Below are 57,671 nucleotides of genomic sequence, written 5' to 3' on the forward strand. Positions count from 1 at the left end.
GAAAAAGTTTGGGATATCAGCACCTATTTAAATGTGTTCGATACTTCTCCATTGTTTTCTTCCGCCGCCCACCTCACGGCTATTATCGAAATGCTGGCGGGCTTAATGGTTATTGCAGGATTTTTTATTAGAAGCTCCGCGGCTTTTCTGCTTCTTCCATTAATTGCTGCTCTGCTGGTTATTCCGTACCATCCAGGCTGGTTTATCAGTGACTATGCTCAGGCGGCTGTACTTATCGCCTTCTGTCTGGTGCTGATGACTGTGAAAAAACATCCATTTTCCATCCCTATTGTTATTTCACCGGAAACCTCATCATCGTAAAGGAGTGAACGTATGATAGATCTGCTTCAATATATTGTATTTGGTATTATACAGGGGCTGACGGAGCCTCTGCCTGTTTCATCAAGCGGCCATCTGCGCATTTTTTCTTTTTATCTGGGATTGGATGTGCCGGACCTTCATTTGGAAACATTTTTAAATGCGGCCTCCCTGCTGGCGGTCTTTGTTGTTTATCGAAAGGATTTACTGGAATTATGTTTTGGTACGATGCGTTATGTAAGAAAAAGAGAGCCGGATGATAAGCCGATGTTTCGATTAAGCTTTCTGATTGTCGTGGGAACGATCCCCGCTGTCGTAGTCGGCGGGCTTTTGTACGAAACGATCAGCTTGAAATTCACCCATATTTACATGGTAGCCGGAGCTCTCATAGTTACCGGTGCTGCATTGTTTATTATTCGAAAGCTGAATGGAGACAAGCAGGAAGGGGAAATCACCCTTTTGGATGCGGTGATCGTCGGGCTGGCCCAATCACTGGCGTTAGCTCCTGGTATCAGCCGTTCCGGTGCAACCGTTGTGGCCGCGATGGCAAGAAAAATCGAACCGGCAGTTGCTTTGAAGTATTCTTTCTTTTTATCCATACCGGCAAGTCTGGGAAGCCTTGTTATTACGTGGAATCAGATTATTGCCGCGTTGAGCAGTCCGGATCGGATTATTTTATATACGGCGGCGTTCATAGCCTCGCTCGTTATTTCTATTTTCGCCATTAAGTTATTTATTGAAGTGATCACCAGCGGGAAATTGATCTACTTTGCAGGGTACTGTGTGAGTGTCGGTGTTCTGTTATTTATTTTTAGTTAAGCACTTTTTTCCTGTATACTGATAGACAACCGCAAAAATATAAGAACGTACAATAAAATAATGAATAAACGCGTCTTCCTGCATCAGCAAGGAAGGCGTTATTTAAAAGGGGAGCAGCACAGAAAATGGCGGAGCAGAAAAAGCATTACGATTGGGTGTTGATTGGAGTTACTTTCTTGTTGGGGATATTTGGGCTGTTAATGGTCTATAGTGCCAGTTTTCCATTGGGGATTGATATTGCGGATAATCCCACTCATTTCTTTACAAGGCAGGTTATGTGGTTTGTTATCGGAGTTGTGGTATTCTTTATCGCGCTTCATTTCCCATATACGCATTACCAGAAACTAACGCCTTTCATCGTTGGAGTTTGTATTTTATTGCTTTTAGCCGTTATTTTAGTAGGTACAGAAGTGAATGGAGCCAGGCGCTGGCTCTCCTTTGGGCCATTCCGGCTGCAGCCTTCGGAATTTGTTAAGCTTGCCGTCATCATTTACTTGGCTAACGTTTATTCAAAAAAGCAGCACTATATTACTCATTTTGTGCGTGGAGTGCTTCCGCCGCTGGTCGTTGTTGTTTTTATGTTTGGATTGATTATACTCCAGCCTGATTTAGGGACAGGCATTATGGTTCTGCTGATAGGAGGAACCATTGTTTTCTTATCGGGAGCAAAATGGGTTCACTTAGGTACACTGGCATTGCTTGGAGGAGGGGTTGCCGCCTTTCTTGCTATGCAGGAGCCGTACAGAGTGCAGCGCCTTGTTGCTTTCCGGGACCCGTTTGCATGGGAGATAGAAGGAAGCGGCCATCAGCTGATTCAATCCTATATCGCTATCGCAAGTGGTGGAGTTACTGGAAACGGGTTGGGGCAGAGTGTTCAGAAAATGCACTATCTTCCGGAGCCGCATACTGACTTTATTTTTGCCGTTATTGCAGAGGAACTCGGGCTTTTAGGACTGCTTTTTGTAGTAGCCTGCTTTGCCGTTATCGCCCTTCGCGGTTTTGCTGTGGGACGAAGCAGCCGGGATACGTTTGGCAAGCTGCTGGCGTTTGGTATTGTTTTCTTTTTGCTCATGCAGGCTTTGTTTAACCTGGCAGCAGCGACCGGATTAATGCCTATTACCGGCATCACTCTTCCGATGATCAGCTACGGTGGATCGTCTCTCCTCGTTTGTATGCTGGGGTTAGGAATACTCGCCAACATCTCGCGAACGACTAAAAAACGTCTGGAAAAAGAAAAAGGACTGGCCTTGTAATAATGAAAGGAAGATACTTCAATGAAATATGAAAAGATACTGCTTGGCCTGGCAGGAACTATAGCTTTAGCCGGATGCGGTAACGATTCAGAAGAAATGCAACAAACGGGAGAAGAGACAGTGGAAATCAATGTAGGTGCTGCCGCTGACTTATATCATGCGTTTACCGTAATCGGAGAAGATTTTGAAGAGGAGACAGGCATCAATGTGACCTTCTCCTTTGGATCTACAGGCCAAATGACCCAGCAGATTGAGCAGGGCGCTTCGTATGATTTGTTTGCGGCGGCGCATGAGTCCTATATCGACCGTCTGATCGAAGCAGAGGCTGTCGAAGAGGATACAAAGCGTCAGTATGCGTTAGGTCAGATCGGAATCATGCACGATGGGACTATTTATGAAACGCTGGAACCTGACGATTTAACGAGCGATGAGATAGAACGGATTGCTATTGCCAACCCGGAGCATGCTCCTTATGGAAAGGCTGCCCAGCAGGCACTGGAGTCCTGGGGGATATGGGATGAAGTAGAAGACAAGCTTGTATATGGGGAAAACATTAGACAGACACTTCAATATACGGAATCAGGAGATGTCGACGCCGGTATCGTTGCGCTCGCGCTTTCGATAGAATCGGATCTCTCGTACGAACCTATTGATACAGAAGACTATGAGCCAATTATTCAGGCCCTTGCTGTTCCTTCACGAAGTGAGCATCCGGAAGAGGCCGGGCAGTTTGTGGATTACCTGTTTTCAAATGAAGGCCAGGAAACAATGAAGGAGTACGGATTCGTACTCCCAGAGGAATAAGGGATGATTGATTTAATTGGATTTCCACTTTTTCTGTCTCTGCAGGTAGCTGTTATCGCAACCGGAATTGCATTTATTATTGGCATCTTATTTGCCTGGCTCGTCACTGTACATAAAAATAAATGGACGGAGTTATTGTCTCTACTCATGATGCTGCCACTTGTGCTGCCGCCTACAGTAGTAGGCTATTATTTGCTGCTTACTCTGGGAACAAACAGCTGGATAGGCCGGACTGTAGAAAGCATGACCGGATCTTCTATCTTGTTTACCTGGCAGGCCGCTGTCATCGCCGCTTCGATTGCCGCACTGCCGTTAATTATCCGGCCGATGCAGGCCGCTTTTGATTCCATTCATCAGGGCAGCCTCGAAGCCGCTCAATTAGATGGTGCCAACCAATGGCAGATTTTTTATAAAATTATGATCCCTCTCGCATATCGAGGCATTATTGCAGGCATTGTACTTGGATTTGCCAGGGCGATGGGGGAGTTTGGCGCCACTATTATGGTAGCAGGCAATATCCCTGGACAGACGCAGACTCTTTCGATTGCCATTTATGATGCCGTCCAGGCAAATCGAATGGAAGAAGCGAACATGATGGTGATTGTTCTAAGTGTTACTACGATCGGTATCCTTTTGCTTACTACGATGGTGTTAAAAGCTAAATAAAAAAGAAAACTACTGCTGCAGTAGTTTTCTTTTTTAATGGGGAAATACGTCCGAAGCTTGAAAGGGAATGTGATATAGTAGAGAAACGTGATTTTACGATCGGTTGAAGCGCTTCAAAACAATAGCCGCTTTAAAAAGATTTTACGAGAGAGGAGGGTTATGTTGGATTCTTTACATACCTCTATACAAACTATTATTGAAGAAGCAGGGTGGCTTGCGCCCATACTATTTATTCTCCTTCATCTGATCAGACCTATGCTGTTTATTCCCGTTCTGCTTATATGTATGGCAGGCGGCGTCTTTTTCGGCTTTCTTTATGGGACGTTGTATTCGGTGATTGGCTTATCTTTATCAAGTCTGATCTTTTACAAGCTGATTCACGTTTTTCCAAGTCTTCACCGTAAGATTACTTCATTAAAAATGAGACTGCTTGGAGATCGGAAAGTGACCCTTGGACAGGTGATGGTCCTGCGTCTGCTTCCGTTTATGCATTTTTACCTGCTCTCCTTGTACTTGATTGAAATGACAAAGTCTTTAAAAGAATATATGTACTATTCTGTAGCTGGTATCCTGCTGCCCTCCATTATTTACACTGCATTTGGCCGTGCTATCACGGAAATGCCCTGGTATCTCTCCGTTCTTATGGCAGCATTGCTGCTCGTTGTGTAAAACTGTTTGGAAAAAACCGGGAGGCGGAACCGGAGCCGGAAGGATCAAGTATTTAAAAAAACGGGAGGTCCTGTAAAAGGACTTCCCGTTTTTTAGCTCTTTATCTATACAATACCTTTAGGAAAGCCGTCTTTTTCAGCTTTCTCGCGTATATTTTTACGATGAATAATCACGTTAATTTCTGCGCCTACCATCAGAATAATACCAATCAGGTAGAACCAAAGCATTAACACAATAATACCACCGAGGCTTCCGTACGTCGCGGAATAATTGGCAAAGTTGCCGACATAGAATGAAAAACCTAGGGAAATGATCTGCCAGAGCAGTGCTGTTATTAATGCACCGGGGAGAATTTCCTTAAAGGGGTACGTTTTGTTCGGCGCAAAATGATACAGAGCCGATAATACAATAATCATTGCAGCAATACTAATCACCCAGCGCAGCACCTGAAATAAAATGGCTGTCTGCGTAGGAAGGTTAACGACCGAATTAATGAAATCAATAATCACATTACCGAAAATAGGAAGAATCAAAGCGATAACGACAGCAAGGATCATTCCAATAGTAAGTGCAAGAGACATCAGTCTTACTTTAATAAAAGATCTGGTTTCTTCTACGTCATATGCCTGGTTGGAAGCCTGGATAAAGGCGTTAATTCCGTTGGAGGCGGACCATAGTGTTCCAAGAATACCGATACCAAGAAGTCCGCCCTGCGGTGTAGTGACAAGGCTTACGATATTGTCTTCAAAAATAGCGGCCATCTCACCGGGGATGACATTTTCCACTACTTCCATGGCACTATCCGGTGCAATATTAAAAAACGGAAGAAGCGAAAGCAGAAGGATCATCAGCGGCACAATAGCCAGAAGATAATAATAGGCTTGAGCGGCACCAAGCAGGGTGACATTATCTTTTTTGAATTCCTGCCCCAGTTCTTTTGCATATCCTTTTAGTTTATTCATAAAGGCCTCCTCTCTAAGCGGTTCATATTATGTAAAAAAGAAAGAAAATAGCGTACTATTTTCTTTCCTTTTTCGATGCAAATTTGGAATACAAATCAATAGCTGTATTGCCCCAGTCAAGCATGCGGTTTACTTCATAGGAATAAGAAGCTTTTGCTTCCTCTTCCACCATATTGGTTGTACGAACATTATGCTGCAGGGAACGCAGCGATGGTTTTGTTTCTTTAAAAGAATCAAGCAGAACCTGTACAGATTGCTTTTTGTATTCAATGTCTTCATTGATAAGCTCTGTCTTCTGCTGAATGCCCTCCGCTTTGTCAGTTAATGATTCAATACGTGATTGAATCCGACCGCTGACAGTATTGAGCTCTTTGATCGTACTTGTCGTGTTTTTGAAAATTTTAATGGCATAAATAGCAAGAAACACAATGGCCAGTACGACGATACCGATACTGACGTATAAAAGCCACATCATTAACCTCACCTCCTTTCTGTTGTTTACCCTGATTTGAAAGCTTTTAAAACGGTATTCTGTTTATCTTATTATACGCGGAAGAAAACGAACAAAATGATTTTTGTAAAAATAATCTTCTTTTTAAAAATATACGTCTCATTTTGCAAATGTAGACATTACAAAAATGGAACATAGAAAGCCCTTACATTATTTATAAAAGCCTATTAATATAAGATTTAGAAGCAAGCGCTTAAGCTTTTATTTTATTGAATTTTGCAAAATGAGATATAGGAGGGTGAATCATGGTCCTGGACCAGAGAAGAACATCTATCCTGCATTTAATCTCCCAATCTTCTGAAAGAGTAGAAGTAAAAGAACTCACAGAAGCGCTGGGAGTATCACAGCGAACCATCTATTATGATATCAGCCAAATTAATGGCTGGCTGGAAAGAGAGGGCTGCCGCCTATAAAAAAAGAATATGGCAAGGGCTTTTATATTCCACTGGATGCTAAAGAACAGCTGCCAGCCAAGCTGCATCTTCAAAACGAATGGGAGTATCGGTTTTCCGGAAAAGAAAGACAGTATCTGCTTATTTTATTTCTATTATCGCGAAAGAAAATGGCTTCTTTAAAAGAGCTGCAGCATCTCACACAAGTGAGCCGAGGCACTTTATTCCGTGATTTGAAAAGAACTTCGGAAGCTTTAGACATTCAGGATTTGGAATTGATTCATGTTAAAAACGAAGGCTATTCCATAAAGGGAAATGAAACAAAGAAAAGAAAACTGCTGACCCAGTGCATTTCCGACGTTCTGGCAAAATCGGAATCTACGCAGCTTCGGGAAAAAGCACAGATGGTGATAAATACAGGATCTAAGAAAGAAGAAGAACTAGTTCCTTATCTGGAATATGAGGTTACGTTAATAGAAAAAGAGCTTAAGGTCTCCTTTACAGAACATGTCGTTCAGTTTTTGGTCTATCAGCTTTTGATTTCATTAAAAAGACAGTCTGGATCGACAGCTGAAGAGATAGATCAGGAAGAAAAAGACATTCTAAAACAAACGGACAGCTATCTTGCAGTAGAACATCTTTCAGAGCGCATACAAAAAAACGGCTGTGTTCCGCTGGATGATATGGAGAAATGTCAATTAACGATGCAGATTCTCGGTTCACGTGTCCATCATGCAGCACCGCAGTCTTCTGCAAAAATAGAAGAAAAGAATCTAAGAAGAGTTATTGCAAAAATTGTTGACGATTTTCAGTTAATTGGCTGCCTGCTTCTGGAAGAAAGAGCGCAATTAGAGAATAATCTGCTGGCGCATTTAAAGCCGGCATACTACGGATGAAATACGATCTGCCGATAAGCGGCGGATATGCTGAAAAAATCGAATCCGAATATCCGGATGTTTTCTATATAACCAAACGATCACTGTCACATTTGGAATCATTTATTGGCCGGGCGGTGCCGGAAGAAGAAGCAGCATATATCGCCATGCACTTTGGAGGGTGGCTGAAACGTGGAGACCATCAATCTATAAAACATTTTAGAGCGTTTGTTGTTTGTGAAAATGGCATTGCTGCTTCCGGTATGCTTCGATCCCAGCTGGAAACGCTTCTGCCGGAAGTATTTATCGCTGGTACTTTGTCTGTAAGAGAATACAATCAGCATGCATATGATGCAGATATTATTTTTTCTACCTCTTTTATTAAGCAAAAGGTTTCTCCTGTCATATATGTTCCTGCTCTGCTTAATGACAAAGAAAGAAAACGTATTGACGCTCAGTTGAAGCAGATGCTTCATATAGAAAAAGCCGGGGAAGAGGCTCAGCTGATTTCTCTAATCGAAGAACATGCGACGATCCATGATTATAAAGCCCTTCAACAAAAAATTTATTCCTTTTTACAAAATACTCATTCTACAAAGGAGACACATAAACCTATGCTGGAAGAACTTCTTACTCCCAAGACAATTCAGCTCACAGAGAAAGTAGAAAGCTGGGAGGAGGCAGTAAGACAGGCTTCTCTCCCACTTTTGGAAGATGAAAGTATAAAGAGCAGCTATGTAGATGCGATGATTGAAAATATCTATGAAAATGGGGCATATGTTGTTATTGCTCCGCAGATTGCGATTCCACATGCCCGGCCGGAAACAGGCGTAGAACGACTGGGAATGAGCCTGCTTCGTCTGCGCACGCCGGTTTCTTTTCTGAAGATCCGAAACATCAAGCCTCGCTCATTATTGTGCTGGCAGCGGTAGACAATGAAACTCATCTAAAAGCTTTATCCCAGCTTACAGAAATGCTTTCAGAACCGGAGAATATCAATCACTTATTAGATGCAGAAACGAAAGAGGATGTCCTCTCTCTTGTATCCAAGTATTCTTATAAATAAAAAACGGAGGGTTTACGATGAAAAAAATATTAGTTGTATGTGGTAATGGAGGAAGTTCTATGATTGTTTCAATGAATGTACAGAGTATTTTAAAGGATATGAATATAGAAGCTGATGTATCGCATACAGATTTAACAACAGCAAAGACAGAAGCGGCTGATTTATATATTGGGTCAGAAGATATCCTGGGTAACATTAACGATGGTACAAGAAATGTAGCACTGCTGAATAACTTATTAGATAAAAAAGAGCTTCGCACGGCTCTGGAAACACACCTCTAATATAAACAGAGAAAAGGAGGAAAAAAATAATGATAGATCTTATTATGAATGATCTGCTGGGAACACCTGAGCTGCTGGTTGGAATGTTTGCCTTTCTCGGGCTGCTTCTCCAGCGAAAAGCGATTGCAGATGTTGTTTCCGGTACATTGAAAACAATCCTCGGTTTCGTGATTCTCGGTGCCGGTGCTACGGTAATCATTGGTTCCCTTGATCAATTCAGCCAGATGTTTAATCACGCATTTAATGTAGATGGTGTTATTCCTAACAATGAGGCTATTGTAGCCGTAGCTCAGGATGCATTTGGCACAGAAACAGCGATGATTATGCTGTTTGGAATGGTAACGAACATAGTGCTTGCCCGTTTTACTCCATTTAAATACATTTTTTTAACAGGTCATCACATTATGTTTATGGCCTGCCTGATCGCAGTTATTTTGACAACCGGCGGCATGTCAGGTATTGGCATGATAGCGCTGGGAGCAGTTATCCTTGGATCTTTAATGGTATTGTTTCCTGCTATGCTCCAGCCGTACACCAGGCAGATCACCCAGTCGGATGATATTGCGGTTGACACTTTGGTCATTTGGCTATCTTGTTGCCGGTTTCTTAGGCAGTAAATTTGGAAATAAGGAAAAATCTACAGAAGATATTAAAGTCCCTAAAGCATTAGGTTTTCTTCGGGATACTTCAGTAGCTGTGTCTTTGACCATGGTCATTCTATTTATTGTCGTCGGTTTATTTGCCGGAGGGCAATATGTAGAGACAGAGTTAAGCGGAGGACAGAATTTCTTGATTTTCTCTCTTATGCAGGGGCTGGCCTTTGCAGCCGGAGTGTATATTATTCTGGCCGGGGTTCGTATGCTTTTAGGAGAAATTGTTCCAGCCTTCAAAGGAATTGCAGATAAAGTGGTGCCTAATGCCAAGCCGGCTTTGGATGCTCCTGCTGTCTTTCCATTTGCCAATAACGCAGTCATTATTGGATTTATGTTCAGCTTTATCGCAGGATTGATCAGTATGCTGTTTCTTCCTCTTTTCGGTCTGGCTGTTATTGTTCCAGGTCTTGTACCGCACTTTTTTACAGGGGCTGCCGCCGGTGTGTTTGGTAACGCTACTGGAGGAAGAAGAGGAGCAATCGTTGGAGCGATGGCAAATGGTGTTATGATAAGCTTTCTGCCGGCTTTATTACTACCGCTTCTTGGGGAAATAGGTTTTCAAAGTACCACATTTGGAGATGCAGACTTTGGAGTAATTGGACTTATACTCGGTAATTTGAGTCTGGCTATTAATTCCACTGTTTTATTCACTTTGGCTGTTCTTGCTTTGCTAAGTATTTTATAGGTGTAGGATGGGGAATCAGCAAAAAGAAAAAAAGAGAAGAAGCAGAAGCTGCATAATGTAAGAGACGCCTTCGGAGAAAAGCCGAAGGCGTTTTTATTATTCATTAATCCGCGGCGGATCGTATTTACCGAACCACTTGAACCTGCTTTTGGAAACGTACAAATAGAGCGGTGAACCTATTTTATCTACAAGAGGAAAATACAAAAGCGCTCCTGGCACTCTGGCTGCAGGAAGCTCTATCAACAGGCGGCGGATAGCGTGGAATCCTTTCATCACTACCCCCCGGCTCGTTAATATATGGATTTCTTCGTACGAAATTTCTGCCCTGAAGATAAGGGTAGGTGTCTGGATCTTCTTCTGCCGTCTGGGCTGCGATCCAGTGCAGTTTATTATTTTTATCCAGCTTCGTTAAGTTTTTCTTCAAGTGATAGCAGAGCGGGCAGGAAGCGTCGTAAAAGACTAAATGCTGGGTCATGCCGGTTCATCTCCTTTTTCTTATCATTCACTACTTCTGCGGAAAGTAAACCATCTCTCGATTGTGAATATCTTCTCAAAAAAATTTTACTGTTATAGTAAAGAGATAATCTAACAGGGAATTTATCTTATAGATCGGAATAATGAAATAAATCTTAAAAAAGAACGGATATTTTTATGGAAACAGTATATAATACATCTATATTATTCTTTTTGAAAGGCTCTATTTAATATGAAGCAATTATTTTTCATTATTGTATAAGCTGTGTTTTAAAAAAGAATAAATATACTATTTTCATTATACCGACATACTATATTGTAAAAGGAGGTTGCATGAAATCATGCAGAATTTAACAAGAAACATATTAATTGCACTTGTTCTCGGACTCATTGTAGGTCTTGCTTTGAACTACGTGCCGGACAACGTGTTTAGTATTATTGATACTTATATTTTAACCCCGGTCGGCCAGATTTTCCTTAATTTGATCACGATGCTCGTTGTACCTATTGTATTTATCTCCATTGCTTTAGGAACGGCCAGTCTGAAAGACCCCGTTCAACTTGGGAAATCGGTACGAAAACCATTACGTTTTATATTACGACAACAGTTATCGCTTTATTGATCGGTCTTTCTTTAGCTTTCCTTATCCAGCCCGGTCAGGCAGGGATATTCGATACTGCATCTGCTGAATATGAACCAGAAGCTGCTCCGCCAATTATGGATACGCTTTTGAACATTATTCCAAGCAACCCCGTAGAAGCACTGGCTAACGCAGAAATGCTTCAGATTATTGCTGTAGCCCTATTCCTAGGTATTGCCCTGGCACGTCTTGGGGATAAGACAGCAGTATTCAAAAGCTGCTGGAACAGGGTAATGACGTGATGATGTTTCTCGTAAATATTGTTATGTATACAGCGCCATTCGGTGCATTTGCTTTAATTGCTTCCGCTCTTGGAGATGCAGGAATAGATGGACTTCAGTCTATGGGCATGTACATGATTACGGTTATTGGAGCTCTGATCCTTCATGCAGCTATTACGTACAGCATAGCTATCGCATGGCTTGGGAAAACAAATCCGCTTACGTTCTTCAAAAATTTCTTCCCGGCAATGACCGTGGCATTTAGTTTATCGAGTTCGAGCGGGGCCCTGCCGATTTCGATGAAAACCGCGCAGGAGAAGCTGGGAGTCAGTAAGCCTGTCAGCAGTTTCGTTCAGCCGCTCGGCGCCACCATTAACATGGATGGTACAGCCATTATGCAGGCCGTAGCTACGATCTTTATAGCTCAGGTTTACGGCGTGGAGCTGGGCGTATCGCAGCTGGTAATGGTCGTTATTACAGCTACGCTCGCCAGTATTGGAACTGCAGGTGTACCGGGTGTCGGCCTGATCATGCTATCGCTGGTCCTCCAGCAGGTAGGTCTTCCAGTCGAAGGTATTGCCTTAATTCTCGGTGTAGACAGACTCCTTGACATGCTTCGTACCGCCTTGAATATTACGGGCGATGCTACATGTGCCTACGTAGTAGATAGAGGAGAAAAAGCAAAAGAAGGAAAAGCTACAGGAATGCCTGAATCATAAATAGGTAAGAAGAACAGCCGTTTATGCGGCTGTTCTTTTCTGTTCTTATTGTAAACCTTTTTTATTAATAGGTTTACAATGTGTATTCATATTGTATATACTAAAATATATTGAAGAGGGAGGGAAGAAAATGATTGTTCGTTCACATTTACACGGAATGATTCTAGCTTCTTTTTTTGCAGCGATGATGATGATTGGAGCCAATATTACATCGCTGGTGCCGTTTTTAGTCATTGGAGGAGTTCCCATTACGCTGCAGACCGCAGTAAGTGTAGCAGCAGGTTTATTTTTTTAGGGAAAAAATACGGGTCGCTTTCTATTGTCATTTACATATTAATTGGCTTGGCGGGAATGCCTGTCTTTGCCCAGTGGTCGGGCGGCATTGGTACTATTTTTTCCCCTACATTTGGATTTATACTTTCTTATATTGCAACAGCATACATAGTCGGAAGGCTGACAGAGAATAACCGGACATTCAAACGGCTGGTAGCAGCCGCGCTGTTAGGCACAGCGGTCAATTATATTATTGGCACAAACTGGATGTATATGGCTTATATGCTTTGGTTTGCTGCACCGGATGCATTTTCTTATTGGATGGCCTGGGCCTGGATGATGGTACCGCTGCCTAAAGATATTGTTCTGGCCTTTCTCGCAGCCTGGTTCAGCCTGCGGGTCTACCATACGATGTATGCGAAAAAGCGGACGCCTTCTACAAAAGGAGGTGCCGCTTAGTGGGAATTTCCTGGCTGAGCCGAGCGGACCGGATTATAAAAGAAAACGATCCGCTGACAAAAAAAGAGGCCCTCGCATTTTTACAGGAAAACGATACAGAAATATTGGGGCAGCTGAATGCGGCCTATCAAATTCGGTACTATTATTACAAAAATGAAGTCAAACTCAACTCTTTAATTAATATCAAATCGGGACTTTGCCCGGAAAACTGCGGCTACTGTTCTCAATCGAAAGACTCAGCAGCGGTTATTCCTAAATACAAGATTCTCTCCAAAGAAGAAATCGTGGAAGGCGCCAGACAGGCGGATGCCAGAGGGTCCGGCACCTATTGTATTGTAGCAAGCGGCAGAGGCCCTGCCAAAAAAGAACTGGCTGTCGTTATGGAAGCAGTAAAAGAGATCAAAGCGACTACGGGCCTGAAGCTTTGCGCATGTTTGGGCCTTTTGGAAAAAGAACAGGCTGAAGCGCTGCGGGCATCAGGGGTCGACCGGTACAACCACAATATTAATACATCCAGCCGTTTTCATGAAAATGTAGTAACCACCCATACGTTTAAAGATCGCACAGATACGATTCATTCGGTAAAGCAGGCTGGAATCTCTCCATGTTCCGGCATTATCGCAGGAATGGGAGAGACCCAAGAAGATATAGTAGAAGATGCTGTTCTCTCTTAGAGAGATCGATGCTGATTCGGTTCCGATCAACTTTTTACATGCTATTGAAGGCACCGCTTTTGAAGGCAGAGATCTGCTGAGCCCCCTGCAGTGTCTTCAAGTCGCAGCACTTGCCAGGTTTATTCTTCCTACGAAAGAAATTCGTATTGCCGGCGGGCGCGAGGAAAAGCTCCGATCGCTGCAGCCGATGGCTTTATATGCGGCTAACTCTGTGTTTCTTGGAGATTACTTGACGACAAAAGGCCAGGAGTGGGAAAAAGACCTCGAATTTATTAAAGATGCCGGTTTTACAGTTGAGACTTCCGCTTATAATAGAAGTGCAGAAATGTATTCATAAAAAAAGCCATCCGCGTGGATGGCTTTTTTGCGCATTATTTAAAAAGAAATATATTTTCTCGGGTTAACAACGTTTGATTTGCTTACGTTCCAGCTGCCTTCATGAATCTCAAAATGAAGGTGCGGGCCGGAAGAACGACCGGTGCTGCCCATAATACCAATAGACTGGCCCTGGCGGACGGTCTGTCCTGCAGATACGTTAAATGAATTTAAGTGGGCATACAGCGTATTAAAATGTCTGCCGCCAATCGTGTGGGAAACAATAACCGTGTTTCCGTAACCTGACATAAATCGTGCAGAGGTGACCGTTCCGGAAGCGGAAGCTGCGATACTTACATTGGATCGATTTCCTTGTGCTACATCAATACCGTGATGATTCGAGCCGTTGCGTGAACCGAACTCGGAACTGATTCTGCCGCTCACCGGTACAATAAATCCACTGGATACCGGGGCAGTAGTGCCGGAAACCTGAGTGCCGCTTCCGGATCCGGAGGAAGAAGCCTTTATATTGCCTTTTAGAGCGGCAAATGTCCTTGATCCTGCCACACCGTCAACGGAAAGCTTAGCAGCTGATTGAAACGAGCGGACCGCGCTTGTCGTGCGGGCTCCGAATACTCCATCAGCCGTTCCGCTGTTAAAGCCTTTACTGTTCAACGACTGCTGCAGAGTCTTTACGTCATTTCCACGGCTTCCCTGTCGGAGCACTCTGGATAAAGCGCTGCTGTTGTTGGAAGGAGCAGGAGCCTTTGATACATTAGATGAAGAGGAACCAGAAGACACTTTCATTTTACTGAATGTCTGCGGCCGGCGGCAATGCCGTCAGCTCCTAATCCTGCACTTCTCTGATAGGATTTTAGAGCGTTTCCCGTCCGGGCACCGAATATTCCGTCGGCTGCTCCGGTTTGAAAGCCTTTAGAGCTGAGCCATTGCTGCAGTTCGGAGACGTCGGAGTGTCTCATTCCCTGTCGAAGAGTTTGATCTCCCAGGGCCGCATCAGCCATCGTCGGGGTGAATAGTAGAATCGCAGCGAGCATCGTAGATATAGCTATTTTCTTCATTGTATCTTGCGTTACGCTGCATCATGATAAGTGTCAGTATAATATGTATGCTCATGTGAAATCAGCTTTCTAACGCAATGTTCACCTCCAGAGTATTTTATTGTATATTTTGAGTATATAGAGGACTTAAGTCTTAAACAATAGGTCGGATACATATGTTATGCAAACGTAACAATGTGTGAAAAAATGGTACTTGTGTGAAATTGTGTGTAAATGTGTAGAGTGGAAATAAATCGTAACCGCTTGGAATAACAATTTTTCCTTTAAATGCATGATACGATAGCAAAAAAGGAGGAATATTTATGGAACATCATACGCACGATAATCACTCTCATAAGCACAGCCTTGCCTGCGGCCACACGAAAATAAAGCATAACGGCCACGTGGATTATCTGCACGACAGCCATCTTCATCACGGACACGAAGATCATTGGGATGAGTGCAAAATAGAAGTAACCGAGGAAAATCCAGCAGAATGTGTTCAGGTTGAATCCCCGTGTGATCATAATGAAGACTGCGGCCATGAATTAATTCCCCACGGCGATCATTACGATTATCTAGTTGACGGCAGGCTCCATCATAAACACGGTGATCATGTAGATGATCACGGTGCTGTAGAAGTAATTGGATAATGAAAAAGAGTCTTCCTATTAAAGTAGGGAGACTCTTTTGTATAAGGGGTATTTCTGCTTGACTAATAATAATGATTACGATTAAATAATGAAACATACGTGTTAAAATAGAAGATATACATAGAAAGCTGGAGAGGGGAAAGCTACATGAAAAAATGGCCGTTTTAACCTGGCCGCATCAAGTCTTCTGATGTCTGCCTGTCAGGCTCCGGGAGAAGGTGAAGAGGATGCTGATTCATCGATTACTTTCGCTTTTCATTACCCTACTGAAGTACTGAACCCGGCAGTAGATGCCAACTATACCTCTGTACGGATGGGAATAGCAGAAACTCTTGCTTATACAGGAGAAGAAGGCATCGAGCCGTGGCTTGCAGAATCATGGGAAGATACTGGGGATAACACATGGACATTTCAAATAAAAGAAAATATTACTTTTCAGGACGGCACAGTACTGGATGCTGAGGCAGTCCAGGCGTCTCTTGAAGAGACTATAGAACAGAGTCCGGCGATGCAGGAAGCGCTCGGCATTTCTTCAATGGAAGCAGAAGGACAGGAGCTTATCATCACAACAGAGGAAACCAATCACTTTCTTCCGTCTGAACTTGTCCATCCGAATACCGCTGTTTTCAAAGAGGAAGAGGATCTAATAGGGACGGGTCCGTTTGAAGTGGAATCTTTCCGGGCGAATCAAGATCTTGAGCTGATACGCTATGATGATTACTGGAACGGAGCAGCCCAAATAGCAGAAGCAACAGTTCTGTTTAATGAAGACGCAAACTCCCGGATGGCTGCGCTTCGTTCAGGAGACGCCGACATTGTGTACAGGCCGCCGGTAGAAGAAACAGATGCAGCAGCTGAGGAGTTTCAGGTAGATACCGTTTCGAGTCTTCGGACACACCAGCTGATCTATCAGATGGATAATCCTGCTCTGCAGGATGAACGTGTCCGGGAAGCGCTTGATATTCTTATCGACCGAAAAGCCGTCATAGAAGCTATGAATGGAGAAGCGGAAGAAGCATTGGGTCCTTTTCTTGAAGATTTTGCCTTTGCAGCGAATAAAGAACAAAACGAAAACAGCATCGAAGAAGCCTCTGCTTTGCTGGAAGAAGCAGGCTACACCCTTGAAGATGGCAGAGCGGTCAAGGACGGAGAAGCTCTGGAGTTTTCGCTGGTAACGTACTCAGCAAGGCCTGAACTTCCGATAGCGGCACAGATTCTGCAGGACCGTGCGGAGCAGGCAGGCATCACGATTGATATTCAATTAAATGAGCAAATTGATGATTATCTCCTGTCTAATGACTCCTGGGATATGACGATCTACAGCTATGTTACAGCCCCAAGAGGAGATGCCGGCTACTTTTTAAATACAGCCTATACGCCCGATGGCGGACTCAATTTTGGGGGTCTGAACGATCCGCAGCTGGCAGAAATCATCGAATCTTTTAATATGGAGTCAGATCCGGAAGCAAGAGATGGCTACGCAGTAGAAGCGACAGAGATGATACTGGACAAACACTATCATTCCTTTATTGTTCATCCGTCCAACAGCGTTGCGATGCAGGAAAACATAACGGGATGGGAAACAAGCCCGAGTGAGTATTATATGCTGACAAATGAGGTCGGGGTGGAAGAATGAAAATAGTCGGCAGACAGGCGGTAAGCTTTTTACTTTTTCTATGGATTTTTTCAACAATAAGCTTTCTGCTGATTAATCTCGCTCCGGGGGATCCGGCATCTACTATTCTTCGGACAGAAGACGTGGCTGTAACACAGGAACAGCTCAATGAAGTGCGTGAAGATCTGGGAATGAATGACTCTATTGTTGAGCAGTATACGGCATGGCTGGGCAGTTTTATCCTGCTTGACTGGGGGACCTCCTATGTGACACAGGAGCCGGCCTTAGCGATGATTATACGAGCAATGCCCGGCACGCTCTACATGAGTGCAGGGGCGTTTCTGGTTGCTTTGTTCATTGCTGTCCCAACAGGAGTCGCCGCCGCTCTTTCCCGAGGTTCATGGATAGATAAATCAGCAAGGATGCTGGCTGTAACAGGGGCTTCTGTCCCAAACTTTTTGATCGGACTGATTCTGATTCAGCTGTTTGCAGTGCAATTGGGATGGCTGCCGGCGATTGGAGCCGGCACGTGGTGGCATCTGCTGCTGCCCTCCCTGACCCTTGGACTCGGAATGGCCTCCTTTTATATCAGGCTGATCCGTTCGAGCTTTCTGGAAGCGTTGGAAGAACCTTCTCTTCGAGCCATATCTGCTCGTGGTATTTCGGAAAGAAAGCTGCGTTGGAAATATACATTCCGGGCCGCTCTGGTACCCGTGATTTCCGTACTCGGGGTCAGCATAAGCAGCTTAATCGGAGGCACCGTTGTCATTGAAGTCGTTTTCGGCTACCCGGGTGCCGGGTCGCTGATTGTTGATTCTATTACGAGACGCGATATACCGGTGATTCAAGGCTATACGGTTCTGATGGCTGCTGCAGTTTCTCTTATTCAATTAAGCAGTGATCTGCTGCTGAAATGGATGGCACCAGGCCGCGGAACAGAAGGGAGGACGTTTTAGTGAAAAAAACTCTGTCCTCCCGAATATATCTGTGGCTGTTTCTTTTTGTTTTCTTTATTCTTATTCTTTCCTGGTTCTGGCCTGTCAGCAGTTCCACCGTATCAGTGCCGGATCGTCTGCAGGGACCTTCTTTTTCACACTGGCTCGGAACAGACCAGCTTGGCAGGGATCTATTGGCCCGGATGCTGGAAGGTGCTTCTTATACGATAGGTTTTAGTCTTCTCGCTATTGTTCTAAGTGTGGCTCTTGGTGTGCCGGCTGGGGTGCTGGCAGGAATGAAAGGCGGCTGGATGGATCGTCTGTTTACCCGTATCGGTGACTCTTTTCTGGCTTTTCCGGACTTTCTTTTAGCTCTTTTATTAAGTGCTGTTCTTGGACCGGGCCTTTTTAATGTTGTCATCGCGGTAGTGCTCGTAAAATGGATTCAATACAGCTATCTTGTAAGAGGAATAACCAGAGAAGTGACCCAGGGCCAGGCTGTTCTGTTGTCGATTATCAATGGAAGCTCGACGGGAGCGATTATTAAAGCGCACGTGGTTCCCGCCATCCGAAGTCATATTTTAGTTATGGCGACGACCGATGTAGGGAAAGTAATGCTTCTCATCGCTTCCCTTTCCTATATTGGACTTGGAGCCCAGCCGCCTTTGCCGGAATGGGGGGCCATGCTTAATGAATCGAGAGCTTATTTTGCAGGCTCTCCCAGGCTGCTGCTTATTCCAGGGGCTGCTGTTGTAGGAACAGCCTTATTGTTCCAAAGCGCCGGCGATAAGTGGCGGGATAGTTTTTTAAAGGAAGAAACAGAAGCAAGGGAGGAGAAAAAGCATGTTGAAAATAGATAAATTGGCCGTTGCATCAGCTTCTAATCAGCTGATCAGACAGGTTTCCCTATCGGTTAATAAAGGAGAGTGGCACGCCGTAGCGGGCCCCAGCGGAGCCGGCAAAAGCCTGACGGCTCTATCTGTCCATCCTGATCTTCTCCCTTCCGCTTTGCACATTTCCTCAGGTGCCGTCATCTTTCAGGGGGAGGACCTGGTTCAGTCTCCGGAAAAGCTGCGGCGGCATATCGTGAGCCGTCACATAGCATATGTTTTTAGGATGCCAGGTCTTCTTTTTTTCCGCTTCTTTCTATTTATAAACAGTGGGAAGATGTGCTGAAAATACAGCGTCCCGGCCTGAAAAAGAAAGAACGAAGGAAAAAGATGGAAGAAGCATTGGAAGTAGTGCTGCTTCCAGTATCTGTACTGCAAAAATATCCCATCTGAATTAAGCGGGGGACAGGTGCAGAGAGTGGCTTTAGCGGTCGCCTGGCTTACTAACCCTGCTTTAATTATTGCAGACGAACCCACCTCTGCACTTGATGTTTTGACATCGACTCATATTATGAAGCTCTTTCAGACGCTGCAAAAAGAAAGGCTGCGCCATTTTAATGATATCCCACGATTTAAGAGAGGTACTTCGATTTGCAGATACGGTTTCCATCATGGCGGATGGCGAAATCATTGAAGCCGGCAGACCTGATACGGTACTAACCAATCCCCGGCATCGAGTAACCCGCGGGCTCTGCCAGGCTGTGCCGGTGCTCCATTCCTCTATTAAAAAGGAGGGGGCCCAATGAAACCATTGTTTGAAATGAAACATGTTTCTTACCATTATCCAAAAACAAAAAGCGGCGTAAGCCGGATAAGCTTCACGCTGTTTCCGGGAGAAACGATTGGCATAGCGGGGGAGAGCGGATCCGGTAAAAGCACGCTCGTAAAATTAGCGCTGGGTCTGCTTCCTGCAGGTGAAGGTTCTATCACATTAAAGGATATTTCCGTTCTTACGGCCGGAAGAAAAGAAAAAATACAATTCCGCCGGCAGACACAGGCTGTGCTGCAGCATGATATACGAAGCTTTTTACCTGGCAAAAATGCGATTTCTACCCTGCTGGAGCCGATTCATAATTTTCCTGAACGAGGCAGAGCCCTGACAAACGGAAATGACCGTCACTTTGCCGAAGAATGGATGGCCCGTGTCGGACTGGAACCTGCGATGCTGGACCGGAAACCGGAAGCATTGTCAGGCGGCCAGCAGCAGCGGATTCACATCGCAAGAGCGCTCAGCATTAACCCTGCTTTTCTGCTACTGGATGAGCCTACTTCAAACCTGGACACCATGTCACAGGCCGCCGTACTGCATCTGCTTCAGCATGAAACGAACAATCCAGATCGCGGAGTACTCTGCATTAGCCATGATATAGCTGTACTTCATCAGCTGGCCGACCGGATACTCGTGATGAAAGAAGGAAGGGTCATAGATGACTTTTACAAAAGCGAGACGTGGAGCCGGAACCGTCACGCCTATACGAGATCGCTCATTCAGGCCAGCGAATGGGGCGGTTTGAAAGAACAAGGGGAAACAGTATAGGCTGTTTTCCTTTGTTTTGTATAAATAATCCCCGCTCCATATAGGAACGGTAGTGCACCCCAAAAGTTAGAGTAAAATCTAACGTTTGGGGTGTTTTCTTTGACTAAATATAGTGATGCGTTTAAAGAACAACTAGTTCAGGAATACCTTCACGGTCCTAAAGGATACAAACGATTGGCTAAAAAATACGAGATGCCGTCCCCGACGCCGATCAAAAAATGGGTCCATACGTATCAAGTCTTGGGCCGAGACGGATTAAAAAGAAAAACAAAAAAAAGCAGATACACTGGTTCCTTCAAATGGGATGTTTTATACTGGAGAAAACAAACAGGAGCTTCCCTTCGGGAGACAGCGGGGGCCTTCGGCCTCTCTAATCTCTCGATGATTTCCGCCTGGAACCGGGCCTGGGACCAAGAGGGCATGGCAGGACTGGAAGAGAAGCCGAAAGGAAGATCTCCCATGACCGATAAATCCTCTCGTAAGCCATTATCTCCAACGCCTCTTTCCAGAGAAGCACAGCTGGAACGCGAAAATGAGCTTCTCCGCTTGGAGAATGCGTACTTAAAAAAGCTCCGGGCTTTTCGGAAGAAATCGGAACCCTCTCCCGAAAAGCACAAGCAGGGCTTGCGTTCGAGCTTCAGGAAAAAGGATTCCGATTGACGGATGTGTTGAATCAAGTGAACATTCCAGAGGCTACCTATTATTATCACGTGAACCGCTTGAACCAGGAAGATCCGGATGCTGCCCTGAAAGAAGACATTCAAGCTATTTTTGATCGGCATCAAGGCACCTATGGCTACCGTCGAATCCATGCCCATCTGCGGGCCGAGGGATGGCATGTGAACCATAAGAAAGTACAGAGGCTGATGAGATATCTTGGGCTGGCCTGTACGGCGTTTATTCGCAAGTCACGCTATCGCTCTTACAAAGGCACTGTCGGTACGGTCACGAAAAACCGGTTGAACCGGCGGTTCAACAGTTCCGTTCCCCTGCAGAAATTAACCACGGATATAACCGAGTTTAAGTGTACAGCGGACCGGAAGCTGTACCTGAATCCGATATTGGATTTATACAATGGAGAAATTATTGCCTACGGCATCTCGGACCGGCCGACATTGAATCTGGTTCTATCTCCTCTGCAGGAGACGTTAGCTATTGTACGGAATCATGCCAGGTTCCGCACCACCATTCATTCGGATCAAGGCTGGCACTACCAGCATCGGGCCTGGACCAGCCTGTTGAAAACCAGCCATGTGTTTGCCAGCATGTCCCGGAAAGCGACCTGCGCAGACAATGCCCCGATGGAAAATTTCTTCGGGCTGTTAAAACAAGAAATGTACTATGGAAAAGAGCTTGTCTCCTATGAAGAGCTCAAACAAAGGTTGGAAACCTATATTCATTACTACAATCATGATCGGATCAAATTAAAATTGGCTGGCCAAAGCCCGGTTACGTACCGAACATCGACCAGCCAACTCGCTGTATCATAAAACTTTAACTTTTTGGGGTGCACTACCAACGGGGGCTCTTTCTATTATTTCCAGATGTCGTTTGCAATGGAGACAACGTGTTCAAGCTTTTTCCACTGTTCGTCCTCCGTAAGGACGTTGCCTTCTTCGGTGGAAGCGAATCCGCACTGGGGACTGAGGCAGAGCTGGTCATGATTAACATACTGCGCTGCTTCTTCCACGCGCTTTTTAATATTTTCGGCTTCTTCAAGCTCTCCGCTTTTAGAAGTAATCAATCCTAATACAATTTTGACATCGTCCCGGTTGATATAGCGGAGCGGTTCAAAGCCTCCTGCCCGGTCGCTGTCGTATTCTAAAAAGAAGCCATCTACCATTACTTCTCCAAAAAGAATATCGGCCACTGGTTCATAGCCTCCGGATGAAACCCAGGTGGAGCGGAAGTTGCCGCGGCAGATATGCATTGTGATGGTCATATCTTTTGGACGTTTCGCAATCGCGTCGTTAACGGCTTTAGCATACAGTTTAGTAAGCGCCCGGTGGTCAATGCCAGCTTCCTTCATGTTCTTAATCTGCTCTTCTGAGCATAAATAGGCCCACGAGGTGTCATCGAGCTGCAGATAACGGCAGCCAGCATCATAAAAGGCCTGAATAGCTTTCTGATAGGCTTTTGCCAGGTCTTCCATCAGCTCTTCTTTCGTGCTGTATACTTCTTCATCGACCTCCGAACGGAAGTGAAGCATATTGGGACTTGGAATGGTCATTTTAGCCATCGTATCTCCTGTAATGCTCTGCAGGTATTTCACGTCATCGAGCATTGGGTGCGTCGTGAAATCAAGCTTTCCGGTCACTTTAATGCCATGGGATTTTGTTTTTACTCCCTGGAACTGGATCCCTTCCTTTGTTTCGTATCCTTCGACACCATCAAGCTGTTCAAGAAAGTCAAAGTGCCACCATGCCCGGCGGAATTCACCGTCTGTGACAGCCTTCAAGCCGATTTCTTTCTGCTTCTGGACGATGCGTTTAATCTCCTTGTCTTCTACGGCGTGAAGTTCTTCCGCAGACAGGGAACCATTCTGGTGATTTTCTCTGGCCTCTTTCACTGATTCTGTACGAAGAAGGCTTCCTACATGGTCATATCGAAAAGGGGGTGCTTGGTTTGTCATGATGTCTCTCCTTTTAATGGAATATCAGTTTATTCTATCAAGAATATGATGAGCGTAACAAATATCAAATAGGAAGTAAATGGAAAGCATAGTAAAGAGATAAGAATAAAATAGAATAAGCTGTTTTATATTAAAAATACATTAAATAATGTTTGAATATTATCTTTTGCTGGTTTTATGTAGTAAAATAATAATGTTTAGAAATTGGAAAATATTTATAAAGATATGCCATTCCCACACTTAAGGAGCCGTTCAATGAAGTATATTGTAGACCATGCGAAGAAGAGTGTTCACCGGACAGCATTTGCTAAAGATGAATGCGGATTTCGGGAAACGCCAATGGACGAAAGAGAAGGAACATACAATGATTCGTATTTAAAAAACCTGGAAAAAGACGGCTATGTAAAGTGCGAACACTGCTTTAAGCCGAGCTTCCAATATTTGAATACCGTTCTGCTTGGAAAGCTTTTTAAAAAATAATGAACGATTATTCATTCCCTTTAATTGTAAACGCTTTCTGATAAATAGTATAATGAGGATATTATCAGAAAAACAATATGGAGGGATATCATGACGACGAATCATCAAGCGCAGCTGCCTATTAATGCTTTTGCCGATAAAACCCTGGATTGGGAACAAATCATGACACCGGAGAAACTGACGGAAGACCAGCGTACCTGGAAAAGAAAAACCGCTCAATTTGTAGAAGAGGAGGCTCGTCCTGTTCTACACCAGATCGAAAACCAGCAGTTTGAGCCTGTTTACGGCCTGATGAAAAAACTCGGCTCGATGGGACTGCTTGGTGCTTTTATCCCTGCAGAACATGGGGGAACAGCTATTGATAAAGTCGCATATACGGCTGTTATAGAAGAAATGGGAGGCGCGCGCTCTTTTTCTGTTTCTTACGGAGCGCAGGTTGGCATCGGTTCTCTTCCTATTGTTTATTATGGCACCGAAAAGCAGAAAGCTGCCTATCTTCCTAAAATCGCCTCTGGAGATATGATCGGGTCCTACGGACTGACGGAGCCTGGAGCCGGTACAGATATTGCGGCTGTCCAGACGACAGCGGAGGCCTCAGAAGACGAGTCGGTCTATACGCTTTCCGGCGAAAAACAGTGGATCACGAACTCCTCTTTTTCTTCTTACTTTATTATATTTGCTAAAATTGATGGCAAAAAGCCGACAGCTTTTATCGTCGACCGTAATACGGAAGGTTTCACGATTGGCCAGGAAGAAGACAAAATGGGAATAACCGGTTCTTCAACCTGCCCGCTGTACCTGGATAATGTAAAAGTTCCGAAGGAAGCGATTGTTGGAGAAATAGGCAAAGGGGCACGGATCGCCCTCAGTATTCTAAATCTAGGACGTCAGAAAATTGCTGCCAGCTGCGTTGGAGCCTCTAAACGGGCACTGCTGCTTTCAGCAGAACATGCCCAGGAGCGCCGCCAGTTCGGCCATCCGCTTTCTGAAAAGAAAATGATTCAAAAGAAGCTGGCAGCCATGGCGGTCTGGACATTTGCGTCTGAGAGTATGGTTTACCGTACCGCCGGCGTTCTTCAAACTGGAACAGAAGCTGCAGAAAGTGCCGGCATTCCTTTTGCCGACATCTTAAAAAACTTTGCCATTGAGTGTTCGATTAATAAAATCTTTGCGTCTGAAGCATTAAGCGATATTGTCGATCACGGCGTGCAGGTGCACGGCGGCCAGGGATATATGAGGAAAAACGAAATAGAAACGCTGTATCGTGATTCACGCATTAACCGTATATTCGAAGGAACAAACGAAATCAACCGCGTAGTTGTGGCCTCCATGCTTTTCGAAATGGCAGAAGAGATGGCAGCTAAAAAAGAAACAACAGCTTCCGCCGCAGGAATTCTGAATAAAGAAAGAACTTATATGGAAAAGCTTCGGGAGCTGCTGGCGGAATTAGTAAAAGAAACGGCCAGCGTATTTGAGGCACCGGAGGAAGAACAGGAGCTTCTGGAATGTGTAGCGGAAACAGCTAAATCAGTCTACGTGATGGAAAGCGTCTGGAGCCGTGTACAAAAGGACAGCGAAGCGGATGGACTGATGACCAAAATGACATCTGTCTATATGAATGAAGCGGTAGACCGTGTGCTGCCTCTTTTAAAAGAAGCAGCAGACTTTCTGGAGTCCGAGAGTATGCTGCAGCAGATTAAACAGCTCGCAGCAGACAAGTCTGCTGAGACGGATCACTCTATCACGTACAGAAGAAATATAGCCGAAGCGGTTATCGAGCATAATGGCTATCCCCTCTCCTAGTAAGAAAGATAGGATAAAAAAGTTGCAGAATCGAGCAATTTTTTGTAAAATCTAGAAGAACGGAAGATAAAAAGCTAACGTTTAAATCATCACACCTGCTTTAATGTTTACAACAATAAATAATGCAACACCGCTGTTTTAACCAAAGACGGAAATGAACTGGACAATAAGCCAGACATAAGTCGAAAAGGAGAATTCTCCTTTTCGGCTTTTTTTATGTTTAAGGAAGGCAGCTAACTACATTTCGATGAAAAGGACTGTCCTTATGAATAGAAAAGAACAAGAGAAAACGATAGCCAGCTACACGGGAAGGGTGCTGCGGGAGCAGTTTGGCAAAGGGCCGGAAGCCGTATATGTAACGGTAGCACCTCCTTATGTCACCATTTATTTAAAAAATTTCCTTTCTCCGATCGAAAAAACCATTATGGAAGAAAAACAGGAACACAGCATTTATCAATTGAGAGACCCTCTTATGACAAGGGTGCTGCCGGACGTGCAGTCATACATACATAAGATTACGGGTATTTATCTAAAAGATATTTATTACGACTGGGAACTAACCAACCGTTCCGGAATCATGGCAGGTACCAGCTTTAAAGCCGAGGCGCTCAAAGAAAGGCATCCGGAAAGTGAAGAAGAGAACGTGCTGGAGATGATAGCTGAACACACAGAAGTAGAGCCGAAGCGGACCGCCTACCGTAAGGTGAATCACCGGACATTTTTAGTATACCGGGAAGAGTGTCTGCTGCAGGTGGAAATGGAATTAATAAGGCTCGGTTATGAGGAGATATTGAAGAAAGCAAAAAGGCAGGTGGAAAAGAAGCGTTTTTACACCTCAAAACCCTTTCTTTCTCTATTTGATGGAGTGGTGGAAGATGTGTTTATAGATTGGAACTTCGAAAAAAATACCAGTGTCATCATAGTCGTCACTAATAATCGAATGTCTTCTTTTACTTGAGGAATGGAACAATGAAAAGAAAACCAGTTCGTTAGAAAAATCTGTTATGATAATATCACAATAAAAAAAGGGGGAAGATCTATAATGGAACATCTTCCCGTTTTTGTTTACGGGACGCTTTGCAGCGGCCTTCATAACTACGAAAAGTATTTAAAGGGCCATACAAAAAAGGAAATACCAGCGGTTACTGCCGGCAGACTGCATGCCGCAGCCCACGATCGATATCCCTGTCTGCTGAAAGAAGGAGACCTTCCTATTGCGGGAGAACTAATGTACGTTTATGCCTCCCGGTACCGGGAAGTGATGAAGCATTTGGACCGGCTGGAAGGATATAACGAACACGATCAGGAAAACAGCGACTATGTGCGAGAAAAAATCACCGTGACGACTAGTGAAGGAGAATCGGTGACAGCTTATATTTATTACTGGAATCAGCCGGATGATTTAGGCGCATGGATAGAAGAAGGCAGCTGGCGGAAGTATATAGCGACAGATGCTTAAAGGACAAAGGGGGCTGGCGCCCGTTTTGTTGAAGAAAGCAGGGGTAGAGTGGGATTAAAGCTTGCTATATTATCTATATCACTTATTACCGTTATGGCTGGAGCCGCAGTAGCTCCAGCTCTTGGTTCGATTTCGGAAGCTTTTCCTGAGGCAAATGCAACGACTATTAAATTAATAACCACGCTCCATGCTTTTTTTATTATTCCTTTCTTGTTTGTCACCAGCTTTCTGGCAAAGAAATATGCGAAAAAAACACTTTTAATTATAGGCCTGGCTCTTTATCTTGTCGCTGGAACCGCTGGAGGATTTGCAGACAGCATCGGCTGGCTGTTAGCTACAAGGGCTCTTCTCGGCGTATCCGTAGGCTTGATTATGCCGCTCTCCACCTCTTTAGTTTCGGATTTTTTTGAAGGGGCGGAACGAACCACGATGATGGGAAGAGTTGGTTCTTCGATTAACCTTGGAGGCATGATTTCTACTATCCTGGCCGGAGCGCTTGCTGCCATAAGCTGGCGGTATACGTTTGGTGTCTATGGTCTGGCTCTGCTTATTCTATTATTTGTTATCTTGTTTCTCCCCTACGTGAAGCCGGAAAAGCAGACTCTGGAAAACGGAGAAGAGAAAAAGCCCAAATCTGCACCGATCCCGGCCTCGATATACGGGCTGGGCGGATTGATGTTTGGACTTTTTGTCGTATTTTTCTCCATCCCATCGAACATGGCTATTTATCTGCAGGAAAATGAAATTGCCACTGCAGAAATTGCCGGCCTTGTGATCGCATTGGGGACGCTGGGCGGATTTACCGCCGGTTTTCTTATTACAAAAACGCAGGCCGTCTTAAAGCATTTGTTCCTGCCTGTGATGCTCAGTTTCATGGGGGTGGGATTTGCACTGATTGCTTTTGCCCCGTCGCTTGCAGCTATTGCTCCGGGCGTTATTATTCTGGGGTTTGGGTTTGGCTCGATTCTTCCTACCCTGTTTGATCAGGTGTCTATTATCGCTTCCGGACGCCAGATGGTACAGGCGATGGCGGTTGTACAAAGCTTTCTATACCTTGGGCAGTTTGTTTCCCCGCTTGTTCTCGACGGCCTCAGTGCCGGTATTGGGGATGGTTCCACCCAATTCGTGTATATGATGCTTGCTGTCTTTTTATTAGGTCTTGGGCTTCTGCTGTTTGTTTACAGCGTGGGCCGCCGCATTCTCCGATAAACTTGAAAGAGGGCTGTCCGTGGTAAAACTCGGATGGCGCTCTCTTTTATTTATATACATCCCAGCATCAGCTGCTTTTAATAGATCCGTTACGGTGCTGCCGTCTTCAGGATAGCTGCTTGTCCCAATACTTGCCTGCACAGAAATAGCCTCCTCATTCAAAATAAAAGGCTGGCTGAGTTCTTTGAGCAGTCGCCTGCGTGCAGAGTCGGGGTCATTTGTTCTGGAAACAAACACAAATTCATCGCCGCTGAGGCGCGCTGTTATTTCATCATTTTTCAGCATATGCTGGCAGCGTGCCGAAATAGCGAGAAGAAGTTCATCGCCGGTGTGGTGGCCTTTAGTATCGTTAATTAATTTAAACTGGTCTAAATCAAAGAAAAATAAATGAAGAGGGTGCCCCGGGAAATCCTTGAGCATAGAGGCAATTGTTTTCTCGAGGAATCTGCGATTTGGCAGACCTGTCAGGCTGTCGTGATTAGCCTGGGTAATAAATACTTTTAATTCGGCAATCGTGTGGTTAATGGAATGGAACACCTGCCCGATTTCATCCTGGCTGGTAACAGCAATACGCGTATTCAAGTTGCCGCGTGCAATTTCCCCCATGGTCTGCAGAACCGGAAGGGTGCAGCGTTTAATAAACAAGCGGAATACTAAGTAATTCACAAATCCAACGATTAATCCAGCGAGAATGCACGCAGCACTGAATAATAAAATTTGACTGGTCTCAGCAATATTTGTCAAAGAAATCGCAATAGGAAACATAATACCCATGAGCAGCCCCATGCCGCAGTAAACAATAAACATTGTTCTGGAATAGCTTTTTTTTAGAACCATCTTTTACCCCCATGTGTAACTTTATATATACAATATATGTAATTTTATAGGACTTTAGTTATATAAATTATATATTGACGTTCAAAAAAAAGCAATGAACATAGATTACTGTATTATTCATTTATAAGTGCTCTCTTTTTAAGATCTGTCTTCTGGGAATATCGTTTTTGCGGCGGGATTGGTATAATGTAAGGAGACGAAACGGCAAAGAAAAGAGGCGGTGTCTTATGATGGCAGAAGGAAATAGACGATTAAAAGAAGAAAAGGTCTTCAAAGACCCGGTACACCGCTATATTCATATAAGGGACGAACTTCTCTGGGATTTAATAGGCACGAAGGAATTTCAGCGGCTGCGCCGGGTGCGGCAGCTAGGAACGACATTCTTAACCTTTCACGGAGCAGAACATACCCGTTTTAACCATTCTCTTGGTGTGTATGAAATCACAAGGCGTATTATAGAAGTTTTTGAAGGCAGACCCTTCTGGAAAGAGGAGGAACGGCTGCTTACGTTGAGCGCGGCACTTCTGCATGACGTGGGTCATGGTCCGTTCTCTCATTCTTTTGAAAAGGTTTTTCAAACAGATCATGAGTATTGGACCAGAGAAATAGTCATGGGAGATACGGAGGTCAACACCGTATTAAGACGAATGGGGGACGACTTTCCACAGAAGGTCGCGGAAGTAATTGAGAAAACATACTCCAACAAACTGGTTACAAGCTTAATTTCAAGCCAGATTGATGCAGACCGTATGGATTACCTGCAGCGTGATGCATTTTATACAGGCGTAAGCTATGGTCATTTTGATATGGAGCGCATTCTGCGGGTCATGAGGCCGACTGAAGACCAGGCAGTGATTAAATATTCCGGTATGCATGCGGTGGAAGACTATATTATGAGCCGCTACCAGATGTACTGGCAGGTGTATTTTCATCCGGTCACAAGAAGCGCAGAGGTCATCTTAAGCAAAATCCTGCAGCGGGTAAAAGTACTGTTTGAATCAGGCTATACGTTTTTGTACCCTCCGGAGCCCTTCACGGGATTTTTTACCGGTGATCTTACATTAGCGCAGTATCTGGAGCTGGATGAATCGGTGACGATGTATTACTTCCAGATGTGGCAGAAAGAAGATGATGGTATCCTGCGCGATCTATGCCAGCGCTTTATGAACCGGCGGCTGTTTAAATATGTGGAATTCGATCAGCATGTTCATATCAATGACTGGCTGAAACTGCTTGAGCTCTTCAAAAAAGCGGACATGGACCCGGACTATTATTTGGTCGTGGATTCCTCTTCTGACCTGCCCTATGATTTCTACCGGCCGGGCGAGGAAGAAGAGCGTATTCCGATTCATTTGCTGATGCCAAACGACAAGCTGCGGGAACTCTCGAGGGAGTCGGACGTAGTGGAAGCCATTTCCGGAAAAAAAAGGACGGATCACAAGCTTTACTATCCGGAGGAGTGGCTTTATACAGAAGGATTTGAAGAAGAGAAAAAAGAAATACGTTCTATTTTGAAGTCATCAAAAAAGAAACAGCCTTCTCCGGTGAAAATGAGGAATAAAATCCTCTTACATAGCTTCGGGTTTAGACTGTATGATAGAACAAGAACAAAAGGGGGATTTTTTACGTGCTGCCTGATCACGCAAAAGTTATAGCTCTCATTCACGGAGCCGAGGAAATTATTGGACGGAAAAAACTGCAGAAGATTGTTTATATAAGCAAAAAAGCCAACCTACCGCTGAGCGAAAAATATACCTTCCGGATGTATGGTCCTTATTCCGAGGAATTAACGCTTCGGGTGGAGGAATTGTGCGATCTCGGCCTGGTCTCTGAAATAAAGGAAGAAAAAGCCGGGTATTATCAGTACCGATATAGGGTAACAGACCAGGGAGAAGACTTTTTAGCTAAATTCCCGCAGGAATGGCCTTATAATGAAGCAGAGGGTATTCTTCATTATCTAAATACATGCACGTCGAAATTCCTGGAACTGGTATCGACGATGCTTTACTTTGATCATTTATCACCAGAGGAAGTGGAAGAGAAAGTATCCACTTTAAAGAAAAGCCAGAATTATACAAGTGATGATATGGCAAAAGCCTGGGCATGTATTGAACAAATCAAAAATCACCAAGTGCCGCACGACTACTTGGTATAAAGGGAGCGGATAATGTTGGATTTATTTGAAGACTATAAAAAGAAAAATAGTAAACCGTCAAAAAAAGGCTCTGGATTTAATATATTAAGCGGAGATTCAACAAGCGGACATGGAGGATACGGGGTTGGTACATTAAGCCTTGATAATATTACTCCTGTATTTATTGACCCGGAAGAAGCCACGAGCTTTATTGATATGGGTGCTCTTCATGCCCGTTCAGCGGTGGAAAAGCGTATTAAGTTTCTGAAAAATAAAGAAGAAGTGCCAAACGGCAAGCTTTACTGGCTCGTATGGGTGACCACCGACCATAAAGACGGCCGTCCTTATTACGCAGGCGTTACTGCCTGTGAAATGACAGTGGATACAGACATCCGCCGCGGCTATAAGAGCCTGCCCGAGCATGTTAATAACATGGACCGGTCGTTAAAGCGCCGCATTATTGTAGATAAAATGGATGACAAATCCAAACAGCTGCTGGCCGAGTTCCTGAAAGATTTTGATAACGACATGTGGCATGCGTCAGAGAAGGAACTGCATGACGGATTAACAGCGTCACAAGAAAACGAATAACGCCGCACGCATATGCATCCACCTCCGCAAAAGAACGGCTGCGGCAGGGGATGTTTTTTGCCGGTACAGGCTTCAAGATAAGGGAGATTAGATAGCGATGGGACTTTGGTTTACAGAAAAACAGACAAATCATTTTGGGATTACTTTTGAGATAGAAAAAACGCTGCATACGGAAAAAACAAATTTTCAGCAGCTTGATATAGTGCAGACAAAAGAATTCGGCAGAATGCTCCTTTTGGATGACATGGTAATGACGACGGAAAAAGACGAATTTGTTTATCATGAAATGATCGTCCACGTGCCATTGTTTACTCACCCGGAACCAAAGCACGTGCTTGTGGTCGGAGGCGGAGACGGCGGGGCGATTCGTGAAATTCTTAAGCATCCAAGCGTGGAAAAAGCGACGCTCGTAGAGATTGACGGCAAAGTAATTGAGTATTCCAAGCAGTACCTGCCGGGCATCGCCGGGTCACTTGACGATCCGCGGGTGGAAGTGAAAACAGCCGATGGTTTTCTTCACATAGCAGAAAGCGAGCAGGCCTATGACATTATTATGGTCGACTCGACGGAACCGGTGGGTCCCGCCGTGAAGCTGTTTGAAAAAGGATTTTACGAAGGCATCTCCCGGGCATTGAAAGAGGACGGTATTCTTGTTGCTCAGACAGATAACCCCTGGTTTCAGCATGACCTGTTAAAAACAGTCTACCGCGATGTAAGCAGTATTTTCCCTGTTTCCCGTGTATACACAGCTAACATTCCTACGTATCCAAGCGGTTTGTGGACGTTTACGATGGGGTCTAAAAAATATGATCCGCTGGCTGTTCCGGAGAAACGTTTTCATGATCTGGATACCAAATATTATACGAGAGAGCTTCACCAGGCATCCTTTGCACTGCCCCGCTTCGTACTGGACGGCGAGAATCCGAATCGATAAGGAGAAAAGACATGTTATTTGATGAAGCTTATTCTGGAAAAGTATTTATTGGGAGCCGTACATCCTATACGGACGCAGATGTTGTCCTGTTCGGCATGCCGATGGACTGGACGGTCAGCTTCCGTCCGGGCTCCAGATTCGGGCCTGGCCGCATCCGCGAGGCTTCTGTGGGACTGGAGGAGTACAGCCCTTATTTGGATAAGCACCTGGAAAACGTCCGCTATCATGATGCCGGCGACCTTCTGCTGCCGTTTGGCAATCCTCAGAAAAGCCTGGATATCATTGAAGAGACGATGGACGTGTTTCTGCGGGACAACAAGTTTCCAATTGGCATAGGCGGCGAGCATCTGGTCAGCTGGCCTATAATAAAAGCGATGGCCCGGAAATATGAGGACCTGGCGATTATTCATATTGACGCGCATACGGATCTTCGTACCGACTACGAAGGAGAGGTATTGTCCCACTCCACACCTATTCGTAAAGCCTGTGAATGGCTCGGTCCGGAGAATGTGTTTTCATTTGGGGTTCGCTCAGGAGAAAAAGAAGAGTTTTTATATGCGCGCACATCCGGAATGAATTTTCATCCTTTTGAAGTCACTGAACCGCTGCAGCGTATTCTGCCGGAGCTTCATCAGCGTCCGGTATATGTCACGATTGATATTGACGTGCTCGATCCAGCGTATGCACCCGGTACAGGGACCGCTGAGGCAGGCGGCATCACTTCGAAAGAGCTTCTGCAGGCGATTCATTCCATCGGCCATTCCAGTGCTTTTATAGTAGGTGCAGATCTGGTTGAAGTGGCACCGGTATATGATCATGCCGAAAAAACAGCGATTGCGGCATCGAAGTTTATCCGGGAGATGCTTCTTGGGTTTCCTAAAGCCAAATAAGTTGAGCTCTACTTCTTTTCTCTCTACAATGAAGGCAGATAGAAATAGGTGAAGGGTGAGGTCTATGGTAATTCATCGCTCATGGTCATGTAAATGGAACGAATTGACGTGCCAGCGCCTGGTGCGCTGGGAGGCATTGGAGAAAGACTACAAAGGCTTTCATACCTTTGAGCAGCGCCTGCCTTTTTTTCAGGACGTCCGCAGACAGAAATTCTACATTCATGAAACCGTCCGCCATATTGAACACCGTGCCTCTCATCTGGCAAGAGAGGGAGAAAAAACAAAAGAGCTGCTGCGGCGCCAGAAAACGTGGCACCGTCATGCAGCAGATAGATTGTTTGCTATAGATTATAATTTGCTGCTTTATAAGCGTTTGTATGAAGGGGATCTTCCCTATGTCCTCATGTCGCCCCGGCAGATGGAGGCATGGATACGTAAGGAAAAGGAATACAACCTGCAGCTCGTGCATTTGATTGAAAGTGGAGGCGGCCCCCTGCAGAGCCTTTACTTTTTGGAGCAGGTGCTGAAGCCGAAGCTGTTTAAAAAATGGCTGAAGCCGTACCAGCTTCCATTAAAAAAGAAAGCAGACAAACTGGACCTGCTTTCGGTGATTCCGTATGGATTTGCAGATAAAAGGGACAGCCGTTAGCTACAAATATGGCGTAACGGTCTCATAATGGACGGCCGGGTCAATACTGTTTCCCGTAATAATAACGACTGTCGGCCCATCCGGCTTGATGATCTGCTCGAGCAGCGCCGATACGCCCACTGCAGCACCGCCTTCTACAATCAGGCGGTGCTTTTTATATAGAAAGGCCATTGCGCGTGCGATCGCTTCTTCTGAAACTGCACAGCGGATGTCAGTATAGCGCTCAATCATTTTCATCGTGTACTGATTATCAAGGCCGATTCCTCCGAGAAGGCTGTCGGCAAGGGTTGGCGTTTCCTCTACTTCCACAGGGTGTCCCGCTCTCAGGCTTTCCTGCATCGCTGCTCCTCTGCTGATCGTAGCACCGTGTACCTCGATGGCAGGGTCCGTTTCTTTCATGGCAAGTCCAAGGCCTGACAAAAGACCGCCTCCGGACAGCCCGGCAATTACAGCAGAAATATCCGGCAGCTCCTCCAACAGCTCGAGGCCCATGGTACCCTGACCTGCGATAATAGAGGGATGGTCAAACGGAGGGATTAAGGTAAGGCCTTCTGTCTGCACCAATTCAGCGCTGATTTTGCCGGCTTCATCCTGGCTTTTCCCTTCTATACGAAGTTCTGCTCCGCTTTGCTCCAAGGCTTCTATTTTTGCGCGGGTTACTGTTTCTGCTACACAGATCACCGCGCGGATGCTTTGTGCAGCGGCGGCCCTGGCCACAGCAAACCCGTGATTGCCGGTGGAAAAGGTGACGACGCCTTTTTCTTTCTGGGCGTTTGTTAAAGATGAAATCATATGCGTCGCACCCCGCAGCTTGAATGAGCCGGAAGGCTGAAGCTGCTCCAGCTTTAAATAGACGGGAAAGCCGGTAAGAGTACTTAGTTCAGCTGAATGCATTAAGGGTGTGGGAGGGAGCTCCCTTTTTATAACGGACCGGGCTTTCCATATGTCACGAAGGTTCATTAGGTATCTTCCTTTCCTAACAGGAGAATAGTGTAGTTGGTCCAGGCTGTCTTTCTGCTGGATAAAAGAGTATTTTTTTCATCGTAGCATACAGCGGGCACAGCGAATATTCATTTTTCGGTAATATCGATAAGAACATCGAACGAAATATAAATAATATCGTCATCGTTTACTAAATGAAGAAGCTGGCGTACGGGCAGGGTGGATTGGCAGCGGCCGGAAAATGTGCGGTACTCTCCGTCTTCCCAGTAGGAAAAGCAGTACTCCTGCGGACAGCCGATTATTTGTTCGAGCTTCCAGAAAAGTTCCTGCAGCCGCTGTTCATCGAGTAACGGCTTTGGCAGGCGTTTTGTGACGGCGCGTCGTTTATTCCAGGCGTCCCGGTGTTCGGGGAGAATCATTCTGGAGGATTCCCATCTCATATTCGATCCCGGGGTCAGCTTATTTTCTGTCATCATAACCACCTCTTTCTTCTTATCATATATAAGAACATGTGTTCTAGTAAAGGGTTGTTTTTTGACTTACAAAAAGTAATGAAGTAAATTTGAAATATCAAAAAGAAAAAAGGAGCCGGTTATGTCCTATCACATACATGAAAAAACGAAAATAGGCCAAGTAGAACTGCTGATTTCCAATCTGGAAGCGTCACTGGAATTTTATCGGGAGATGCTCGGTTTTGAAGTGAAAAGCAAAATGGAAAATCGTGCAGAATTAGGTCCGCACGGCGAAAATAAAACACTTCTGATACTGGAAGAAAAGCCGGAAGTGCTGCCAAAGCAAAAAACAAGCGGCCTTTATCATTTTGCTGTATTGGTGCCGGACCGAGTGAGCCTCGGCTTATCTCTCCGACGTCTGCTGGAAAAAAACTATCCGCTGCAGGGAGCATCCGACCACCAGGTCAGTGAAGCGGTGTACCTGGCAGATCCGGACGGGAACGGCATCGAAGTGTACCGGGACCGGCCGGAGCAGGAGTGGAACAGAAATGAGCATGGAGAGGTTACGATGCAGACACTTCCCATGGATGCGGACGGCGTGCTGCGGGAAGCATCTGATCACCAGTGGAACGGGCTGCCTGCGGGTACTGTAATTGGCCACATGCATCTTCACATCTCTAATCTTGAAAAGTCCGCTCATTTTTATACGGAGGTGCTTGGCTTTGATACGATGGTCTCGATTCCGGGAAGTGCTCTGTTTGTCTCGGCAGGAGGGTACCATCATCACATCGCTGTAAATCTCTGGGCCGGGAGCAACGCTCCGGCCCCTTTAGAAAATGCCGTTGGCCTGATGTATTACTCGATTGCTTCCGACTGAGAAGAAAAAGAAAAAGCAGCCGAACGCTTAAGAAAAGAAGGGACGCCCATAAAACTAGAAGGAAACACCTTCTGCTTTCAGGATCCTTCCGGCATCTGGGCGAAACTTGCTGCTGCGAAATAAGATATAGAAGAGCAGATGTCCATTGCGGACATCTGCTTTTAAACGTCTGCCTTCTTCCTGCAGGCTTTGGTTTTATGGCATAATAGGGACATGAATAGATGATAAAATCGATAACGATAAAAGGATGGATAGATACTATGAGTACTCCCGATTTGAAAGCACGATCGCCCTGGTCGGCGTTAAACGATGTAGACAATGTGACCATACATCCGCTGAATGGAAAAGCCGTATCAGTTGATATGACGGTGCCGGGAAGCAAAAGCTTTACAAACCGTGCGCTTATTTTAGCGGCGCTGGCAGAAGGAACTTCTACTCTTTCCGGACTGTTGAAGAGCGATGATTCCTATTGGTGCCTGGATGCTCTTGAAAAGCTTGGCGTCCCGTCGCGGGTCACCGGGGACACGGTGGAAATAGACGGATGCGGCGGCAGCTGGCCGATCAAGGAAGCAGATCTATACATTGGTGCAGCGGGAACGATTGCGCGGTTTCTTCCCGGAGCGGTTGCTGCTGCGAACGGTGGGTCCTATCGGATTGAAGCGAGCAGACGAATGAGCGAACGCCCGGTTAAACCTTTAATGGAGGCCCTTGAAAAGCTTGGAGCACAGATCGAATATGAAGATAAAAAAGGATTTTATCCGCTTGTCATCAAGCCTGTAGGGTTAAAAGGCGGAGAGGTGAGCATTTCCGGTGCTGTTTCGAGCCAGTTTATCAGCGGCCTGCTTATTTCCGGTGCCAGCCAGCAGAATGATCTTACAGTAACGATACCGGATCACATCGTGCAGCATGCCTATGTAAAAATTACGCTTGATCTGATGAAAGAATTTGGAGTGACGTCTGAATATAACGATGAATTAACAAAAATGACAGTGCCGGCTTCAGGATACAAAGCCAGAAAGATGGCTCTGGAAGCAGATGCTTCGACGGCAAGCTACTTTATGGCGCTGGCTGCTATTTCCGGCGGCAGGGTTCGTATTAATAATCTGCCAACCCAAACAAACCAGCCCGATATCGGTATGGTGGATTTGTATGAAAAGATGGGATGCACTGTAGAAAAAGGAGAATCCTATGTAGAGGTGCAGGGGCCGGATCAGCTTAAAGGAGGTCTGGACATAAGCATGAAGGAGATGTCGGACCAGACGCTGACGCTTGCTGCAATTGCACCATTTGCGGATGGACCGATAACGCTTCGGGACGTGGAGCACATCCGCCACCACGAATCGGACCGGATCCATGCGATCTGCACAGAGCTTGGAAAGCTGGGTATAAAAACAGATGAATTCGCAGATGGGCTGACGGTATAACCGGGTACGCCGAAAGGTACGTCGTTATTGTCCTATGATGATCATAGAGTAGCAATGGCGCTGTCCCTTGTCGGAGCGAAAGTGCCGGATGTAACTATTGCCGATCCAGGCTGCGTATCAAAAACGTGTCCTTCTTATTTTGAACTGCTGAAAGCAGCAGGCGTGGACATAACCTACAGCTAATACAGCCTGTCTTGATAGAAATAGTTCGGCTTATGAACATGATTATTGTATTCTTTATGAAAAATAGAGGTGGTGGCGGGTGAAACCGGCGGAATCAGCCATGTCCAGTCGCCAGTAACTTCTCTGCCGGCCTGAGCTTCTTTTTTTTCGAAACGTTCAAATTGGGCAGCTGCCGTATGGTGATCAACCATGCTGACGCCATGCTTTTTATAAGAATGAAGAACAGCACGGTTTAATTCAACGAGTGCCCGGTCTTTCCAAAGAGTGGAGGCAAATGAAGTATCAAGGCCTGCAATCTCCGCCATTTCCGGAAGCAGGTTGTACCGTCCGGCATCGGCAAGGTTTCTGGCTCCGACCTCTGTTCCCATGTACCAGCCGTTAAATGGAGCAGCCTGATACGTAAGGCCGCCTATTTCAAGCTTCATATCCGATACAATCGGAACGGCATACCATTTGTACTGCTTCTCTGCAAATGCCTCATATTCCGGGTGCTCCAACGGTACCTCAAGAATGAGGGAGGAGGGGATGGAAAACCATTTAGGTTCCTTATCTCCCAAGCTGATTAAGATAGGCAGAATATCGAAATCTGTTTTGGGGCCCTTCCATCCAAGCTCAAGACATTTATTTGTAAAATCAATCGAATCCGGATCACCGATAATACCATCCTCTGTCTGGTAACCGGCATAACGGATCAGCTGATAGTTCCAGATCCGGATCGTCGGATGATGAGGCGAGGCGGGGGCAAATAAAGAAATAACCGGCAGGATTCTCCCTCCATTCGTAGCATAACGGATGTGCCGGAATAAAGAGCGGGCAACTTCATCTTCGGTGCTGTCTGCACGACAGTCGAGCACATGAAGGGATTCCCAGAAAAAACGGCCGATGCAGCGATTGCTGTTGCGCCAGGCAAGCTTTGCTCCTATGCGGAGTTCTTCCAACGTGTGAGTGTAGTGGCCGGTTTCGGCAATCTCTGTTTCAATCTGTTTCCAGCGTGCTTGGCAAACATCGCTGTTTTTTTCGGATTCCATATAAGCTATATCAATAAATGCTTTTGCTTCTTCTGCCAGCAGCTTCTTATCCTGCATAGGACCACCTCGTTACGTAGTTTCAATATATACAGTATATGATAGATGACGACCGGATTCTAATATTACAAGCCGGGCTGAGAAAGAGAGGGGAAAGCTGTGCTTTTTTTAGCCGTTTTTTTCACTTTGTTTTTACTTCTGCTGATAGGATTGGGAACAGCCAGAGTGCTGCTGTTTCGAGAAAAACCTTTTTCTTTTGGTCATTGGCTCAGCTTTTCGGCCGGTGCGTCCTTGGCCGTAAGCGTCCTTATTACAATATAAAAAGCCCCGTGTCCACCTGTTTTAAAGGAGGAGACGGGGTTTTTAGCTGTATATAATTTATTGACCGATAAGCTCGCTCATTTTCTCAGGGATTTCTGTGTTATCCAGTAAACCAGTGAATTCTTCAGATCCTGTACCGTAGGCATACAGTGGAACATCCGTACCGGTATGCTGAGAAGTAGACCAGCCGACATATGCATATTCGCTCACAATAGAGTTGATTTCGAGCGCACGTGCTTCTTCGTCGCCGGCATCTTGAATACGGGCTGCTTCCTCGTCGGTGATATCAATATTTGTAAAGGTAGAAAGAACTTCGGCTGCATTGGAAGCATCTTCATTCAGCTCTTCTGCCATTTTATTTCCTGTAGCAGTGACATCACGAAGAATGTCCGGTTTAGCCATGTACTCATCATAGCCGCCAACGCTCATACCGCCTGTTTCGTGGTCACCGGCTACAACAACAAGTGTATTACCTTCTGCCTCAGCATAATCGACTGCTTCCTGAACGGCCATCTCGAACGCTTCGGTGTCACTCATGGCCCAGCCTGCATCGTGAGCGTGACCGGCCCAGTCAATCTGGCTTCCCTCTACCATTAGGAAAATCCATCTTCATCTTGCTCCAGCGATTGAATAGCAGAGGTTGTCATTTCAGATATGCTTGGCTGTTCTTCCGGACGTTCCAGTTCCGGTGACATGGCTTCTTCGCTGAAAGGCCAAGAATTTTTTCGTGTTCTGATGCCTGCATCTCATCAAGGCTGTTTGTATAAGTAAATCCATCTGCCTGGGCTTTCTCTATAAGGTTTTCTTCTTCCTGCTCGCCGCCTTCTGATTCAGGAAGAAACATATTCTGGCCTCCGCCCATCAGCACATCGACGTTTTCAATCAGCTGCGGTGCAATAGCGGCTTCATTATCGCGGTCTTCTACATTAGCGCCAAAGACGGCTGGTGTAGCGTGGGTAATAGTAGACGTAGCCACAAGACCGGTTGATTTGCCTGCATTGCCTGATTTTTCAAGAATACTGTCTGGAGATTCACCCTCTGGTGTCATGCCGATCATTCCATTTTCTGTCTTGACTCCACGGGCCATAGCTGTACCGGCAGCAGCAGAATCGGTTACCAGATTATCTGCTGAGTCAGTTTTCATCATTCCAGTAAGAAATTCATCCCATACAGGAGTCTCCTCGCCTTTGTAATGACGGTAATTTGTAGCATACGCCGCGTCAAAACCATCCGGGATCATGTAAATGATGTTCTCTACTTCCTCCGGCTTCTCTTTATTAGAATGAGCCGGCGCTTTTCCATTGTCATCAGGAATACTTGCGTAGGCTCCTGTTCCGGAAGAAAGAATAATAGATGTTCCGAGTCCGAGTGCGGCAACGCTTTTAAATTTTTTAGAAATAGATTTCATGTTTTACTGACCCCTTTTCTGATTATGTTTTACACTCTTAACTATAAAGAGCAGTTGTTAAGGAAGTATAAAGCTAATCTAAAGAGAGCCGGCAGGGTGAGGGACTATTCTACTTTGGAAGCAATTTGGCATACGAAACAAGGAATTTTATAAGAGATACTATATAAATATAGGGTCTTTCGAAGAGGAGGAAGGATAAAAGACTCTATTTATTATAAAATTCAGAAATAAAAAACAAGTACTTTAGACGCAATCAAATGTAAAAAATGTTAATCAAAGGTAAAGGAAATATCTTTTGTATTATAGGAGCATAGAAAAAAGCATGCCTCCGCGGGGCATGCTTTTCAACTTTATATTTCATCCAGCAGCTGGTAAATCTGCTGTTTATTTTCCGCCTGTATTAATTGTTCCCTGAACTCTTCATCCATCAGTTTTCGGGACAGCATCTGCAGAATACGCAGGTGATCGTCACCGGCACGTTCCTCTGGTACTGCAATCATAAATATTAATTTTGCCTGCGTGCCGTCCATACTGTTCCAATCGACCCCTTGCCGATGTATGCCAAAAGCGACAGCCGGTTTTTTTACTACATCGGCTTTTCCGTGGGGAATCGCCACATTCATGCCGAGTCCTGTAGAACCCTGCGTTTCCCGATCAAGAATAACTTCTTTAAATGTGTTATTATCGCTCAGTACATCGCTGTTGGAAAGCGTTCGAATCATTTCATCCATTACGCCTTCCCGGGTATCTGCATTTAGATTGGGTAGGATCAGGTCTTTGGAAACAAGATCGGTAAGCTTATTAAATGTCGCTTCCTGTGCAACGCTTTTCGGACGAGCGGCAGTTTTTTCACTGCTTACAACAGGTTCTTCCACGCCGCCGGATGGCACCGTCACTTCAGTAACATCACGCTTGATCAAATTAACAATAAAGGCAGTAATAAGGGAACCGACCAAAATAGCGATAAAAAACATGGTCACATTCGTTACAGCTCCCAATACGCCTACGATCGGACCGCCGTGTGCTACTTGATCCCCAACGCCGCTCTGCATCGCAATAACTGCAGCTGCCATGGAACCGATCATAATGCTTGGAATAACCCGCAGCGGGTCTTTGGCTGCAAAGGGAATCGCGCCTTCTGTGATGCCGAATAGTCCCATCGTGAAGGACGCTTTTCCCGCCTCAATCTCCGGCTGCTCGAATTTTTTCTTATTCATAAATGTGGCAATACCAAGACCGATAGGAGGAACGGCAATGGCTGCAGCCACGGCTCCCATAATCGCGAAGTTGCCCTCGGTAATCATAGCAGCGCCGAACAGGAAAGCTACTTTGTTTACAGGACCTCCCATATCAAAGGAGATCATCGCCCCTAAAATTAAGGCTAGTAGAACAGTGCTGGTTCCTTCCATTCCTGCAAGCCAGGTAGTCAGGCTCTCAAAAATAGCGGCTACTGGTGCACCTATTAAAAAGGAAAAGGCTAAACCGACAATAAGGGAGGCTAATACCGGAATAATAATGATTGGCATGATAGGCTGCAATGCCCTTGGGACTTTCCACTTTTTAATCCACAGTGCCACATAACCTGCTAAAAATCCGGCAATAATTCCGCCTATAAAACCAGCAGCGGCTTCACTGCCGTAGAAGCTGCCATTTGCTGCAATGTAGCCGCCGATCATCCCTGGTGCCAGACCCGGCCGGTCGGCTATGCTCATGGCGATAAAGCCGGCGAGAATAGGCACCATAAATGCAAAAGAGCCTGCTCCGATCGCTTCAATTGTGCTCCAGATCGAATCCTCCGGGATAATCAAGCCTTCCGCCGATGGAACCCCTCCAAGAGATAAAGAAATTGCAATCAACAGTCCTCCGACGACGATGAAAGGAATCATAAAAGAAACGCCGTTCATCAGGTGCCTGTATATAGGGTTTTCTTTTTTCTTCTTTTCTTCCTGCTGGTCTGCTGAACCGGACAATGTTTTTCCTTTTCCGTCCAAGATGTTTTGAATGAGCTGTTCCGGCTTATGAATACCGTCCTGAACCCCTGTTTCTACATATTGCTTTCCTTGAAATCTGGATTTATCGACATTTTTATCGGCTGCAAATATAACCCCTTCTGCTTGCCGTATATCTTCCTCTGTCAGAATGTTTTCGGCTCCTACCGACCCCTGGGTTTCTACTTTTATTTCCACTTCGAGCTGTGCCGCGGCTTTTTGCAGATTCTCCGCTGCCATGTACGTATGGGCGATTCCTACAGGGCAGGCGGTAATAGCGACAATTTTTTTCAAGCTGCCTCATCCTTTCTTTTGCTTTCTATATTTAGTATAGAGAAGAAAGAAAGGATTAATGAAAGCGTTATCTTTCCGGAACATGCGGTAAAACGATATTAATCATTAAAATAATGAAAAAACTGCTTCTTTATTAGACAGGCTTTTTATGTGAGCTACCCGGTCAGGGCGTCGGACAGCTTCGATATTTCCTCGAACAATCTTTTTACTTTTCTGCCTTCCTGCAGATCGGCCGCTAAAAGCAGCACAATGGCGGTGGAAGATCCGTTCCATTGAATTGGTTCCGGAAAAATTCCGACGGCAATAGATGGAATCTTGATAAACGAAGGATCACCATGAGGGATGGCAATGCCGCCACCGATAAATGTGGAGGATCTGTGCTCCCGATCAATGGTGCTTTCAACAAAATCAGGTGTTACTTTATTGGTTCCTGCAAGGAATCCGGCTAAGTATGTAATAACGTTAATTGGATTCGGTTCTTGAAGAAAGTGGATATGGTCTGGAGAAGAGATCAATTCCTGCAGGACGTTTTGGCTTTCTTCTTTTAATGTATGCATCATTTTTTGTATTTGCTGCTGCTCCTCTTCTTTTAAAAAAGGGGATACAACAATAATCGGTACATCTTTGCGCTGAAGCGGCACAGTAGAAATGATCATGTCGACTCTCGTTTGATCAAATTGTTCAGCTTGTTTTACAGCCACACAATCTTCTGTCTGAAGGGAAGGAAACTTTCTTTCCAATTTTGTCTGCAGGAGGCGTGACATACCAATGCCCATAGGACAGACAAGCAGAACCCGCATATAATCGGCAGAAGCTTTCTTCGAGCGCTCCAAAGAAACCTGAAAGTGAATGGTTAAATAGGCTATTTCCTCAAGCGGCCATTTTTTCGCCGGTTCTAAATCAGCAAGAGCTTCTATAATCATTTCAAACAAATAAGGATACATTATTCTTATTTCGGAAGCCATAGGGTTATGGTGGCTGAAGTGATGGTTGATTCTGGCTGTACTGCTGTGAAGGTGCGAGGCCGTATCCCGGAAAAGGCTGCTGTCTTTGTGGTAGGGATGGCCGGTGGCAGTTGTTACTGCCTCAATTAAACGGTGTGTAAAGCGTATCGTTTCCGGATCTACCTGAAGCTGCTCAAATATATTGGAGTTTTCTTCAGAAGGAGTTTCCAGCCTGGCACTGAGAAGATGAATAGACAAATAGTACACTTCGGCTGCAGGCCACTTCATTTGAAAGTAGGCCTCCAGCTCCCCGGCGAGCCGGGACGCTTTTTGCATTTCTATTCTCTTCGTATCGGGCGCGTCCGGCGGATAGATAACGCTGCGCTTCCACATAATTCGTTTTACAGCGAGAAGGATATGGATGATTAATGTTTCACGGGACATCTGTGTATAGGAAAATAAAAAATACTCTTCAAGTCCTTTAATCATCTTATTAACCGCTTCCCAGTCAAAAGGGGAAAACCATTCTTTTATAGGCTGATTTTGTGCTAAAGAGCGCCGAACCAGATCAGCGATAGCCGCCCGGTGTCCTGTTTCCGGCCCAATGATGGAAACGCCAACGTTTGGTTTCAGCTGAATAGAAAGATGGTATTTCTGCAGGTGTTTGCTGCATTCCTTTACTAATTCCTTAATGGTGGCCTGGCTCTCATACAGTTCTTCTGTGAGCTGCTTAATGGTCCACTCTTTTTTCGTGTCGAGCAGAAGACGCAGAAGAAGAGAAATTTGATTTTCTCTGGAAGCAGGCTGCTCCTTTTTCTCCATAGAAAAAAGCTGGCTTTTAATAGCGTGATCTTTTTCCTCGGAAGGAATAAAGCGAATGCCCCGGCTGGGCTTGCGGAGCAGGCTTCCCCAATGATGTACTGCGATATACTGGTGGATGGCTTTTAGTTCTGTACGGACTGTTTTTTCCGAGCAGCCTATAAGGTCAGCGACGCTTTGAATCGATACGTAATTCTGCTGATTATATAAATACGCAGTAATTTTCCGCTGCCGGCCTGTCATAGTTTTCTTCACCTTTCTTATTAAATAATATGGAAAAAAACCGTCTTTAATGTTCAAGACAGTTTTTTTATACAAATAGGAAGTCTTTACAACGTATCGCCGGGTTTCAGAACAGACGCGTTGGCTTCCACTGTTTCCGGATATTTGATTCCCATTCCGGTATTTAAACATAAAACAGAGTCGTTGGGCTTAATCCAGCGGTCTTCTCTCAGCTCTCGAACAGCGGCGAACAGCGCGGCTCCTTCTGGACAGATAAAGGTGCCCTCAGTCCGGGTTACGTGCCGCTGTTCTTTTAGAATGCGAGGATCATCAATAGCAACAGCACACCCGCCTGTTTCATAAATAGCTTCCAATACGAGAAAGTCTCCGAGCGCTTTTGGGACATTAATCCCAAAAGCTGCAGTCTTGGATTCCGGCCAGAACTCGGAAGAGGTTTTGCCCTGCTTATACGCTTCAACAATAGGGGCGCACTCTTCTGCCTGAACAGCTACAAGTCTCGGCATTTTAGACGATAGTATCCAGCCAAGCTCCATCAGTTCTTTAAATGCTTTATAAATTCCAATGAGGCCGACACCGCCTCCTGTCGGATACAATATCACATCCGGCAGCTTCCACTGCAGCTGTTCGGCAATTTCAAAGCCCATCGTTTTTTTCCCTTCAATCCGGTACGGTTCTTTAAGCGTAGAGACGTCAAACCAGCCGTATTTTTCTACGGAACGGGCAACAATCTGTCCCGCGTCACTGATCAGTCCATTTACTAAATGAAGATCTGCTCCGGCAGCAGCGCATTCTTTTCTAGTGACGATTGGTGCATCAACCGGCATAACGATATGAGAAGCAATAGAAGCTCTGGCTGCATAAAGGGCCCAGGCAGCTCCTGCGTTTCCATTTGTAGGCATCGCAATTTCTTTGATGCCGAGCTCTTTCGCTTTGGATACTCCGACCGCGGCTCCGCGGGATTTAAAAGAGCCTGTAGGGGTTAGTCCTTCATCTTTCATAGCCAGCTGCTTAATATCAAATTCTTTAGCCAGGTTAGTCATTGGAAGAATGGGGGTCATGCCTTCTCCCATAGAAATAATATTTTCTTCTTTTTTTACCGGCAGCAGCTCGTGGTAGCGCCATAATGTGGGAGCGCGATCTCTCAGGCTTGCTTTCTGATACTGCACATTGAGCGAATCCAAGTCGTAGGCTGTAAGGAGCGGGGAGCCGCAGGTACACAGGTTTTGAGGCACATCAATAGAATAAGTATTGCTGCATTTAGGGCAGTATAAGTGGGAAACATAACTATAGGCTGGCAAAAGAATCCTCCTTTAATGGCAAATGTAGGTAAGTATAGTTTAACATGAAAACGCTCTTTAACGTTTCACGTGAAACGTATTCGTTTTATAAAAACAGAAAACGGGGTACATGAACTATAACAATGTAGAAAAAAACAACAAGAGACGGATAGAAGTTAACTAAAAAGAGGTGGTCAAAAAAATGGGAAAAGCAAAAGCGTCGAAAAAAGAACACAATTCCTCCTTTATAATGATAGAAGAAGCAAAAGTGACGGATATACTGAAGCAGAAAGCAGAAAACAGCAGTGATCCGATTTTATGTGTAGACGAAAAAGGAAAGCCCGCAGGCTGGGTTAACGAACAAAAGCTGTACAGCTATCTGGAAAAAGAAAAAGGACTGGATAAAAAAATAAAAAAAGGATGGCTGGATGAAGCGTATACCGTTCGGGAAGATGAAACAGCGGCTCTGCAGGCAGAGTATCTTCCAGCCGTAGTTGTTAACAAAAAAGGCCAGGCGAGCCGAATTATTACCACATCCGCCTGGTTTGAAGCAGAATACGGCAATCTGATTCAACAGCGGAATGTTGCTCAGGTCATTCTGGAAAGTGCCTACGAAGGCATTGCTGTCGTAGATAAGGAAGGGCGTCTTAAACAAATGAATCAGGCGTACCGGAGCTTTCTTGGAATCGATCCGGATGAAGATGTTTCCGGTCGTCCGGCAGAAGATATTATTGAAAATACGCGGCTGCATGAAGTAGTACGAACGGGTATCCCCGAAAAGGGCGAAATTCAAATGATTCAAGGCCAGAAAATGGTTGTTCACCGCCTGCCGATCTGGGAGGATGGCGAAATTGCCGGTGCGGTAGGTATGCTGATTTTTGAAGGAGTCAGCGAACTGTACCGGATTCTTGGAAATGCAGCTGATATGAACGTGGAAGCTCCGTTTGAGAGCGAGGACGGACAAACAAGAGGCCAGTCGCACCTTCATCGATTTGAAGATATTATAGGAGAGAGCCGGGCAATTAAAGAAAGCAAAAGCATTGCCAGAAAAGCTGCGAGAACGAATGCGACCGTATTAATTACAGGCGAAAGCGGCACGGGAAAAGAATTGTTTGCTCAGGCCATTCATTTGACGACCGGCAGAAAGGGCGGCTTTATCAGCGTCAACTGCGCTGCAATTCCGGAGCACCTGCTGGAATCAGAGCTTTTCGGCTACGAAGAAGGAGCGTTTACAGGTGCCAAAAAAGAAGGTCACATTGGTAAGTTTGAAGCCTCACACAACGGAACATTATTCTTAGATGAAATTGGCAATATGTCCCTGCCCATGCAGGCTAAAATTCTGCGTGTACTGGAAGAGCGGGCCGTTACAAAAGTAGGGGGGCTTGCTCAGATTCCTTTAAACGTAAAAGTAATTGCCGCCACCAATGCCAATCTGGAGAAACGGGTGAAAGATGGCACGTTCCGGGAAGACTTATACTACCGTCTTCACGTAATACCTGTTGAGGTAGCGCCTCTCCGTCAGCGTCCAAAAGATATTCCGCTGCTGTTCAGTCATTATATGCAGCGCTTCAGCAAGGAAAATAACATGGAAGCCAAGCAGATGGACCCGGAGGCATTAGAAGCGTTTATGTCCTATACGTGGCCCGGAAACATCCGCGAGTTGATGAACGTTACCGAACAGCTTGTAACATTAGTAGATGGAAAAGAGATTACACTGAAAGATCTCCCGGCTATCGTCAGTACTAAATTGAACGGAGAAACCGGAGAGACAGAAGACAATCATTCCTTAAAATCTGAGCAGCATAAGCAGGAAAAGCAGGTCATCATTCAGGCACTTGAAAAGCACGAAGGCAATAAATCAAAAGCTGCCCAGGATCTGGGGATCCACCGTACAACCTTATACAAAAAATTAAAGATTTTCAAATAGAAGAAAAGTGTAGGACGAATGAGAAAAGTGTAGATATTATTCTACACTTTTTTTCTTTATCTTTATCGAATAATGTAAGCGTTCTATATATGCTCGTAAAACAAGCCTTATATAACAGGCCAAAACGACTTTTCGTTTATTTTGGCACGATCTTTGCATTAGTAAAAGGCAGAACGAAGGGAGGACTACAAAATGAAAATAAGTACGATGATTTTTCCTGAAAGAATTGTTTACGGTCCCGGCAGTTTAAGCAATATTGGAGAAGAAGCAAAAAAGAGGGAAACCGGGTATTAATTGTAAGCGATAACATGATGAAGAAGCTTGGCTACCTGGAAACCTGCGAAAAAGCTCTTCAGGAGAGCGGCCTTCATACCGCAGCTTTTCTGGATATTGAAACAGAACCTACTGACAAATATGTAGAAAAAGCTCTGGAAATGGTCCAACAGGAGAACGCGGATGTGATCGTCGCCCTTGGCGAGGCAGCTGCATTGATACGGCAAAAGCAGTAGCTGTGCTGGCTACTAATGAAGGCGCTATCAAAGACTATATGAATAATAAGAAAACAGCAGCACATAAGGCTCTTCCGTTGATCGCTGTGCCTACGACTGCGGGAACAGGGTCGGAAGCGACAGATGTGACGGTCATTACAAATACAGCAGATGGCGTGAAAATGATGATCAAACAGCCGGCCTTTATGCCGAAAGCTGCAATTATTGATTCCCAGCTTTCGATGAGCTCGCCGAAATCAATTAAAGCAGCTACCGGCATGGATGCGTTGACCCATTCGATAGAAGCATATATCTCCAAAAAAGCGCACGTATTCTCTGACCAGCTGGCGCTTTCTTCAGCCAAACTGATTATGCATAACATTCTTAAAAGCTATGAAGACAAAGACGATACCCATGCAGCGGAGCAAATGGCACTTGGGGCGATGCAGGGAGGTATGGCTTTCTCTAATGCCTCTGTATGCCTTGTACATGGCATGTCCAGGCCGATAGGTGCGATGTTTCATGTTCCTCACGGTATTTCCAATGCGATGCTGCTTCCCGTCATTCTGGAATACAGCAGTGAATCCTGCCAATCCCGACTAAGCGAACTGGCAGCATTTATTTATCCTGAATGGGCGGGTCTTCCCGAAGAGGAAGCCGCAGACCGGTTTGTGCAGAAAGTGCTGGAACTATGCCAGAAGCTGGAGATTCCAACATGAAGGGATGGGGAATTGAGGAAGGAGCATATCACGAGGTGCTTGAAAAGATGGCCGCCGATGCTCTGGAAAGCGGAAGTCCCGGCAACAATCCGGTTGTGCCTTCAGAAAAAGATATCATTGCCTTGTACGAAAAAGCTTACGTGTACGAATATACTAAATAAAAGGAGCGAATAATATGACAGTACAAACAGCAAGAACGTTGAAAAATTTTATCGGAGGGCAATGGACAGCATCCACCTCCGGCCAGACAGAAGTCGTACCTAACCCGGCGACAGAAAAAAGAGCTGGCTCATGTGCCTCTTTCTTCCAAAGAAGAAGTCGACCAGGCCGTATCGGCAGCAAAAGATGCATTTAAAACATGGAAAAAAACACCGGTGCCAAAAAGAGCCCGTATTCTGTTTAAGTACCAGCAGCTTTTAATGGATAACTATGAGGAACTGGCTGAAATCATTACGCAGGAAAATGGAAAATGCTATAACGATGCTTATGGAGAGGTACAGCGCGGCATTGAATGCGTGGAATTTGCGGCAGGCGCTCCGACTCTTATGATGGGAGATACGCTGCCGGACATCGCGACAAATATTGAATCGAGCATGTACCGGTATCCGGTCGGAGTAGTCGGCGGCATTACGCCATTTAACTTTCCTATGATGGTGCCGTGCTGGATGTTCCCGCTCGCTATTGCCTGCGGAAACACATTTGTACTAAAGCCATCCGAGCGTACTCCTATGCTGGCAGAGAGACTGGTGGAGCTGTTTACAGAAGCCGGCCTGCCGGACGGCGTGCTCAATATTGTGCACGGCGCCCACGATGTCGTGAACGGCCTATTAGAGCATGATGACGTAGCTGCTATTAGCTTTGTAGGATCGCAGCCTGTAGCTGAATATATTTATAAAACAGCAGCTCAGCACGGGAAAAGAGTTCAAGCTCTTGCAGGAGCAAAAAACCATGCGATCGTATTAGAAGACTGCGACATGGAGAAAACGATTCAAGGTATTATCGGCGGAGCCTTTGGAAGTGCCGGACAGCGCTGTATGGCAACATCCGTCGTGGTTGTCACAGAAGACATTGCCGATACGTTTCTGGAGAACCTGAAAGACGCAGCCGACCAGCTTGTACTAGGTGACGGTATGGATCAGCAGGTAAATCTCGGTCCGGTCATCCGCCAGTCCCACCTCGATAAAGTACACTCCTTTATTGAAAGCGGACAGGGTGAAGGAGCTTCATTGTACCGGGACGGAAGAGAAGATGCCAAAGGAATGGATAAGGGCTATTTCCTCGGAGCTACCGTGTTCGATCAAGTAACTACTTCTATGGATATTTGGAAAAAAGAGATATTTGCCCCAGTATTATCAATTGTACGAGTGAAGGATCTTACCGAAGCCATTGAAGTAACCAACCAATCCGACTTCGGTAACGGCGCCGTATTGTATACTTCAAGCGGACATGCGACCCGCCAGTTCCGGGAGGATATTGAAGTAGGTATGCTCGGTGTTAACGTTAACGTACCGGCTCCAATGGCATTTTTCCCATTCTCCGGATGGAAAAATTCGTTCTACGGCGATCTGCATGCCAATGGAAAAGACGGCGTTGAGTTTTATACGAGACGTAAAATGCTTACATCGAGATGGTAGGAAGTCGTTTCAAAAGACAATAAAAGGGTTATAAAAAGGTAGACTAACTTCAGAACAGGAGGTTTTACCGATGCCCTGGAATATGAACGATTACCCATCCTCTTTAAAAAATCTGGACAAGCCTGTACGTAAGAAGGCTATTGATATTGCCAACGCGATGCTTGATGAGGGCTATGATGAAGGAAAAGCAATTCCTATTGCTACGAAACAGGCAGAAAATGGTATGAGGATGCGGATAAACAGGAAATAGAGGAGTATATGGAGAACGAACGGGTTACTCCCGGCTCCAACAGTGAATACAGCAGCCGGCCGGAGCTCATGGAAAAAGCCGAGCTGGTGGAAGCCCATGAAAACGGCTGGGCCGTTCGTTCAAAAGATGCAAAACAGCCCACAGCGGTGTACGATAATAAGAACGAAGCAGTGAAAAGAGCAAAAGAAATCGCTGAAAAACAGGGAACAGAAGCTGTGATTTATAAAAAAGACGGAACCATTGATACGCGCTATTCTTATTGAAAACCATTTATATCAAGCCTTTTCTGCAAATGCAGAAAAGGCTTTTGTTCGTTATAAAGATCAAATAGTTATATATTGGGAGTATTTGAGAGAAAAAGTAAGAAAAGACCGGGATAATTCCAGAATTTAGCCTCTGGTGGAATTTACGTTTCTCGTTGTTCGTTATATGATACAAAAACAGTATATATAACGAATATTAGGGGTGAACGGGTTGAAGCAGCGTAAAAAAGAACCGAAAAAATTTATCTTCTTAGAAGAATCAGGAAAAAGGTGGAAGGTTTCCAAGTACACTTTCCTGTTATCCATTATAGCACTTGCTGTTATAGCAGGAGTAATGCTCCGGGCCCTGGTGCAGGCACCAGACATGGCTGGTGTGGATGTCAGCACCCATAATATTGAACCTATTTTGACTCCTTTTGCTCAAGGAGAGGATGTTGCTTCAACCGATGTGAATGAGGCAGAGCAGCTGGAATTAACAGCAGGGCAGAAATCACAGAAAACAGATGTATTTGCTTTTTATCAACAGGACTTTCATGGAGAAGAACAGCACAAGCTTTCCTTAGAGCGAAACATTGATGCTGTGGATACACTTGTACCGGACTGGTTTACATTAACAAAGGATTTTACCATCGAAAACAAAGCCGATACTGAAATAGATGCTTTAGCAAGAGAAGCAGGGGTGAAAATTCTTCCCGATGTTTCCTTAACCTATGACGGAACAGATGAAACGATGGACGAACTAATGGATGACCCCAAAAAACAAACCCAGGTAATCAATGAATTACACAATATGGTACAGGACGACGGATATGACGGAATTCATATGAATCTTACCTATATCGAATATGAAGACGCTGGGAAGTTTGAAGATTTTTCTGAAAAGCTGTATACTATTTTTCATGATTCGGGTCTCACCGTAGCGCTTAATACTCGCGTAGAAGATGATACATTTGACACAGAAGTATTAGCAGACTACGCGGATCATTTGGTAGTTCAGGCTTATGATGAGAATAATGAAAACAGCAAATCCGGCTCTCCAATCGCTTCCTTTGAATGGACGAAAGAATTATTTGAGCAGTATGACGGTCCGGAGGAGAAGCTGGTCCTTTCGCTTGCCAACTTCGGGTATAATTGGAATGTCTCTCAGGACACTTCTGCAGAAACAGTGAGTTTTCCAGATATCATGCAGCAGGCCAGCAACCAAAATCTGGAGGTTCAGTGGGACGAAAAAAATTTTACTCCTTATGTTCGTTATAAAGAAGGAGACAACGAACACCTTATCAGCTTCTTGGATGCATCGACCTTTTATAATCAAATGATGATTGCCAAATCCAATAATGTTCATTCCATCGGCATATGGGATATTGGATCGGAAGACTCCTCGATCTGGGGCCTGTTCGAAAATGGAGCGGGACCTGAGTCGATCTCAGAAATTCCTAATATCGTTCCAATTACTGATGGCGGCGCAGGTGATGTGTTTCAAGTAACCACTGACGAGCAGGATGGGAAAAGAAGCCTCGAAGTGACAGATGATGTGATTACTGGTCAGGAATACTTGGAATATTCCACGCCTTATCACATTGAGCGATACGGCCAGGCAGAGAAAAAGATAGCTATTTCTTTTGATGATGGACCTGATCCAAAGTACACCGGTCAGATTTTAGATATTTTAAGCGAGCATGAGACACCGGCTACTTTCTTCGTACTTGGACAAAACGCTTCGAACCATCCGGAGTTTGTGGAACGAATTTATAGAGAAGGTCATGAAATTGGAAACCATACGTACAGTCATAAAGATATACAAAAAAGTTCAACCAGGGAATTTGATTTTGAATTAAATTCCACTCAGCGCATTATTCAGGGAATTACAGGCCGCTCTACTGTATTGTTCCGTCCGCCTTTCTTATCTACAAATGATGAAGGAAGCAACGTCCCGGCCAAAGAGACCATGGAAAAAATTTCACACGCACAGGATCTGGATTACATGCTGATGGGTTCTCTTATTGACCCAAGAGACTGGGAAGGAGATAAAACGAGCGATCAAATTGTCCAAGAAGTAACGAAACGGGCGGAAGACGGCAACATTATTCTTCTTCATGATGCCGGCGGCGACCGTACAGAAACAATTGAAGCTCTTCCGCGGATCATAGAATGGCTGGAAGAGGAAGGCTATGAGATTGTACCGTCTGCTGAATTAATCGGCATGTCCAGAGATGAAGTAATGCCGGAGGTGTCCGAAACGGAAGCGGCGATCAGTCCATTTTTCAGCCGCGGGTCGATTACTGTCTCCAGCATAACGGAGGGTGTAACCTACTTCATTTACGGGCTGATAGCCGTTGGTCTGCTTCGTCTTATTGTGCTGATTTACTTCAGCTGGAAGCAGAAACGCAGAAAGAAAGTATTCGACGAATCTTATCAGCCTTTAGTGAGCGTTCTTATTGCAGCTTACAATGAAGAAACCGTTATTGCTAAAACAATCCATTCGATTTTAAAAAGCCGCTATCCTAATTTAGACATTGTCGTTGTAGACGATGGATCAAAAGACGGCACAAGCAGAGTAATGGAAGAAGAATTTGGCAGCTATTCCAACGTGCGGCTGATTAAAAAACCAAACGGGGGCAAGTCTTCTGCGCTGAACCTTGGCTTTAAAGACGTGTATGGAGAAATTACCGTTACGCTGGACGCAGATACGACCATTGATGAGAACACGATCACCAATCTCGTTCGTCACTTCTCTGATGAAAGAGTGGGAGCGGTGTCGGGTAACGTAAAAATTGGTAATCGTAAAAACCTGCTGACATGGTGGCAGCACATTGAGTATGTTACTGGATTCAATCTGGAAAAACGGGCATTTGACGAGCTGGAATGTATTACGGTTGTTCCCGGCGCCGTTGGGGCCTGGAGAAACTCAGCCCTCCAGAAAGTAAATTACTTTGAAGATGATACGCTTGCGGAAGATACAGATATTACATTGAAGCTGCTGCGCAAAGGATATCTGATTAGAAGTGAAGTAGACGCTGTCGCTTATACCGAAGCGCCGGAAGATGTAAGAAGCTTCGTGAAGCAGCGCTACCGCTGGACTTACGGCATTCTTCAGTGCTTCTGGAAGCATAAGCGCGCCATGGTGGACGGCAAAAACAAGAAGCTGACCTTTATTGCAGCGCCAAACATGCTGTTTCAGTACGTGTTGATAGCTTCTGCGCCTTTGATTGACCTGATTCTTTTACTGGGACTGGCATCCGGTTCCCTGCGCGTGTTGTATTTCTATGCCGGGTTCCTTCTGGTAGATACGCTGGTTTCCGTATATGCCTTTAAATTGGAAAATGAAAGCAAAAAACCTTTGGTTACCGTATTTATTCAACGATTGGTATACAGACAGTTTTTCACATATGTTGTCTGGAAGTCCTTTGTATTTGCTATCCGTGGAGGAGTAATGGGCTGGAACAAGCTGAAGCGCACAGGTAATGTGAATTCGGTATCTACCATTCAATCAAAGCGTGGAGCTTAATAAGAATGGGTGGAAATGTGATGATACAAAGAATAAAAAAGCGTGTATGCTTACACTCACAGCTGCTCTCAGCCTGTTTATCATCGCCTGCGAAAGGTCACAGGAGGAGCCATCGTTGATTAAGCCGGATCATGTGCCGGAAGAACAAATCAGTGAGGATATTCTCGAGGCCTACAGTAATTGGACAGACACGTATGTGCGAACCGCTTCAGGTGGAGAGCAGACAATGTACTACGTGGCGTATGACGAAACGGGCAGTACCGTTTCTGAGGCCCACGGCTACGGAATGCTTATTACCGCGGAGATGGCGGCTTACTCTGATGATACAAAAGCTCATTTTGACGGCATGTATCATTACTTTAAACACTATCCATCCGCGAATAACAACGCCTTTATGGCGTGGAAGCAGCAGGATCAGGGAGACGGCACCATGATTAATGATAATGGGGAAATCACCGGGTCCGCTACCGATGGAGATATGGATATCGCGTACGCTCTTCTGCTCGCTGATGAAGCATGGGGAAGCGATGGGGCGATTAATTACCGGGAAGAAGCAATTACGATCATCAATGAGCTGATGGAAGATGTTATACATGAGGATCTGCATCTTCCGCTTCTAGGCGATTGGGTCCGCGGTAATGATCCTGTCTACAGTGATTCTACGAGAACATCCGATTGGATGGGCGGGCATGCTGCAGCTTTTGCGGAAGCCGCCGAAGACAATAGATGGGAAGACGTGGAAAAAGCAATTGTTGATACCACAGAAGACGTTCAGAACGAATACAGTCCGGATACAGGCCTGCTGCCCGATTTTCTTATCTACGAAGAAGGAGAGTGGCGTCCGGCACCGGCTGAGTTTCTGGAAAGAGACAGCGATGGCGATTATTCCTACAATGCAGCAAGAGTTCCATGGAGAATGGCAGAAGCGTACCATAAAACCGGGAACAGTCAGGTGAGAGAACAGCTGCAGCGGATAAACGAATGGGCAGAAGCCGATTCTGATGGAAACCCCTCAAGCCTTCAGGCAGGTTATACATTGGATGGAGAGATGCTGGCTGAACATACGGATATGGTATTCACTGCACCGCTTGCTGCCGGCGCTTCTGTCGATGAGTCTAAACAGGATTGGCTGAATCAGCTGTGGGATGAGATGACGATAGAATATGGAGACTCGGACCGGAACTATTACAATGACAGTGTACGACTACTATCTATGCTGACTGTGGATCATAAAAATTAAATAAAGAAGAAGGAATGCCTTGTGATTGGAATTGGAAACCGAATCCATCATTATCGAAAGAAAAACGAGCTGACGATTACTGCCTTGGCTGAATATTCCGGGTTATCGAGATCCTATTTAAGCAACCTGGAAAAAAATAAAGTAGTAAATCCATCCATCAATGTGCTGAAAAATTAGCCGACGTCCTGAATGTAGATGTACTCTACCTGCTTAATGAAGAAGACTGGAATGAAAAAAAGAGAACGTGCGACTAAAAAGCAGCGCCTGAGGGTGCTGCTTTTTTAATGGGAAACAGGCAGAAAATACGCTGTGGTTGATGCTGTGAGTAAAAGGGTATTAGATAATATTATCGTTTTCGCTGTTTTTACAGCATTTATTAATAACTAGATAAATACTACATGGAGGGTTTTTATTCAATGATAAAAGTAAATGCAAGAGGTGTGTCCGGCCGAAAGACTCTTTTCAGTCCATGACCATCGAACGCAGGGATCTTGATTCACATGATGTTTTGATTGAAATTAAATATGCAGGCATCTGCCACTCAGATATTCACTGTGCCCACAGTGATTGGAAAGAGGAGACATACCCTGTTATACCGGGACAACGAAAATTGCCGGTATCGTTGTCGAAACAGGCGCTGACGTAACGAAATATAATTCCGGCGACCGCGTTGGGGTTGGCTGTATGGTGGATTCGTGCGGAGAATGCGAAAACTGTAAAAAGGGAGAAGAGCAGTTCTGCCTGAAAGGAGCCACCATGACGTATGCTGACGTCGATAAATACGGAGATCGCACATACGGAGGCTATTCTACCCATATTGTTGTACCTGAAGATTTTGTGCTGCATATACCGGAAGGGATAGAGCTCGATATTGCGGCACCGCTTCTCTGTGCCGGCATTACCACCTATTCTCCATTAAACCGCTGGGGCTCGGGTCCCGGCAGAAAAGTAGCCGTGATCGGCCTCGGCGGCCTCGGTCATATGGGAGTGAAAATTGCCAGTGCGATGGGCGCAGAAGTTACCGTGCTGTCCCAGACGTTAAATAAAAAAGAAGATGGACTGCGTATGGGAGCAGACCATTACTACGCCACCAATGATGCAGAAACGTTTGACAAGCTGGCCGGCTCGTTTGATCTGATTATTAATACAGTCAGTGCCAAAATAGATATAGACGCGTTTCTTTCTTTATTAACGGTGGATGGGGCGCTTGTAAACGTAGGAGCTCCTTCTGAACCATTGTCCCTTAACGTCTTTTCTCTTCTTGGCGGACGCCGTTCCTTTGCAGGATCTATGATCGGCGGTATTCCTGAGACGCAGGAAATGCTGAATTTCTGCGCTGAGCACGGTATTGGCTCAGATATTGAAGTGATCTCGGCTGATCAAATTGATGAAGCGTATGAAAGGGTTCT

Annotated in this window: 46 protein-coding genes and 13 pseudogenes (1 of these 59 running past the window's edge); 44 read left to right on the forward strand and 15 right to left on the reverse strand. The window is 45.2% G+C overall.

The annotated features are described in order from the left end of the window. The 6 genes from MMY81_RS23670 to MMY81_RS23695 form a co-directional block, all read left to right on the forward strand. Nucleotides 1–321 (forward strand): DoxX family membrane protein (locus tag MMY81_RS23670; RefSeq protein ID WP_252314761.1); only part of this gene is annotated, 321 nt, incomplete at its 5' end. A gap of 12 nt (nucleotides 322–333) precedes the next feature. Then, nucleotides 334–1,137, forward strand: coding sequence for an undecaprenyl-diphosphate phosphatase (locus tag MMY81_RS23675; protein WP_252314762.1), 804 nt, complete (start codon nucleotides 334–336; stop codon nucleotides 1,135–1,137). A 125-nt stretch (nucleotides 1,138–1,262) separates the two neighbouring features. Then, the gene (ftsW, locus tag MMY81_RS23680) at nucleotides 1,263–2,390 is read left to right on the forward strand and encodes a putative lipid II flippase FtsW (RefSeq protein WP_252314763.1); all 1,128 of its coding nucleotides are present in this window, start codon (nucleotides 1,263–1,265) and stop codon (nucleotides 2,388–2,390) included. A gap of 21 nt (nucleotides 2,391–2,411) precedes the next feature. After that, the gene (modA, locus tag MMY81_RS23685) at nucleotides 2,412–3,194 is read left to right on the forward strand and encodes a molybdate ABC transporter substrate-binding protein (protein ID WP_252314764.1); all 783 of its coding nucleotides are present in this window, start codon (nucleotides 2,412–2,414) and stop codon (nucleotides 3,192–3,194) included. 3 nt (nucleotides 3,195–3,197) lie between these two features. Further along, nucleotides 3,198–3,860, forward strand: a complete 663-nt coding sequence (modB, locus tag MMY81_RS23690; protein ID WP_252314765.1) for a molybdate ABC transporter permease subunit — start codon at nucleotides 3,198–3,200, stop codon at nucleotides 3,858–3,860. Between the two features lie 159 nt (nucleotides 3,861–4,019). Continuing rightward, nucleotides 4,020–4,529 carry a TVP38/TMEM64 family protein gene (locus MMY81_RS23695; protein ID WP_252314766.1) on the forward strand — a complete coding sequence of 170 codons (510 nt, stop codon included), beginning with the start codon at nucleotides 4,020–4,022 and terminating at the stop codon, nucleotides 4,527–4,529. A 104-nt stretch (nucleotides 4,530–4,633) separates the two neighbouring features. On the opposite strand, the gene MMY81_RS23700 is transcribed toward MMY81_RS23695, so the two are convergent. Next, nucleotides 4,634–5,491, reverse strand: coding sequence for a YihY/virulence factor BrkB family protein (locus MMY81_RS23700; RefSeq protein ID WP_252314767.1), 858 nt, complete (start codon nucleotides 5,489–5,491; stop codon nucleotides 4,634–4,636). Nucleotides 5,492–5,546: 55 nt separating this feature from the next. Next, nucleotides 5,547–5,966: a DUF948 domain-containing protein gene (locus MMY81_RS23705; RefSeq protein WP_252314768.1), complete on the reverse strand. Its 420-nt coding sequence runs from the start codon at nucleotides 5,964–5,966 to the stop codon at nucleotides 5,547–5,549. Nucleotides 5,967–6,247: 281 nt separating this feature from the next. Between MMY81_RS23705 and MMY81_RS23710 the strand changes: the two genes are divergently transcribed. The 5 genes and pseudogenes from MMY81_RS23710 to MMY81_RS23730 all read left to right on the forward strand — a co-directional run bounded on the left by MMY81_RS23710 (nucleotide 6,248) and on the right by MMY81_RS23730 (nucleotide 9,954). Further along, nucleotides 6,248–6,415 (forward strand): HTH domain-containing protein, encoded by a 168-nt coding sequence (locus MMY81_RS23710; protein ID WP_252314769.1) that lies wholly within the window; start codon nucleotides 6,248–6,250, stop codon nucleotides 6,413–6,415. 62 nt (nucleotides 6,416–6,477) lie between these two features. Next, a complete protein-coding gene (locus tag MMY81_RS23715) occupies nucleotides 6,478–7,290 on the forward strand; it encodes a BglG family transcription antiterminator (RefSeq protein WP_256497996.1) in 813 nt (270 codons plus the stop codon). Then, nucleotides 7,287–8,335, forward strand: a pseudogene (locus MMY81_RS23720) (BglG family transcription antiterminator). The gene MMY81_RS23715 and the pseudogene MMY81_RS23720 overlap by 4 nt, the downstream one beginning before the upstream one ends. A 17-nt stretch (nucleotides 8,336–8,352) precedes the next feature. Next, a complete protein-coding gene (locus MMY81_RS23725) occupies nucleotides 8,353–8,616 on the forward strand; it encodes a PTS sugar transporter subunit IIB (protein ID WP_252314771.1) in 264 nt (87 codons plus the stop codon). A gap of 29 nt (nucleotides 8,617–8,645) precedes the next feature. Next, nucleotides 8,646–9,954: pseudogene (locus MMY81_RS23730) on the forward strand (PTS ascorbate transporter subunit IIC). Between the two features lie 96 nt (nucleotides 9,955–10,050). On the opposite strand, the gene MMY81_RS35765 reads toward MMY81_RS23730, so the two are convergent. Both MMY81_RS35765 and MMY81_RS35770 read right to left on the reverse strand, forming a co-directional pair. Continuing rightward, on the reverse strand, nucleotides 10,051–10,353 hold the full coding sequence (locus MMY81_RS35765) for a DCC1-like thiol-disulfide oxidoreductase family protein (protein WP_374562703.1): 303 nt from the start codon (nucleotides 10,351–10,353) through the stop codon (nucleotides 10,051–10,053). Next, a pseudogene (locus MMY81_RS35770) lies at nucleotides 10,313–10,429 on the reverse strand (DCC1-like thiol-disulfide oxidoreductase family protein); the annotation flags it as partial. The pseudogene MMY81_RS35770 and the gene MMY81_RS35765, both read right to left, overlap by 41 nt. 340 nt (nucleotides 10,430–10,769) lie before the next feature. Here MMY81_RS35770 and MMY81_RS23740 point away from each other — a divergent pair. The 3 pseudogenes from MMY81_RS23740 to bioB all read left to right on the forward strand — a co-directional run bounded on the left by MMY81_RS23740 (nucleotide 10,770) and on the right by bioB (nucleotide 13,752). Further along, nucleotides 10,770–12,009: pseudogene (locus MMY81_RS23740) on the forward strand (dicarboxylate/amino acid:cation symporter). Nucleotides 12,010–12,139: 130 nt separating this feature from the next. After that, nucleotides 12,140–12,741 (forward strand): annotated as a pseudogene (locus tag MMY81_RS23745) (biotin transporter BioY). Nucleotides 12,742–12,746: 5 nt separating this feature from the next. Further along, nucleotides 12,747–13,752: pseudogene (gene bioB, locus MMY81_RS23750) on the forward strand (biotin synthase BioB). Between the two features lie 38 nt (nucleotides 13,753–13,790). Here the strand turns inward: bioB and MMY81_RS23755 are convergent. After that, nucleotides 13,791–14,537 (reverse strand): peptidoglycan DD-metalloendopeptidase family protein, encoded by a 747-nt coding sequence (locus MMY81_RS23755; protein ID WP_252314773.1) that lies wholly within the window; start codon nucleotides 14,535–14,537, stop codon nucleotides 13,791–13,793. After that, nucleotides 14,534–14,809, reverse strand: a complete 276-nt coding sequence (locus MMY81_RS33615; protein ID WP_274622846.1) for a peptidoglycan-binding domain-containing protein — start codon at nucleotides 14,807–14,809, stop codon at nucleotides 14,534–14,536. Before MMY81_RS33615 ends, MMY81_RS23755 begins: the two co-directional genes overlap by 4 nt. Before the next feature lie 302 nt (nucleotides 14,810–15,111). Here MMY81_RS33615 and MMY81_RS23765 point away from each other — a divergent pair, with 302 nt between their 5' ends. The 9 genes and pseudogenes from MMY81_RS23765 (at nucleotide 15,112) to MMY81_RS23805 (ending at nucleotide 21,908) form a co-directional block, all read left to right on the forward strand. Next, nucleotides 15,112–15,441: a hypothetical protein gene (locus MMY81_RS23765; protein WP_252314774.1), complete on the forward strand. Its 330-nt coding sequence runs from the start codon at nucleotides 15,112–15,114 to the stop codon at nucleotides 15,439–15,441. Nucleotides 15,442–15,631: 190 nt separating this feature from the next. Further along, the gene (gene nikA, locus MMY81_RS23770; RefSeq protein ID WP_252314775.1) at nucleotides 15,632–17,077 is read left to right on the forward strand and encodes a nickel ABC transporter substrate-binding protein; all 1,446 of its coding nucleotides are present in this window, start codon (nucleotides 15,632–15,634) and stop codon (nucleotides 17,075–17,077) included. Beyond that, nucleotides 17,074–18,012 (forward strand): nickel ABC transporter permease, encoded by a 939-nt coding sequence (nikB, locus tag MMY81_RS23775; protein WP_252314776.1) that lies wholly within the window; start codon nucleotides 17,074–17,076, stop codon nucleotides 18,010–18,012. The genes nikA and nikB overlap by 4 nt, the downstream gene beginning before the upstream one ends. After that, nucleotides 18,012–18,851 carry an ABC transporter permease gene (locus tag MMY81_RS23780; protein WP_252314777.1) on the forward strand — a complete coding sequence of 280 codons (840 nt, stop codon included), beginning with the start codon at nucleotides 18,012–18,014 and terminating at the stop codon, nucleotides 18,849–18,851. The genes nikB and MMY81_RS23780 overlap by 1 nt, the downstream gene beginning before the upstream one ends. After that, nucleotides 18,835–19,515: pseudogene (locus MMY81_RS23785) on the forward strand (ATP-binding cassette domain-containing protein). The gene MMY81_RS23780 and the pseudogene MMY81_RS23785 overlap by 17 nt, the downstream one beginning before the upstream one ends. Continuing rightward, the gene (locus tag MMY81_RS23790) at nucleotides 19,439–19,627 is read left to right on the forward strand and encodes a hypothetical protein (RefSeq protein ID WP_252314817.1); all 189 of its coding nucleotides are present in this window, start codon (nucleotides 19,439–19,441) and stop codon (nucleotides 19,625–19,627) included. The pseudogene MMY81_RS23785 and the gene MMY81_RS23790 overlap by 77 nt, the downstream one beginning before the upstream one ends. After that, nucleotides 19,624–20,418 carry an ATP-binding cassette domain-containing protein gene (locus tag MMY81_RS23795; RefSeq protein WP_252314778.1) on the forward strand — a complete coding sequence of 265 codons (795 nt, stop codon included), beginning with the start codon at nucleotides 19,624–19,626 and terminating at the stop codon, nucleotides 20,416–20,418. Before MMY81_RS23790 ends, MMY81_RS23795 begins: the two co-directional genes overlap by 4 nt. 99 nt (nucleotides 20,419–20,517) lie before the next feature. Then, nucleotides 20,518–21,078 carry a helix-turn-helix domain-containing protein gene (locus MMY81_RS23800; protein ID WP_252314779.1) on the forward strand — a complete coding sequence of 187 codons (561 nt, stop codon included), beginning with the start codon at nucleotides 20,518–20,520 and terminating at the stop codon, nucleotides 21,076–21,078. Further along, nucleotides 21,009–21,908, forward strand: coding sequence for an IS3 family transposase (locus tag MMY81_RS23805; protein ID WP_252314813.1), 900 nt, complete (start codon nucleotides 21,009–21,011; stop codon nucleotides 21,906–21,908). The genes MMY81_RS23800 and MMY81_RS23805 overlap by 70 nt, the downstream gene beginning before the upstream one ends. 44 nt (nucleotides 21,909–21,952) lie before the next feature. On the opposite strand, the gene MMY81_RS23810 is transcribed toward MMY81_RS23805, so the two are convergent. Then, nucleotides 21,953–23,050: a 5-methyltetrahydropteroyltriglutamate--homocysteine S-methyltransferase gene (locus MMY81_RS23810; RefSeq protein ID WP_252314780.1), complete on the reverse strand. Its 1,098-nt coding sequence runs from the start codon at nucleotides 23,048–23,050 to the stop codon at nucleotides 21,953–21,955. 255 nt (nucleotides 23,051–23,305) lie between these two features. On the opposite strand from MMY81_RS23810, the gene MMY81_RS23815 reads away from it, so the two are divergent. The 5 genes from MMY81_RS23815 (at nucleotide 23,306) to MMY81_RS23835 (ending at nucleotide 28,001) form a co-directional block, all read left to right on the forward strand. Next, nucleotides 23,306–23,530 (forward strand): hypothetical protein, encoded by a 225-nt coding sequence (locus tag MMY81_RS23815; protein ID WP_252314781.1) that lies wholly within the window; start codon nucleotides 23,306–23,308, stop codon nucleotides 23,528–23,530. A 90-nt stretch (nucleotides 23,531–23,620) separates the two neighbouring features. Beyond that, nucleotides 23,621–25,333 carry an acyl-CoA dehydrogenase family protein gene (locus MMY81_RS23820; protein ID WP_252314782.1) on the forward strand — a complete coding sequence of 571 codons (1,713 nt, stop codon included), beginning with the start codon at nucleotides 23,621–23,623 and terminating at the stop codon, nucleotides 25,331–25,333. Nucleotides 25,334–25,598: 265 nt separating this feature from the next. Next, nucleotides 25,599–26,291 (forward strand): Na-translocating system protein MpsC family protein, encoded by a 693-nt coding sequence (locus MMY81_RS23825; protein ID WP_252314783.1) that lies wholly within the window; start codon nucleotides 25,599–25,601, stop codon nucleotides 26,289–26,291. Nucleotides 26,292–26,375: 84 nt separating this feature from the next. Next, a complete protein-coding gene (locus MMY81_RS23830; protein ID WP_252314784.1) occupies nucleotides 26,376–26,792 on the forward strand; it encodes a gamma-glutamylcyclotransferase family protein in 417 nt (138 codons plus the stop codon). 48 nt (nucleotides 26,793–26,840) lie between these two features. After that, a complete protein-coding gene (locus MMY81_RS23835) occupies nucleotides 26,841–28,001 on the forward strand; it encodes an MFS transporter (RefSeq protein WP_252314785.1) in 1,161 nt (386 codons plus the stop codon). Here the strand turns inward: MMY81_RS23835 and MMY81_RS23840 are convergent. After that, nucleotides 27,945–28,838, reverse strand: coding sequence for a GGDEF domain-containing protein (locus MMY81_RS23840; RefSeq protein WP_252314786.1), 894 nt, complete (start codon nucleotides 28,836–28,838; stop codon nucleotides 27,945–27,947). The genes MMY81_RS23835 and MMY81_RS23840 overlap by 57 nt on opposite strands. Before the next feature lie 230 nt (nucleotides 28,839–29,068). Between MMY81_RS23840 and MMY81_RS23845 the strand changes: the two genes are divergently transcribed. The 6 genes from MMY81_RS23845 (at nucleotide 29,069) to MMY81_RS23870 (ending at nucleotide 34,036) form a co-directional block, all read left to right on the forward strand. Next, nucleotides 29,069–30,493: an HD domain-containing protein gene (locus MMY81_RS23845; protein ID WP_252314814.1), complete on the forward strand. Its 1,425-nt coding sequence runs from the start codon at nucleotides 29,069–29,071 to the stop codon at nucleotides 30,491–30,493. Then, nucleotides 30,466–30,993 carry a YwgA family protein gene (locus MMY81_RS23850; RefSeq protein ID WP_252314787.1) on the forward strand — a complete coding sequence of 176 codons (528 nt, stop codon included), beginning with the start codon at nucleotides 30,466–30,468 and terminating at the stop codon, nucleotides 30,991–30,993. Before MMY81_RS23845 ends, MMY81_RS23850 begins: the two co-directional genes overlap by 28 nt. 12 nt (nucleotides 30,994–31,005) lie before the next feature. Beyond that, complete coding sequence (locus MMY81_RS23855; RefSeq protein WP_252314788.1) at nucleotides 31,006–31,563, forward strand: YwhD family protein; 558 nt, start codon at nucleotides 31,006–31,008, stop codon at nucleotides 31,561–31,563. A gap of 97 nt (nucleotides 31,564–31,660) precedes the next feature. Next, on the forward strand, nucleotides 31,661–32,497 hold the full coding sequence (speE, locus tag MMY81_RS23860) for a polyamine aminopropyltransferase (RefSeq protein WP_252314789.1): 837 nt from the start codon (nucleotides 31,661–31,663) through the stop codon (nucleotides 32,495–32,497). Between the two features lie 11 nt (nucleotides 32,498–32,508). After that, nucleotides 32,509–33,387, forward strand: coding sequence for an agmatinase (gene speB / locus MMY81_RS23865; RefSeq protein WP_252314790.1), 879 nt, complete (start codon nucleotides 32,509–32,511; stop codon nucleotides 33,385–33,387). A gap of 64 nt (nucleotides 33,388–33,451) precedes the next feature. Continuing rightward, nucleotides 33,452–34,036: a hypothetical protein gene (locus MMY81_RS23870; RefSeq protein ID WP_252314791.1), complete on the forward strand. Its 585-nt coding sequence runs from the start codon at nucleotides 33,452–33,454 to the stop codon at nucleotides 34,034–34,036. Here the strand turns inward: MMY81_RS23870 and eutB are convergent, their stop codons facing one another. Next, the gene (gene eutB / locus MMY81_RS23875; protein ID WP_252314792.1) at nucleotides 34,037–34,996 is read right to left on the reverse strand and encodes a hydroxyectoine utilization dehydratase EutB; all 960 of its coding nucleotides are present in this window, start codon (nucleotides 34,994–34,996) and stop codon (nucleotides 34,037–34,039) included. It lies immediately after the preceding gene. Nucleotides 34,997–35,106: 110 nt separating this feature from the next. Further along, nucleotides 35,107–35,454 carry a YolD-like family protein gene (locus tag MMY81_RS23880; protein WP_252314793.1) on the reverse strand — a complete coding sequence of 116 codons (348 nt, stop codon included), beginning with the start codon at nucleotides 35,452–35,454 and terminating at the stop codon, nucleotides 35,107–35,109. A 118-nt stretch (nucleotides 35,455–35,572) separates the two neighbouring features. Here MMY81_RS23880 and MMY81_RS23885 point away from each other — a divergent pair, with 118 nt between their 5' ends. Together MMY81_RS23885 and aroA are read left to right on the forward strand one after the other, a co-directional pair. Further along, entirely contained in the window at nucleotides 35,573–36,307 is a 735-nt protein-coding gene (locus tag MMY81_RS23885) for a VOC family protein (RefSeq protein WP_252314794.1), read from the forward strand. Between the two features lie 260 nt (nucleotides 36,308–36,567). Next, nucleotides 36,568–37,914: pseudogene (gene aroA, locus MMY81_RS23890) on the forward strand (3-phosphoshikimate 1-carboxyvinyltransferase). On the opposite strand, the gene MMY81_RS23895 reads toward aroA, so the two are convergent. From MMY81_RS23895 to MMY81_RS23925, 5 genes and pseudogenes are all read right to left on the reverse strand, one after another. Next, a complete protein-coding gene (locus tag MMY81_RS23895) occupies nucleotides 37,911–38,999 on the reverse strand; it encodes a nitric oxide synthase oxygenase (RefSeq protein ID WP_252314795.1) in 1,089 nt (362 codons plus the stop codon). The pseudogene aroA and the gene MMY81_RS23895 sit on opposite strands and share 4 nt — an antisense overlap. Before the next feature lie 318 nt (nucleotides 39,000–39,317). Continuing rightward, nucleotides 39,318–40,668 (reverse strand): annotated as a pseudogene (locus MMY81_RS35775) (alkaline phosphatase). Nucleotides 40,669–41,018: 350 nt separating this feature from the next. After that, on the reverse strand, nucleotides 41,019–42,950 hold the full coding sequence (locus tag MMY81_RS23915) for a PTS fructose transporter subunit IIABC (protein WP_256497995.1): 1,932 nt from the start codon (nucleotides 42,948–42,950) through the stop codon (nucleotides 41,019–41,021). A gap of 155 nt (nucleotides 42,951–43,105) precedes the next feature. Next, the gene (locus tag MMY81_RS23920; RefSeq protein ID WP_252314798.1) at nucleotides 43,106–44,956 is read right to left on the reverse strand and encodes a BglG family transcription antiterminator; all 1,851 of its coding nucleotides are present in this window, start codon (nucleotides 44,954–44,956) and stop codon (nucleotides 43,106–43,108) included. Nucleotides 44,957–45,042: 86 nt separating this feature from the next. Further along, nucleotides 45,043–46,254: a threonine synthase gene (locus MMY81_RS23925; RefSeq protein WP_252314799.1), complete on the reverse strand. Its 1,212-nt coding sequence runs from the start codon at nucleotides 46,252–46,254 to the stop codon at nucleotides 45,043–45,045. 181 nt (nucleotides 46,255–46,435) lie between these two features. Here MMY81_RS23925 and MMY81_RS23930 point away from each other — a divergent pair, with 181 nt between their 5' ends. From MMY81_RS23930 to MMY81_RS23965, 8 genes and pseudogenes are all read left to right on the forward strand, one after another. Beyond that, the gene (locus MMY81_RS23930) at nucleotides 46,436–48,160 is read left to right on the forward strand and encodes a sigma 54-interacting transcriptional regulator (protein ID WP_252314800.1); all 1,725 of its coding nucleotides are present in this window, start codon (nucleotides 46,436–46,438) and stop codon (nucleotides 48,158–48,160) included. 192 nt (nucleotides 48,161–48,352) lie between these two features. Then, nucleotides 48,353–49,528, forward strand: a pseudogene (locus MMY81_RS23935) (iron-containing alcohol dehydrogenase). Between the two features lie 14 nt (nucleotides 49,529–49,542). Continuing rightward, nucleotides 49,543–51,001: pseudogene (locus tag MMY81_RS23940) on the forward strand (CoA-acylating methylmalonate-semialdehyde dehydrogenase). 70 nt (nucleotides 51,002–51,071) lie between these two features. Next, nucleotides 51,072–51,514, forward strand: a pseudogene (locus MMY81_RS23945) (DUF2188 domain-containing protein). A gap of 211 nt (nucleotides 51,515–51,725) precedes the next feature. Continuing rightward, on the forward strand, nucleotides 51,726–55,022 hold the full coding sequence (locus MMY81_RS23950; protein WP_252314801.1) for a trifunctional glycoside hydrolase family 18/polysaccharide deacetylase/glycosyltransferase family 2 protein: 3,297 nt from the start codon (nucleotides 51,726–51,728) through the stop codon (nucleotides 55,020–55,022). Nucleotides 55,023–55,137: 115 nt separating this feature from the next. After that, entirely contained in the window at nucleotides 55,138–56,262 is a 1,125-nt protein-coding gene (locus tag MMY81_RS23955) for a family 8 glycosyl hydrolase (RefSeq protein ID WP_252314802.1), read from the forward strand. 21 nt (nucleotides 56,263–56,283) lie between these two features. After that, the gene (locus MMY81_RS33160; protein WP_252314803.1) at nucleotides 56,284–56,439 is read left to right on the forward strand and encodes a helix-turn-helix domain-containing protein; all 156 of its coding nucleotides are present in this window, start codon (nucleotides 56,284–56,286) and stop codon (nucleotides 56,437–56,439) included. A gap of 239 nt (nucleotides 56,440–56,678) precedes the next feature. Next, nucleotides 56,679–57,671: pseudogene (locus MMY81_RS23965) on the forward strand (NAD(P)-dependent alcohol dehydrogenase); it runs 56 nt beyond the window's last position.

It is taken from the genome of Sinobaca sp. H24 (assembly GCF_023845525.1).

Bases quoted from the DNA above. Each gene is read 5' to 3' on its own strand.
- MMY81_RS23705 (WP_252314768.1), bottom strand. From the start codon at position 5,966: ATGATGTGGCTTTTATACGTCAGTATCGGTATCGTCGTACTGGCCATT.
- MMY81_RS23840 (WP_252314786.1), bottom strand. From the start codon at position 28,838: ATGGTTCTAAAAAAAAGCTATTCCAGAACAATGTTTATTGTTTACTGC.
- MMY81_RS23830 (WP_252314784.1), top strand. From the start codon at position 26,376: ATGGAACATCTTCCCGTTTTTGTTTACGGGACGCTTTGCAGCGGCCTT.
- MMY81_RS23725 (WP_252314771.1), top strand. From the start codon at position 8,353: ATGAAAAAAATATTAGTTGTATGTGGTAATGGAGGAAGTTCTATGATT.
- modA (WP_252314764.1), top strand. From the start codon at position 2,412: ATGAAATATGAAAAGATACTGCTTGGCCTGGCAGGAACTATAGCTTTA.
- MMY81_RS23825 (WP_252314783.1), top strand. From the start codon at position 25,599: ATGAATAGAAAAGAACAAGAGAAAACGATAGCCAGCTACACGGGAAGG.
- MMY81_RS23930 (WP_252314800.1), top strand. From the start codon at position 46,436: ATGGGAAAAGCAAAAGCGTCGAAAAAAGAACACAATTCCTCCTTTATA.
- MMY81_RS23755 (WP_252314773.1), bottom strand. From the start codon at position 14,537: ATGAAAGTGTCTTCTGGTTCCTCTTCATCTAATGTATCAAAGGCTCCT.
- MMY81_RS23815 (WP_252314781.1), top strand. From the start codon at position 23,306: ATGAAGTATATTGTAGACCATGCGAAGAAGAGTGTTCACCGGACAGCA.
- MMY81_RS23790 (WP_252314817.1), top strand. From the start codon at position 19,439: ATGATATCCCACGATTTAAGAGAGGTACTTCGATTTGCAGATACGGTT.
- MMY81_RS23870 (WP_252314791.1), top strand. From the start codon at position 33,452: ATGGTAATTCATCGCTCATGGTCATGTAAATGGAACGAATTGACGTGC.
- MMY81_RS23810 (WP_252314780.1), bottom strand. From the start codon at position 23,050: ATGACAAACCAAGCACCCCCTTTTCGATATGACCATGTAGGAAGCCTT.
- MMY81_RS23795 (WP_252314778.1), top strand. From the start codon at position 19,624: ATGAAACCATTGTTTGAAATGAAACATGTTTCTTACCATTATCCAAAA.
- MMY81_RS23885 (WP_252314794.1), top strand. From the start codon at position 35,573: ATGTCCTATCACATACATGAAAAAACGAAAATAGGCCAAGTAGAACTG.
- MMY81_RS23710 (WP_252314769.1), top strand. From the start codon at position 6,248: ATGGTCCTGGACCAGAGAAGAACATCTATCCTGCATTTAATCTCCCAA.
- MMY81_RS23700 (WP_252314767.1), bottom strand. From the start codon at position 5,491: ATGAATAAACTAAAAGGATATGCAAAAGAACTGGGGCAGGAATTCAAA.
- speE (WP_252314789.1), top strand. From the start codon at position 31,661: ATGGGACTTTGGTTTACAGAAAAACAGACAAATCATTTTGGGATTACT.
- speB (WP_252314790.1), top strand. From the start codon at position 32,509: ATGTTATTTGATGAAGCTTATTCTGGAAAAGTATTTATTGGGAGCCGT.
- MMY81_RS33615 (WP_274622846.1), bottom strand. From the start codon at position 14,809: ATGAAGAAAATAGCTATATCTACGATGCTCGCTGCGATTCTACTATTC.
- MMY81_RS23895 (WP_252314795.1), bottom strand. From the start codon at position 38,999: ATGCAGGATAAGAAGCTGCTGGCAGAAGAAGCAAAAGCATTTATTGAT.
- MMY81_RS23920 (WP_252314798.1), bottom strand. From the start codon at position 44,956: ATGACAGGCCGGCAGCGGAAAATTACTGCGTATTTATATAATCAGCAG.
- MMY81_RS23675 (WP_252314762.1), top strand. From the start codon at position 334: ATGATAGATCTGCTTCAATATATTGTATTTGGTATTATACAGGGGCTG.
- MMY81_RS23695 (WP_252314766.1), top strand. From the start codon at position 4,020: ATGTTGGATTCTTTACATACCTCTATACAAACTATTATTGAAGAAGCA.
- nikB (WP_252314776.1), top strand. From the start codon at position 17,074: ATGAAAATAGTCGGCAGACAGGCGGTAAGCTTTTTACTTTTTCTATGG.
- modB (WP_252314765.1), top strand. From the start codon at position 3,198: ATGATTGATTTAATTGGATTTCCACTTTTTCTGTCTCTGCAGGTAGCT.
- MMY81_RS23820 (WP_252314782.1), top strand. From the start codon at position 23,621: ATGACGACGAATCATCAAGCGCAGCTGCCTATTAATGCTTTTGCCGAT.
- MMY81_RS23765 (WP_252314774.1), top strand. From the start codon at position 15,112: ATGGAACATCATACGCACGATAATCACTCTCATAAGCACAGCCTTGCC.
- ftsW (WP_252314763.1), top strand. From the start codon at position 1,263: ATGGCGGAGCAGAAAAAGCATTACGATTGGGTGTTGATTGGAGTTACT.
- nikA (WP_252314775.1), top strand. From the start codon at position 15,632: ATGTCTGCCTGTCAGGCTCCGGGAGAAGGTGAAGAGGATGCTGATTCA.
- eutB (WP_252314792.1), bottom strand. From the start codon at position 34,996: ATGAACCTTCGTGACATATGGAAAGCCCGGTCCGTTATAAAAAGGGAG.
- MMY81_RS23845 (WP_252314814.1), top strand. From the start codon at position 29,069: ATGGCAGAAGGAAATAGACGATTAAAAGAAGAAAAGGTCTTCAAAGAC.
- MMY81_RS23880 (WP_252314793.1), bottom strand. From the start codon at position 35,454: ATGATGACAGAAAATAAGCTGACCCCGGGATCGAATATGAGATGGGAA.
- MMY81_RS23855 (WP_252314788.1), top strand. From the start codon at position 31,006: ATGTTGGATTTATTTGAAGACTATAAAAAGAAAAATAGTAAACCGTCA.